The following is a 57,671-nucleotide window of genomic DNA, read 5'->3' as shown; positions in this document are numbered from 1 at the left end:
AGGAGGAAGAACAAGATGAAATTTTTCTTGGATACAGCCAATGTGGAAGAAATCAAACGAATTACCAAGCTCGGCCTGGTAGATGGTGTCACCACAAATCCGACGCTCGTCGCAAAAGAGGGACGAAATTTCAAGGAAGTCGTGCAAGAGATTTGCAGCATTGTTTCTGGTCCTGTCAGTGCAGAGGTAACAGGGACAACGAGCGAGGAAATGCTCAAGGAAGCGTTGGAAATCGCGGAATGGGCTCCTAATGTGGTCATTAAGGTACCCCTTACCGAGGATGGTCTTTACGCGACTCATGCTCTTTCCCAAAAAGGAATCAAGACGAATGTCACGCTTGTTTTTTCCGCCGCTCAGGGACTTATGGCCGCTAAGGCGGGAGCAACATTCATCAGCCCGTTTGTTGGACGGCTGGATGATATCGGCATGAGCGGCATGGATCTGGTACGCGATCTGTCTACGATTATTCGTAATTATGGCTTTTCTACGGAAATCATTGTGGCCAGCGTCCGCAACCTGGAGCATGTGAAGGAAGCTGCACTCGCAGGAGCTCATATTGCGACGATCCCAGGCTCATTACTCCCATCTCTTTGGAAACATCCACTTACTGATATTGGTATTGAGCGCTTCACAAGCGATTGGAACAAAATGCAGGAAGCATTGGCTAAAGGCTGATCAATCGCTTTGGGTGTAATCATTTATCGATAAGTGCGATATTAGGATCTCTATTCCAAAAATGGCATTGACCGATGAATGTTCCCATGATATATTCGATTCAAATTATTGAACTGAACTTGCGGAAGCACCGCAAACCGGCAGATCGTCTGCCCGTTTGCGGTGCTTTTTTGCGTTCTCTAAGGAGGGTTAGGCATGGCTAGGCTTGAGCTGGTAGTAGCAGCTAAGGAAGGAGAATATGTGCGCCGGCTCTCGGAATACGTGCGGGAATCGCCATTTGGGCAGCGTTGGCGAATTACTTCATGTACAAGCGGAGATTCGCTTCGCCAATACTTGAAAGGAGGTTATCCGGTTCATCTATTGCTTGTTCAGCCCGTGCTACTGATGGAAGCGGGGGCGCTGCCGTGCGATATGACGGCAATTGCTCTTGTCAGGCGCAAGGGAGAGGGGGATGGTTTGCCAGAACTGCTTCAATATCAGCCTCTTCCTGAGCTGCTTGCCTGTATCGAGGCATTACATGCTGGCAAGCCTGACAGATTACGACTTCATGACAGTGGAACCGCTATATTAGCGGTCTATGATCCAGTCGGCGGAGCTGGCAAAACGACCTGCTCATTGTGGCTTGCTCGCTTGGCAGGAGAGAGGGGGAAGAGAACACTCTACCTGAATCTTGAGCGCTACAATACCTCAGAGCTGCAGCTGCAGGAACATGGTGCAGCTGCCCATGAGGGAGGGCTTGAAGCGTTACTTTATGCGCTCAAGGCGGGTAAGCCGGATCTCGGCGAGCAGATTGTCCGCCTCAGACGATATAGCCGCATCATGAAAACGGATTATTTTGGCGAGGCGCCTGGGCCCGAAGAACGAACGGCCATGACTGGTGAAGATGCTGATCTGTTGTTGCAAACTTTAGCAGGATGCGGCATGTATGATCTGATCATTGTTGATCTGGACAGCTCCCTTGACGAGACAACGGCAGCGATCTGGTCGCGGAGCGATGCCGTTTGCTGGTTGTCGGAAGCTTCGCCTTCATCGATGAAGAAGTCTCGACTGGCGCTGAAAGAAGCCCAAAGAAGATACCCAGAGGCGGTGGAAGCAGCCAAAGGGCGGATTGTCCATGTAAGGAGCCGCTGCAGGCAGTCAGAAGCTTTTGAAACTGTAGGGGCGTGGCGAGAGCTCACACATGATGAAGAGCCGTTGTCATATGCCTTTCATCTCCCACATGCGGACGCACTTATTCAAGCATCTGACGCGCCAACTGCCTATATCCGTGCAATAGGAGACATGCTCGAGAGGTTAGAGAAGGGCATCTCTTCTGGAGGACAGGGATGAGCGCTGGGACTGATCTGACCACACCGGATGAGGAGGTCGCAGCGCGACTGCGAGAACATATTAGACGGTCAATTAATCTCGGTGGTGAAATTAGTGATGCTGAGCTGCTGACAGCGGTAGAGTCGGGGGTGGACAGTTGGTCGGGCAGTCGGCAACTGACTTCCTCCGGCAGGCTTCGGCTCGTTCGTCAGCTATACCATTCTTTCCGCGGACTTGATGTGTTGCAGCCTTTGCTTGAGGATGACTCCATTACGGAGATTATGATCAACGGGCATGAGCGCCTGTTCGTCGAGCGAGCGGGTCGAATTGAACCGTTGCAGGATCGGTTCGAGAGCAGGGACAGGCTTGAGGATCTGATTCAAGCTATCGTTGCCGGTGTGAATCGGGCCGTCAATGAGTCCTCGCCTATCGTTGATGCCAGGCTTGCAGACGGTTCGCGTGTCCATATCGTGCTGCCTCCGGCATCCTTGTCGGGTCCCATCGTCACCATCCGCAAGTTTCCGAAGCGGCCGCTGTTGATGGAACAGTTGATTGCTATCGGTTGCCTCACGGAAGAAGCTTCTGCCTTTTTGGGAGACTTAGTCAAAGCGGGTTATAACATTTTTATAAGCGGTGGTACGGGCAGTGGCAAAACAACCTTCCTAAACGCTCTTTCACGCTCCATTCCTGCGGATGAAAGGGTCGTCACAATCGAGGATTCCGCCGAGCTCCAACTGAATATTCCTAATCTTGTTCGGCTGGAAACGCGCAACGCCAATACCGAGGGCAAGGGCGAGCTGCCGATGCGTCAACTGATTCGGGCTTCGCTACGGATGAGGCCTAACCGAGTTATCGTCGGTGAGGTAAGGGGAGCTGAGGCGGCAGACATGCTCGCGGCGATGAATACTGGCCATGATGGAAGCATGAGCTCCGGCCATAGCAACAGCGCCAAAGATATGCTTAGCCGCCTGGAGACGATGGTGCTTGGAGCGGCGGATATTCCGATCGCTGCCATTCGCCAACAGATCAGCTCCGCGGTTGATATTATCGTGCATTTGTCGCGAATGCGGGATCATTCCCGCAAGGTGTTGGAAATATCCCAGCTCATTGGCATCAGCGAAGGAGAGATCGGGCTGGAGCCGCTTTTTGTCTTTGGAGAAGAAGGTGGGGGACGTGGGTCGCTAAAGCGGACTGGAGCCCAGCTTCAAAGGCAGGATAAATGGCTCCGTGCCGGCAATGCGCAGTCTTGGGGAGGTGAAAGTCTTTGCGAATGATGGAATCGCGGCTCTCCAGGCTAGGATGGCCGATACGGCGGAAAAACGGAATATCCGCTATCAGGAACGGGAGAGATTACAGCGAGTTTGAACTGACTCGGGTGATGTTCCTGTTAGCTTTTGCAGCAGGCGGACTCATTCTGTTTACTGGTTTTTATCTCTTTTACTTGAATGTGCCGGTAGCTCTGCTTGCGTCCATGTTAGGTGTTTGGACTCCGGCTCTTTATCGGGATTACGCCAGAAGGCGGAGACAGGACAGGCTCAGGCTGCATTTCAAGGAGATGTTATTTTCGCTTTCTTCTTCCCTTGCTGCCGGGCGCTCTGTTGAAAATGCACTCTTCGCATCTCTTGACGATTTGAAGCTGATGTACCCCGGATCGCATACGGATCTGATGGAGGAGCTGGAAAGAATCCGCAGCCGCTACGCTAATGGGGAGACGTTGGAATCAGGGTTAATTGATTTTGCTTCACGCTCAGGAGTAGATGAAATTTGGCAGTTTACTGACGTATTCACCACTTGCAAGCGGACGGGGGGCGATCTGGTCGAAATCATCCGTCGAACCTCGCAAATGATTGGAGAGCGGATCGAGGTCAATCAGGAGATCGAGGTTCTGATCGCACGCAAAAAGCTAGAATCTCGAATCATGTTGGCGGTTCCTTTTGTGTTTTTGGCTTTCTTGCATGTGGCAGCACCTGATTATATGGCGCCGCTTTATAACGGGGTGTTTGGCTATATGCTGCTTACGGTGGCTGTTATCTTGTTCGGGTTATGCGGCTGGCTAATGCTGCGGATTATGGACATTAGACTGTGAAGGGGGAATAAGACTCTATGAGACTGGTATTGGCTTCAGCCGTTATGGGGTTGATTTGGCTTGCTCTTGTTTCCGCCTCCTCAGGCTGGAAAGCTGTGTTGCGAGCGCTTGTTAGCTCAAGCAGCACACGCGGCAGGCGGGAGCTCGGAAGGAGGCTTGGAGCGGAAGCTATCGTTTTGCTGTTGGAAACTCGCGGCATGCCGCAGGTTTTGGACGACAGGCTAGCCATATTACATGCGCTCATGAGACCTCTCAAGGGTGAGCAGTGGACTGTAAGGGAAACGAGGCTATTTGCAGCTAACGCAACTGGATATGGCTATTTGGCAGCGGCGGCAGGTTTGCTTGTGGCAGGAATAGCAGGAGAGCCCAATATTGCTTGGTTAGGTTGTATCTGTGGTCTGCTGCTCACTATTGGACGTCTTCGAGAGGTGCACAATCAGGCTCGCAGACGCAAGCAGGAGCTGCTACTCGCTCTGCCGGATTTGCTGGGCAAGCTGACACTGCTTATTGGCGCTGGTGAGACCGTGCATCGGGCTTTGGCTCATTGCGCGGACAGGCCTCCTGGACATGGGAGGGAAAGTCTCTTGCATAACGAGCTTGTGAAAGCTGTACAGGCCATGTCTAATGGACAGTCTTTTAGCGCAGCTATAGAGGCTTTCAGCAGACGCTGCGCCGTGCAGGAAGTGTCGGTATTCACAACAGTGCTACTTCTTAATTATCGGCGAGGAGGCGACCAGCTGTCTCTTTCATTGCGAGAAATCTCATTGCCGCTTTGGGACAAACGGAGAAGTGCGGCGCGCTCGCGCGGGGAGGAAGCTTCCTCTAAGCTGGTTTTTCCGCTTACCGGAATCTTTTTTATCTTGATGGTGCTGGTGGGAGCTCCCGCCATGCTCTTGATGAACGGCTGATGGATTGATGGAATGATAGCTTGAGGCCTTGTGAGATGTGCATGTTCTGACTCTATGAAGAGCAGGAATTGAATGAGGAGGATGAATGAAGATGAATCAATTGTTTATGTGGGGCTTTAAAGCCCGGAAGGGGCTACGCCGTTTCTCCAAGTCTGAGGAAGGTCTCGGTACACTGGAAATCATTTTGATTATCGCGGTCATTATCATTATTGCCTTGTTGTTCAAGGATTGGATCATCGGTCTGGTCAATAACCTGATGGGTAAAGCAGATGATCAGGCGAACACGATTTTTGAATAGGGCTAAAAGCGGATGGTGGCGTCGATTTGCGGCCGATAATCGGGGCAGCCACACGCTGGAGGCTGTGTCGGTGTTCCCGTTAATGATGACTACAACCTTGTTATGGCTGATAGTGGTTTTAATCATCTTTCAGGGCGGTGTTGCTCAGAGTGGGGCTGCCCGGGCATCTGAAGCAGCTGTTCTACACTGGGACAACAGCAAGCGAGGAGCCTCCGGCCTGCCTGCCGCAGGAGTAGATGACGGATTGTACTGGAGGCTCGCGGAGGATAACTTGCTGCAGGGCTTGCTGCAACTTGCGTCTCCTGAGGACGGGCAACAGGCCTCGGTCACTGTAGCTCTACCTCTACCTGTAGGGGGAAATGGGGCTGCGGCGGGTTCACTTACAGCCATTAAGCTGGGTAAGGCTGGGAGCCGATTATCCCCGCAGCTACACGGCGAAATGATGTATAAGCGCGGAGTGCTGAACCGGCAAGCTGAGACTCGTTTGCGGCTGCCGATGGGGATTCCGTCCAGGAGCGGCAAGTCGGGAGAGGTCAGGGCATCCGCGATTGTAACAGACCCGGTAGAGTTTATACGGAGCGTAGATTTGGTGCGATATTACACGGCCAAATTTCAGGCGTCCCGAGACATGAAGGCTGCTTCGGCTGGGAAGGCGTTGAAGGACTATGCTGCGGGCCGCCCTTAGGCATATTGCTAACTGGAGAGAAGTTCGACTATCGGGAACTTCGGGAGCTGTTACAGTTTGGACATGCATGATTGTATCTGGGGTGCTGCTGCTGATGGCGTTGCTCATTGATTTTTCGCGAATCGCCGCTTTCAACTACAAGCTGGACAGCATGGCTCAGTCTTCTGTTCGATCTGTTCTATCGGCCTATGATGAAGCTCTGTACGAGCAATACGGCTTGTTCGGTCGAGGCGGCAGTAGCGCGGAAGAGCTTCTTGAGACAGCGGTAAGCGGTAGCCTTGGTGGGCAAGGCTCTACAGGTAGCTCTACGGGCGGAGTGGAGCAAAAAAGGAATCTCGACATGATTCAGATGAGCATTGATAACAAGTCGATTCAGCCCGCTCTCAAGCTGGGGGAATGGTCGGTATTCCGCCGTCAGGTCGAACAGGAGATGAAGTATAAAGGACCGATTGATCTCACAATCGAGCTGTTTGATAAATTTCGGCCGCTTGCACAGTCCATGGAGCAGACTGCAGGCGCCGTTGATACTCTTCAGAACGCGGAGAAGATTTTTGACAAGCGGCAATCGGCACTGGAGAAAATGATTAATCATGTGGAAGCCGCGTCTGTGCTGGCCAAAGAAACCGGGGCCGACAATCTCGTTCCGTTATCAGGAGCTGGAACAAGGGCCGGAACGAATGCAGTCGATTTTGCAACTGTAGCAGGGGGTTATAGCAGTTATCTTGGCTGGATTGCATTGGACAAAGCGGCAACCGCGGCCTATGAAGCGGCCGTACAGGCAATTCCGCCGCCTCTGTCCGGAGTTTCGTCGGTACTTCCCCCGCCGCCTGAGCTTAATTCGGTATTGATCCAGCAATATGAAACCGATGCGGGTGATGTTGCGGGGAGGTTGCTTGATCTGGCGGCCGCGGCAGACCAACATCAGCGGCTGGTTGAACAGGGGGTGGTTCAACTGAAGCTTGCGCTGCAAGAGGAGAAAGCCCTTGAGGCTCTCGCAGCTAAGCCATCCGGCTCATCTTCAGGAAATCGTGCTCTTCCAGGCGAAGCGGCTAATGGCAAAACTCCCGACAGCAGGGTAGCAGTGCCAAGTATAGGTGCAGACATCGCAGATGCTTCCAGCCTGCTGTTAGGGCGACCTTGGTTCCAGGAGATAGAACAGGATTTGACTAAACAAGCAGAACGCTTTCGTCTATTTGCTGCTGATGCAAGGTCGGCAGGCAACCGCTTAGAGGATGCGCTCCAGCAACGCAATCCGGCGTTGATCCCATTACTTCAAGGTGATGTTGCAGATTTACAAGAGCGGCTGTCGCTTTACTGGCGGGCTTACGTAGAGCCAGGGCAGGAGTTGGAGCAGCTTAGGAGCAAGGTGATGAATGCAGATAGCGGCAAGGAACTACGTGCAGCTGAGAAGAAAAAGGCTGCTTCGTTATGGAAGCAGGCAAGGGAGCTGCTTGATGGATTTAATAGCCTGAAAGCGGCGGAGGCTGAGCTAAAGGAATTTCAGAAAGTCGACCAACTGGCTAAGGGAAATAGAACCTACAACGAAGGTTTGACCGCATCGCATGAGGAATCTGAAAGCGCATCCGAGGGAGCCGGTGGAATGGATGGAGATGCGAGCGGTCAGAGAGTAGAGCAGAATCAATCGGATGTGGAGAGGGATTTCGCTGCGGCAAGCAAGCCGACCAATGCGGATGAAGCTATATCAGACTCACAGAAGCTAGGTAGCGGAGTACTGGATGGAATGGCCGCGATGTTAGCCCAAGGAGGCGAGCGATTGCTCGCAGCGGAATATGGTGCCCGCAGATTTACTTCGATGGATCCCCGTATGCTGCAAACACTGTTAACTGGCGGAATGGCTCAGGATGCGGCGTCCGAACTGACCTCCATCAGCAATCAGCAGTTGGAATACATTTTGTATGGAATGGTTAATCCTGCGGGAAATTTAGCTGCTGCTTATGGGGAGCTTTTCGCGCTGCGACTAGCGATTCGAACGATGGAAGGTTTGGTAGAAAGCCGCGGTGCCGGTCATCCGCTCCTTGTACTCGCCATGGCCGGAGTTTATGGGTTGCGGCAAGCAATTGCAGATATACAGTCATTGGCTGCTACTGGCGAGGCAGAGCTTTCCAAGTATGTACCTGTAAGATTAACCTATCTTGATTATTTGAGGCTGTTTTCGCTCATGCATGGCTCCGGCAATTCACAGATAAGCCGCATGATCGGGCTTATCGAGCATCGTACGGGGGCCAGGCTTTCCGAGGTTTCTACCGGCGCGTCGGTGGCACTTCAAGGCTCGCTGCCGCTGTGGTTTTTACCGAGATTGACAAAGCTGATCGGGTATGGAGAAGCATTGGACGGTCAAGTAACGGGAGGGCGATATGAAGCGATTTCGCTTGCCGGATGGTCTTACTAAAATAAATCAAAGCAGACTGTTGCGCGGCCAGCAAGGCTCTATGCTGCTGGAGGCAGCTCTTGTTCTACCTGTTTTCCTGCTGCTGCTCGTGCTTTTGACAGCATTTATTCAGCTTTCCGCCGCGGAAACAGCGTTGCAAAGGACGGTTGACGGCACAGCCAAGCAAATTGCTGCGCACATAAGGCCGGCGATGCTGCTGCAGCAGGAGGTTGCGGCGCGAGTGGGTGCCGCCCAGCCGGCTAGCCAACTGCCTTTGCCGGGGTGGACTGAAGTCGCTGCACAGGTTGCGGGTCAGTTGCCTGAACCTGCCGGTCCATTGGCTGAAGCTGTTCTCAAGGGCGACTGGAAATCGGCAGCAGATTGGGCGACAGATGTGGCTGCCCGCCCGGTACTTGAGCCGCTATTGCTTAAAATGGCTGAGGACACATCCTTGCAGAGCAGCAAGCTTAAGCTATCGCGAGTTCAACTGCCGGATCTTGAATCCGGAGAAAACAGCTTTATTCTTCTCGAAGCGGAGTATGAATTCCCGATTCGAGTTCCTTTTACAGGGGAGAGAATTGTACTGCGCCGCACGGCATCGGAGCGGGTATGGATCCCGGATACGGTACCGGCATCTTCAAGTAAACCAGCTGAGGCGGGAGTGGGCAGTGTCCGAATCACAGGTTTAACGCCGGTGCCAGCCCGACCAGGCCGCAAGGCTACGCTAACGGCCATGGCATCCCCAGGAGTGCAGGTTACGCTTGAGGTTCGCTACAAAAGCGGCAACAGCGTTTCACGTCAAGTCGGTACAAAAACCGCTGATTCCACGGGCAGAGTTGAGTGGACCTGGCTCGTATCCGGCAATACAACTTCCGGGATATGGGAGGTTGTTGTGACAAGCTCAGATGGCGGAACCGCAACTATGCCCTTTCACGTTGAGAAAAAAACGAGCTGATTGTGTAAAGGTCGCAATAGAGGACAGTGCAATAGGGGCCAGTGCAAATGAAAGGGGGAAGCAAGTGACAAGCTTGATTTGGGTCGGGACCGCTTTGCTCCTTGGAACGGCATTCTGGAGCGATGTGCGTACGATGCGTATTCCGAATGAGCTTACAGGTGGCTTTTTTGCCGCAGGACTGCTGATACATGTATCTATAGGAGGTATGGGTGGCCTGGGAAAGGCAGCTTTGGGAGCAGCGGCCGGCTTTATTCCACTCTTGCTGCTCTACTTTCTCCGAGGTATCGGAGCCGGTGATGTGAAGCTGTTCGGTGCAATTGGGGCATGGATAGGAGCTGCCTCTGTACTTGAGCTGATGCTCTATTCCATGCTTTTAGGAGGAATCGGAGGCGGTATTTATTTGCTGGCTGTTAAGCTGCGCCGTCGCATCAGCTCTATCATTGACCGGAAAAGGGATAGTGATAGTTACAGTGACAGGGATCGGGATTGTGATAGAAATCAGGAGTTGGAGTCGGATCAGGTTCATGATGCGAATAACGCGATGCCAAGGCCACCGGTTCGTTTTCCTTTCATGATAGCTGTAATGCCTGCGGCAATCGCAATGCAGCTGCTGGGCTAGAGACTAGAGCAGTGGAAATTGATGTTCAAAGAGGATAGGGGGAATGAGAAAAACCATGCGTCAATTTCAGGTTGATTTTGAGTGGAATCGTGAGCATGAGCTTATTCTGTCACGCGAAGGAGGGCTTGCCAGAAGCGAGCTCGAAGAAGTGGAGCTGGCAATGCTGGAGGAGGTTTCAGTAGGCGGTCTTTTACCTATGGAATGGGAGGATACCAACGGTCAAGTTCGCTTGCGTTACCGTCTGACCGGCAAAAGAATGCTGAAGCAGCAGCTCGTGGAAGGATTACAGGAGCCAGAGGATCTTTATCTTCTGCTTTATGGCATTGTTTCGTCGATAGAAGAATGCCGCTCCTGTTTTCTAGTAGCCGACAATTTGCTTTTGGATGAATCGTATATCTTTGTAGGTGAAGCATGGAGCGATTTGGGGTTAGTGTATGTTCCTTTGTGCGCAGGGACGATTCCAGAGTTGCCCTTACGTGCGAGACTGCTTGCTCTCGCTGCGATTTGCGCGGGATCGACACGCCGTATTGATTCGGATCTTCCAACTGTTCTGAAGGAGATGGGGGACGAGAAGATCCCACTTTCCCGTCTCAAAAATAGGCTGTTATCTTTATCGGCAGCCACGTCAGACCGCCAAGAACAAAAAGCCGCAGAAGAGATCCGCGGGATGGCTCAACCATTCGTCGTTAATCACTCTCTAAACGTCAGTAAGAGGGAAGAGCGACGCCCGCTAGAGGAGATCGGAGTAGCAAATACGCTAGTACGTAAATACTTGCCTGAGGAGAATGAGCACGACGGGTACGCAAATACTCGTGGCGGCATGCCTGGAATTCGCTCTTCGGATGACCTGCTTCCTCTTCGGTATTCCGATAAAGTAGATCCAACGCAAGTTGAAGAGAGGAGCGAAAAAAAACCGCTGAACCGGGGGGTACTGGCATTGGTAACTGCAGTTGGAGCAGCTGTTCCCTGGAAACTTCTTTATCTGGACAATCCTACTCGTTCAAATATGACCATATGCTCCGGGATTGTTGTACTGGCCTTTGTTTTGATCCTATATATTTGGCGAAGAAGAGATGAACGTGTACTGGTGGCGGAGGGTCATGAGGGGCAACAAGATGGTGGGTCAGGTTCAATGTTTGAGCCTGATTCAGGACCACTCGCATTCAAGCAGGAGCCCCGTTGGAGGCCGGCAGGTTTTCAGGGTCAGCTTGCAACAGAAGGTGGAGCAAGAGCGGGCTGGAGCATTTTCTCCAACAACGAATCACCATCTGGCCAAGGGGTTCATAAATCCTATACATCCCAAGTATCCCAGCCTGTTCGATCGAGCTCATCCTACTCCGAAAAGGCGGCTCCAGCTTCGGAACGCACGGTGTTGCTGGGAGGAAATCCTTCTGAGCTCGGCAGGATAGAGAAGGACACTCGCCTTATTCGCTCTCGCGATGGCAGCATAGAAAGCTACGATCTTCCCGCAGGTATATGCAACATTGGTCGTTCATCAGAATCGGCGCAATGGGTAGATTCCTCGCATGGCATATCCCGATTGCATCTCGAGCTTGATTGCAGGCCAAATGGATGTCATGCCAAGGATCTCGGATCAAGAAATGGCTCGTTGCTGAACGGCCAAGTCATGATCCCGTACAAAAGCTACAAGCTGGAGAACGGGGATGTTCTCCAGCTTGCGGGTACTAAAGGCTATACGTACGCATTACAGACAGGAGAATAAATGCCAGTGATCTGAGATCATGTTTCAAAGGACAAAGGATCACAAGGTAGTTAGTCTTCAGCTCCTAGGATAACCACTAGTCATCACGTGCTCCTAAGGCGCAGCGCAGCCAAGTTAGCTTCTCGCCAGCAGATCATCAAGCGCTTCCTGGATGGAAGGAAATTGGAAACGGAAGCCGTTCGCCAAAGCTTTGGCAGGTATAACCCGCTGACCTTTAAGCAGCAAATCAGACATTTCACCCAGTGCAAGACGCAGCGGAGGGGATGGGGCAATAAGCCAGTAGGGGCGGTCCAGCGTCTTGGCGGCAGCCCTCCCGAACTCGCTATTGCGAGCTGGTTCAGGAGCTGTTGCATTGACGGCTCCCTCAAGCGTTACGCTGTCGAGCGAATGGATAATCAGTTGAACCAGATCCTGAAGGTGGATCCACGACATCCATTGCTGTCCGCTACCGAGTGGTCCACCGGCCATCATGCGAAAAGGAAGCAGCATACGAGGCAGAGCACCGCCATCTCTACCCAGCACAACTCCAAAGCGGAGCGTGACTTTTCTTTCAGCAGGAATGGCCTTCGCGGCATGCTCCCAATCTCTCACAACCGATGCTAGGAAATCCTCTTCTACAGTCGGACTTTCTTCCGTAAAGGCTGCAGAATCCGAAAAGCCGTAGGCATTGACTCCGGAAGCCTGCACGAGTACCTTGGGCATGATGCCGGCTCGGTTCAATATATCAGCCAGCTTAGCCGCAGTTTCCACTCGGGAGCTGCGAATCCGATTTTTGGCTGTTTCCGTCCAGCGCTGACTGATCGTTTCTCCTGCCAAATTGATGACGGCTTGAACGCCATTCAGCAATTGGGGCGAGCTCTCCAGTTGGCCCCAGCTTACACGAACAAAGCCCCCGGCCGGGGATGACCCGTTTCCAGGAGCTTTGTCAGGAAGACTGCGAGAAATGATCCAGCCGGAATGTCCCAAGCTCATTAAGGCTTTCATTAGAGCCTGTCCGATAAAGCCAGTCCCGCCGGTAATCGCGATTCTCATTGCTACCAGCCTCCATTCCTATACTTCCGTTCACATCTATGCTTTTTTAGACCCGTAAAAAGCCAATTAAGATTTTTTTTTGATTTCAACAATCCAAAGCTGTTTGATTTTACCTTCGGTCTCGCTGTTAATTTCTTTCACTATATAACTAAAGCTAACTGGATCACCGAATTCAAACTTGTTCATCTGTTCAATCTGCTCTGTAGACGCTTGAAATACAACTGTGTCAGTATCGGTCTTGATCTCGGCGGAGTGTCCGTCTGCGAGACCGTTGAATATACCGGTACCTTGCTGCTTCTGGGACTGAGTGGCAGGTTTGCTTGTGCCTGCTGCCGGCTTATCCGGAGTAGGCGTAGCCTCGGCCACTGGTTTGCCTGCCGAATCGGGAGAAACGCCCGAAGAGCTCTCGACTATGCCACCACCGCTTACATTTTGAGCATTGGCGGTGTCATTTGGGTTTGCACCGCAGCCTGCGGCGAGCATCAACATGGCCATTAGAGTCAAGCTAGCAGGAGCAAAGCTATTTCTTTTTTTGCCGCTTGGACGGCGGGTTAGGATCAGATTCATGGTCAGCACCTCCGAGGTAGTCGTAAGTACTTTCCATTACCCTGACAGCGAGTCTGCCAATCCGTGGGTTCAGCCAGTTGAAACGAATAGATTTAAACGGTAGGCAACTAGCGGTTGAGTAAATGCCGATAAGCAGAATAATCGATGCCGCGCTTGTCGAGGAATGTGACAAGACTTCTATAATCCCTCTTGGGCGTAGCGCGAATGTAGCCTTCTATGCAATGGGCACGAGTAACTTCAGTCGAGCCGCTCTCGACGGCAACTTGTCCGATTCGTGCAGCAATTGAATGTTTGGCGATGTCGCGAAAAGGTCCCGGAACGGGAGCGACCAGCTCATCAAGCATCTCCTTGGAGTCTTCCGTCCATAAGCTGCGGCTGCGCTCAACCCAGTAGTTCTGCCAGTCCAACTTGGACTTTCCATCCCTTTTGGGAAGCACTTTCAGGAATTTGCGGAACATGAAGTACCCGCCGACAGACATTGAGCCAACCATGACAAACGCCCAAAAAACGATTAAGTACATGAACCAATCTGGAATATGTTTCATTAACGATGTCACCTCAATCCAAATTATAGCCGATTCCTAGCTTTATTTCGATGCACCCTGTAGAATAAAACTAATTGTTTTCTCACCAATTTTTGAAAGGGGCGGTTGAAGCATGCTTAAAATCGGCTCTCATGTATCCTTCAGCGATAAGGGGCTTGTTACAGCAACGCAGGAGGCCATCTCGTACGGCTCCAACTCATTCATGATATATACCGGTGCGCCGCAGAATACGAGGCGTAAACCGATTGATTCTCTATATATTGAAGAGGGCAAGCAACTTATGGAAAGTGCAGGTATCGGCGAAATTGTCGTGCATGCGCCTTACATTATCAACCTTGGTTCCTATAAGGAAGATACGTTTGAGCTTGCTGTTCGCTTTTTGCAGGAGGAAATCCGGCGTACACATGCGATCGGAGTCCGCAACATCGTGCTCCATCCAGGTGCTTATACCGACAAGGATGCGGAATTCGGCATCAACCGGATCGCTGAGGGCTTGAACGAGGTGCTTTCTGGCGTTGCAGAGACCGATGTTAACATCGCGCTCGAGACGATGGCTGGAAAAGGGACCGAAATCGGTCGTTCGTTCGAGGAGCTTGCAGCAATTATGGACAAGGTTCATAACAACAACCGCCTGACGGTATGTTTGGACACTTGCCATATGCATGATGCAGGTTATGATCTTGCTGGCGACTTGGACGGCGTACTGGAGCAGTTCGACCGCATTGTCGGATTGGACAAGGCTGCAGTTGTTCACGTTAACGATACTAAAAATCCTGTCGGCGCCCATAAGGACCGTCATACTCCAATCGGATCGGGCTGGCTCGGCTATGATGCCATCCACGCTATCGTCCATCACGAAGCGCTTGCTGGGCGCCCGTTCATTCTTGAAACACCATGGATCGGCAAGGACCCTAAAAAGCAGCGCCCAATGTATGAGGCAGAAATTGCCTTATTGCGCGGCGACGGCATGGAGCGTTTCGGGGAGCGTTTTTACGATCAACTGGAGAAACTGCATCACTTCTTTGGTAAACAAGAGATCGACCGCCGCACCTATGTGTTATCCGTGTGGGACACGATCAAAAGCGACGCCAAAGCCCGCAAGGCTGACCCGCGCGAGCCGATGGAGCGTCTTTATGATCTCGTACGTGAAGCCGGGGAGTTCCCGGATACGGCGGAGGAAGAACTCAATCAACTTATTACCTATTGGTTTGCTGGCAAGAAGGTATTGGTCAACACCTGATAACTATTCGGTAGGCATGACGACCTCCCAAGCTTAAGGCACAGGGACAACTGACGGAGTGGAAGGCCTCGCGGACTGCTGATTAGCAGCCTGCCTGGCCCTTCTCATCCCGGCGGTTTTCTGTGCTTTGTCGACATCTTACGACTTTAGTGCTGGACTGCTCAAAAGCCGGCACCTATAACTACCATCACCCTCATGGAAGGAAGTCTCTAATCCTATGCCTCACTCTTACCAATCTCCACAAGGGGATGCCGGAGCCAAACCCGGCCGGGCTCGTATGCTGATCTCCTGCCCGGATCGTCCTGGCATTGTCGCCGCGGTATCCCAGTTTCTCTATGAGCATGGCGCGAACATTGTTCAGTCCGACCAGTACACAATGGATCCAGAAGGGGGTATGTTCTTCATCCGCTTCGAATTCGATCTGGCCGATATGGATAAGCAGCTCCCGATTTTACAGGAGGACTTCACCCGTGTAGCCGACCGTTTTGAGATGAAATGGCATACGTTCCGCGCTAGCCGCAAGAAGCGTCTGGCCGTTTTTGTTTCCAAGGAGGATCACTGTTTGCTGGAACTGCTCTGGCAGTGGCAGGCAGGAGACTTGGATGTCGAGATTGCCATGGTCATCAGCAATCATCCGGACATGCGCGAATTGGTGGAATCGTTCGGTATTCCTTACCATCATATCCCGATTACGGCTGAGACAAGGGCGGAGGCTGAGCGCAAGCAGTTGGAGACGATTGGCCGCAACGCGGATCTGATCGTCCTGGCCCGCTACATGCAGATCGTTTCCCCTAAAGTCATCGAGCAGTTCCCGAACCGGATTATCAATATCCATCACTCCTTCCTACCGGCATTTGTTGGCGGTAAGCCTTATGCGCAAGCCTACAACCGCGGCGTAAAAATTATCGGAGCTACTGCACATTATGTGACGGAAGAGCTTGACGGCGGTCCGATCATCGAGCAGGATGTGCAGCGGGTTAGCCATCGGGACGATGTGCCGAGCCTTAAGCGCATAGGCCGTACGATCGAGCGGGTCGTTCTGGCTCGTGCTGTCAAATGGCATGCTGAGGACCGTATTCTCGTTCACCAGAACAAAACGGTCGTTTTCCACGGCTAATTTGCCCGGAGCAGATGCTGTCGTTGAAAAATAATGATGCTATTGCAGGCATTCATGAAACTTTCATCCTGTGTTAGTGCCTGCCAGATGGCATTGACATATTCAGAGTGGTACAATGTTTCACATCCGAGGCGCTCGCAAGGCGGCGCGAAAGATCAAACTCAACAACTTGAACCGCCTAAAATAGGAGGAGAATTTTTAATGGCCATTACCCAAGCTACAATTGACCAACTATCTGTTACAACGATCCGTACGCTTTCCATCGATGCAATCGAGAAGGCAAAATCCGGACACCCGGGCATGCCGATGGGCGCAGCCCCAATGGGCTACCAACTGTTTGCCAAAACGATGAACCATAATCCATCCAATCCGACCTGGATCAATCGTGACCGCTTCGTGCTGTCCGCTGGCCATGGTTCCATGCTTCTTTATAGCCTGTTGCATCTGTCTGGCTACGATCTGTCCATCGACGATCTCAAAAGCTTCCGCCAATGGGGCTCTAAAACCCCTGGTCATCCGGAACACGGCCATACAGCAGGTGTTGACGCTACGACCGGTCCACTTGGACAAGGTATGGGCATGGGTGTTGGCATGGCTATGGCAGAAGCTCATTTGGGCGCAACTTACAATAAAGACAGCATGGATTTAGTCAACCACTTCACTTATGTCATCTGTGGAGACGGCGATCTGTCCGAGGGTATCTCGAACGAAGCGGCTTCCATGGCGGGACATCTTGGACTCGGTAAGATGATCATGCTGTATGATTCCAACGATATTTCGCTTGATGGTGATCTCAATCTGAGCTTCTCCGAGAGCGTAGCGAAGCGTTTTGACGGTTATGGCTGGCAAGTGCTGCGTGTTGAGGACGGCAATGATCTCGAAGCGCTGGCTGCAGCGATTGCCGAGGCGCAAGCTGAGACTGGCAAGCCGACGCTGATCGAAGTCAAGACGGTCATCGGTTACGGTAGCCCGAACAAAGGTGGCAAAGGCGGACATGCCGGCCCTCACGGTTCCCCACTGGGCGTTGAAGAAACGGTTCTGACCAAGAAATTCTATGAATGGGCTTCCGAAGAGCCGTTCTTTGTACCGGACGAAGTCCGCGCCAACTTTGCTGATGTGAAGCAAAAGGGAGAGCAAGCCAATGCTGCTTGGAACGAGCTGTTCGCCAAGTACGAGCAAGCTTACCCTGAGCTCGCTGCACAGTTCAAGCTCGCTATCAATGGCGATCTGCCGGAAGGCTGGGATGCAGACCTGCCAGCTTACACGACCGATGACAAGCCGGTATCGACTCGCGTCGCTTCTGGTAACGCGCTGAACGGCCTGGCGAAAAATGTGCCGGCGCTTGCTGGCGGCTCCGCTGACCTGGAAAGCTCCACGATGACCCATTTGAAAGGTATCGACGTCTTCACGGCGAACAACTATGCCGGCCGCAACATCTACTACGGAATTCGTGAGTTCGGCATGGCTGCTGCGATGAACGGCATTGCGCTGCATCAAGGCATGAAAGTATTTGGCGGCACGTTCTTCGTGTTCACCGACTACCTGCGCCCAGCGGTTCGCCTGGCTGCTCTGATGAGCCTGCCGGTTACCTATGTGCTTACGCATGACAGCATTGCGGTTGGTGAAGATGGTCCGACGCATGAGCCAATCGAGCAGTTGGCAAGCATCCGCATCATTCCAAACCTGACTGTGCTTCGTCCGGCTGACGGCAATGAAACTTCGGCAGCTTGGGCCTACACGCTGGAAAACAAGAAAAATCCAGTTGCGCTGGTTCTGACTCGTCAAAACCTGCCGATTCTCGAAGGTACTGCTGAAAAAGCTCGTGAAGGCATCAAGCGCGGCGCTTATGTCATTTCCGAAGCTGCCGAAGGCAAGCCTCAAGTACAGCTTCTGGCGACTGGCTCCGAAGTGCAGCTGGCAGTAGCGGCTCAGAAAGCTCTGGCTGAAGAAGGCATTCAAGCTCGTGTCGTCAGTATGCCGAGCTGGGATCTGTTCGATAAGCAAGACAAAGCATACCGTGATTCGGTTATTTTGCCGGAAGTCAAAGCCCGCCTGGCCATCGAAATGGCGCATCCATTCGGCTGGCATCGCTACACAGGCGACGGCGGCGCGGTGCTCGGTATCGACACCTTTGGCGCATCCGCTCCTGGAGACCGCATCATTAAGGAGTACGGCTTCACGGTAGAAAATGTAGTTGCGAAGGTGAAAGAGCTTATCTAGTTCACCTGAACTGTGAAGAGATGAAGTCGGAAGAGGCAGTCGCCTTTTCCGGCTTTTTCTGTATCGAATCTTGTGATATGCTAAAGCGGTAAAGAATGAAGGTGCAGCGTGTGATGCATATGCTGTTTCCGGTCAAACCACCACGAAGGAGATCGAACTTTTATGTCCCAATTCGAGAACGTCACCGCTGTAAAAAAAGCAAATGTATACTTTGACGGTAAAGTTACGAGCCGCACTGTCATTTTCCCAGACGGCACCAAAAAAACGCTTGGCATCATGCTTCCAGGCGAATATGAATTCGGTACGGACAGCAAGGAGATCATGGAGATTCTGGCCGGAGATCTGAAAGTACAGCTTCCTGGTAACGAGGAATGGATCATCATTCAGGGCGAGGGCGAGTTTACTGTTCCTGCGAACGCTAAGTTTAAACTTGTTATCAATACGGTTACGGACTACTGCTGCAGTTATATCCAAAAATAATCAGCCAGCTTGGAACTAGAGCTCCTGCTGATTAAAAAGCTTGCCCGTTTTGAAAACGCGGCAGGCTTTTTTGTTGTACGGTTAGTCTGCTTAGTGGAGAGGGAGTGCAACTAAGGATAGAACTCTCAGTCAGGAAAAGGTAAACTAGGTGCGAACCCCAAGCTAACATGAATTTCCTGGGAGGTTCGCACCTCAGTAATAACAAGGGATTTCGCTATTTGAGGCGAAAATAATTTTGATTTTAAAGCTCATATAAAGAGGTTCGCACTTTAGGGGCTCCAAACCTAGGCGCAGCAAGGGTTTTTGAGGTATGCTGTCGCTCCCCGTGCGGGGGCGTGGATTGAAACGGCTTGACGTAAAAGGCGTGCTTGTAGCACTTCTTGTCGCTCCCCGTGCGGGGGCGTGGATTGAAACCGTCCTCCGGGTTCCGGTAGCGCTCGTTAACCCGGTCGCTCCCCGTGCGGGGGCGTGGATTGAAACCAGCTTGCAAACGCGTTACTTGACGCCTTCTAGCGTCGCTCCCCGTGCGGGGGCGTGGATTGAAACAGTACTTTTTCGCGGTAGGCGCGGGTGCTGGATGCGTCGCTCCCCGTGCGGGGGCGTGGATTGAAACGGCGTTGGAGCCGGAGTGGCACTAGGAGATCCGGTCGCTCCCCGTGCGGGGGCGTGGATTGAAACTTCAAAAGAGTCTTGTTGAGGATGGGTTCAAAGAGTCGCTCCCCGTGCGGGGGCGTGGATTGAAACTTGCAGCAGCCGTCGCGTGATGATCCTTAAACCGTCGCTCCCCGTGCGGGGGCGTGGATTGAAACTTCCGAAAGATCATAGAACGCAGTCCGCCGTGCCGTCGCTCCCCGTGCGGGGGCGTGGATTGAAACGTCCCCGCAGCCAGGGTGACCGTACCGCTCACATGTCGCTCCCCGTGCGGGGGCGTGGATTGAAACGCCACATGACAGGATCTCCGTTGGATCTTTGCCTGGTCGCTCCCCGTGCGGGGGCGTGGATTGAAACCCCTGTTCATCCTCACCCAAAGCAGACAGTTCTTGTCGCTCCCCGTGCGGGGGCGTGGATTGAAACCGGCGCGAGTTGCTTTCCATTCGCAATGGATTGAGTCGCTCCCCGTGCGGGAGCATGGATTAAAACTTGTAGTAGGCTGCCAGTTGGTTGGCAGCCTTTTTGTGTCGCTCCCCATAAGGGAGCGTTGAATGAAACGAAAAATCGCCGACTTTCAGGCGTTCGGCCTCGGGAGTTGCTACCCTTTAATAAAAGGGCTCCTTTTGGGGAAAGCTTCAAAAACAATAAATTATGAGGTTAGCCTCGCTATAGAAAGGAACTTTAAATGAAAACGTTAGTAATTGTGGTGCATCCAAATCTGGAGCAATCGAAGGTCAATAAAACTTGGGCGGAGCGTCTTAAGCAAGAAGAGGGTATGACGCTCCATCATCTATACGCTCAATACCCGGACTTCAAAATTAACGTGGAAAAAGAGCAACAACTGCTCGTTGAGCATGATCGTATCGTGTTTCAATTTCCTTTTTACTGGTACAGCTCTCCTGCTTTGCTCAAGCAATGGCTGGATGATGTTCTGTCTTACGGCTTCGCCTATGGATCCGCCAGCAGCAAGCTGCAAGGCAAGGAACTGCTGCTTGCGATATCCACGGGTGGTCCGGCGGAAGCCTACGAAAGCAGCGGTCGTAACGGCTATACGATGGAGGAACTCCTCCGTCCGTTCCAGGCAACCGCCAATCTGTGCGGCATGAGCTTCCTGTCTCCATTTTTGCTGCAGGGGGTTTTGGGCATGGAAGAGGCCAAGATTCAGGAGAGCGCTGAGGCGTTTGTATCTTATTTGAAAAGTCAGAAGCTGCAAACGGCGAAGTGACCTACCAAGGTCGCGAGTGGTTTTGATTCACCTGAAGTTTGATCTAAGTTTGATCTGAGTCTATCATTAACGTGATAAACATTTCCTTTTCTAAAATATTTTCAGACCCCAAGAAAACCCGCGAAGCCTTGCTGCTTCACGGGTTTTCTCATTTTCTTCCTTCCTCTTTTCATTATTCTTTTATTCGCTCTAGTTAAACTCATAGGGAAAAGCTCTGCACATGACTATGAAAAAAGTCCTGTATATAACCGACATTTAGGATGTGCAGAGAGGCCAAAGAGGAGAGCGGAGAGGGGAATCATACGACGTGAACATACGTCCTACAACAATATGGAATAGGCAGGCGATAAGTATAATACTGATCGTCAGCCTGCTTGCGGGCCTCATTATGCCCGGGCTTGGGCAGCCTGTCCAAGCGGCAGCAGCTGCTGGTTCAAGTGCGGCAGCGGGCAAGCTGCAGGAGACCGCAGGTGATATATCCGGCCATTGGGCCGAAAAGCAGCTCAAGGAATGGATCGGACTAGGATACATAAAAGGATTTCAAGATGGGAGCTTCCGCCCGGACGGGGCTATTTCGCGAGTCGAGTTCATCGCGCTTGTGAACCGGCTATTCGCCTTTGAAGATAGGGCAGCTCCCAGCTTCAGCGACGTTCCTGCCGAGGCGTGGTTCGCCTCCCAGGTTGGAGCGGCACTGCAGGCTGGTTATGTCAAAGGCTTCCCGGACGGAACGTTCCGTCCGAACAAGCCACTTAACCGGACGGAAGCCGCAGTGATGATCGCGGGGCTCGTCCCATCTCTGTTAAAGGACGGGAACAATCCCTTCCAGATGTTCCGGGATGCGAGCCTTGTGCCGGGTTATGGCCGGGATGCGCTTGGCGCTCTTTTGTCCGACGAGTATATGACAGGCTTTCCGAACGGGACGGTCGGGCCAAATAAACAGCTTACGCGAGCAGAGGCAGTTGTGCTTCTAGACCGTATTCGGAAGCGGTCGGTCGCCGAAACGAACGGAGGAATTTCGCTTCCAGCGAAAACGGTTAACGCAGCAGCTATTTACGGGCCGGCAACGGGTGTTTTTACCGTCGGGGGCGACCTGAAGATTCAGGCACCGGGCACAACGCTGCGGAATTTAGTTGTCAAAGGGAATTTGGTTATCGGCCGAGAGGTCGGCGACGGGGACGTCACTCTCGACCATGTGACGGTGCTGGGAAGCACGTCGATTAACGGAGGCGGCCCCAACAGCGTTCATCTCAACAACTCGCAGCTCGGAACGGTCATTGTGGACCGGGCAGATGGAATTGTACGTGTTGTCATTGGTAATCGGACAATCGTGAGGCAGCTTGACGTCCGGTCGAACGCGGCGATACTGTCGAATCCAGGCGAGGATGTCCAGAGCGGCATTCAAGGAGTGACTATCTCCTCCACCGGCGAGGTCACCTTGTCCGGGGAATTCAGCATTGTGGAGATTACGAGCAATGTGCAAGTAAAAGTGCTTGCGGGCGCAGTCGCCAATATCATCGTTAAGGAGGGCGTCGCTGCAGCGACGATTACACTCGGCGAGGGTGTGTTGGTGAACCAATTGGAGCTGCACGGGACGACTCGTGTAGAAGGCTCGGGACACATTATGAAAGCGCTCGTTGACGCCCCAGGTGTCGTATTTGAAACGAAGCCGGATCAAGTGGAGCAGACGGATCGCGGCGCTTACACCATTGAAACGCCTTCCGGCGGAGGAGTGGGCGTTCCAGGCGGCGGATTCGGAGGAGGAGGCGGCGGTGGCGGCATTGCCACACCTACACCAACCGTATCACCGACACCGACCGTATCGCCTACACCATCGCCTACACCATCGCCGACATCCCTGCCAACTGACCCACCAGCTCAGCAGGTGGCGGTAGCGGTATCCCAGCCGTCAACAGCAGGTTTCATGTTGGGCTTCAGCGTTCCGGTGCCGAATTTGACGGCCACAAGCCTATCGCTTACGGATACAGCAGGCCAAGCCGTGCCGATCACGGTCGTTGGTACGCTGAACGAAGGCAATTCATATCGCATTGCAGCCGTGCTGCGGGAAGGGGAATCTTATACGGTTACCCTCGCCCAAACGGGCTATTCCTTTGGCGAACCGGTTACGTTCCGTGTTTCAGCGGCTCCGCCGGTTGACGACATCGCCGTAACCTATTCCGTGCAGGATATCGGCGTCTCAGGCTTCCGAATCCTATTCAGCAAGCTGGTGCCGGGATTGCAGACTTCTCATTTCGTGCTATTGAATAGCGGCACGGGCGAAGCGGTGCAAATTAGCGGAGCGGCTTCCGATACCGATGGGACCTCCTATCGCGTATCCGCAGCCTTGCAGGAGGGCGCGACTTATTCTCTCTCCATCATCAAACCGGGCTACAGTTTCAGCGGTGCGGGAACTGTGTTCGTTCCCGTTACGGACCCTGAAGCGGTGCCGGTTACCGCTACCGTGTACGGCATCGGTACTGCAGGCTTTCGGGTTAAGCTGGCTCCGGCGGTAGCGGGGCTGACGGCATCCGATTTTACGCTAATTGAGAGAGGCGTCGGAACGCTTCCAATTGGAGGAGCGGCGACTGACGATGAGGGCGGCACGTATGCCGTGGACGCAGCACTGCGTCCAGGGGGCGTGTATACGCTCGTCATCGAGCGGAGCGGCTACAGCTTTGGAGCAGCGCTGGAGGTGGCAGTGCCGGGAGACAAGACCGTGTCGCCGAGCGTCAGCAACGTATCGACCAGCGGGTTCACTGTTGTGCTTGACCAGCCGGTCCCGGGCCTTACGGCGGATCATTTTACTCTGCAGGATAGGGATGAAATAGCGGTTGATGTTGACCAGGCCGTTACCGCAGATGGGGGAAGCACCTATACCATTACGGCAAAGCTGCTTGTGGGAGAAACGTATACGCTCCGCATTCAACAGGCGGGATATACATTCGGTGCACCGCTTACTGTGACCGTGCCTGCGGCAGAGAAAGTTGAGATCAATCCTACGGTACGAAAAATCCGCACTTATGGATTTATTGTTACGCTGGATCAGGCTGTTCCCGGTCTGGACTCCTTGAACTTCCGCTTGCAGAACAGCTCGGGCGGAATTGTCAGCATCGACATGCTGAACACAGTTGTTGCCGGTAAGGAATTTGAGGTATGGGCGGCGCTGGATAAAAACGAAACGTACGAATTGATCTTGGATGTGGAAGGTTACACATTCGCGGAGCCGCTTGCTATCGCGGTACAGCCGGAGCAGGTGGCCTCCTCGATTGGCTGGCTGACGCGGAATGGCTTCCAGCTTAAGTTTCAACAGCCGTTCCCTAGTGTAGAGCCAAGCGAGATCAAGCTGCAAAGTCCAAGCGGTGGGGACGTTCTAGTGAATGCGACCAAGCTTGGCCAAGACGGCTTGACGCTCGATGTGGCGGCGAATTTGACCGAGCCAGGTCAATATTCATATCGAATCGAGCTGTACGACGGCCGGATTGTGCAAGGAACGATCACGGTTCCGGAACTGATTGAGCTGAGCAAATATACAACGTTCAACGGTTACCCGGGAACTTATACCGGGCTGACGGTTCATTTTGAGCAGAAGATTCCGGGGCTCCAGGCATCGGCTTTTGAGCTGTTTAATGGGAGCGGATCAGCGGTTGCAATCGATTCCGCCATGTCCTCCGACGGAGGAGGCAGTTATGTGCTGCTCACGACGGGACTTAACTCTGGTGGACCGTTTACGCTCGGCATTACGGCGCCGGGTTATAACTTAGGAGCTCCGACAAAGCTGGTGAGCGCAACACTTAACCTGTGGAATGCGAGCCGGAGGCCAACACAGTTCATGGCGGGTCTGAATCCCGGCGTGCAGAATCTGACCAAAGAAAATTTCGCGGTCAAGGACGCGGCGGGCAACGACGTTGCGGTGATGGACGCCGTTTGGGATGCCGGACAGCGTATCTACATCGTGACGTTTGATGGAACGGGAGGCCAAAGTTATTCCGTGTCGGTTCGAGCTGATGGATACGATTTTGGAGCTCCGAAGACGATTTATGTATATCCCAAAAATGCAGTAATCGATGCTTCCTATACCGGGTTTACGCTGGTCATGTCGCCGCCGCTGAAAATCAATACGCAGTTCGGCTTTAAGCTGACCACTGCGTTGGAAGGAACGGCGGTACCGATCGGGCAGGTTGTAATGAACGATGAATCAGGAGCGAGTTATTCCGTATCCGCATCGCTCAAGCCGGGTTACTATAGCCTGACGCTGGATGCGGACACCGATATGAACGTGCTTTCCTTCAAAGTCCCTGTCGTGGCAACAGTGTCGGTGGACGAGATAACGAATGACGGTCTGACCGCCAAGCTGAGTTATGCGGTAGACGGTCTCAATGCGGCAAGTTTTGCCCTCATCAACGCAGGGACAGGAGAAGGGACCAGCATTTCATCCGCGGTCACAACCGATGGAGGGAAAACGTACCGCCTGTCAGCGCAGTTGCCGGGAGGAGACTACAGGCTGAAGCTGACTGGCCATTTGCCAGCGGAAGGAGTCGAATTCCAGGTCGCTCCTACAACAGATGCTGGGGCAACAACGATAACGGGCGTTACGAATGCGGGCTTTGAGCTTCGCTTCGAAAATCCCGTGCCGGGTTTGCTGCCAGCGCATCTCACTGTTAAGGACGCGCAAGGCAACAGGCTCAGCGGAGTGGCCTTATCCACCCAAGATGGTGGACGAACGTACCTGGTTCGCGTCATGCTGGCGAGCAACGCGGACTATACGGTGGAGCTCAAAAAGGAATTCATCGTGTTCCAGTCGCCAGTGGCTTTCCATGTGAACCGCGCCATTTCTGCGAGTGTGGCGGACGTGACAAAGGACGGATATTTTACGCTTAAGTTCAGCCCGGCTTTTCCCGAGATCGAGAATTATTTGGGCTTATCCATTACCGATGCAGCGGGAACGGTCTATTATCCGAACTTGTTCGAATCGGCGGATGGCGGGGCCAGCTACCGGGTCGGAGTGCCTGGCAATAAGCTTCTTCCGGGTCATTCATACACGATCCAGCTGAATAAGGACGAGTTCGCGATGAGCCCGCTTTCCTTCTCGCTGCCGCCGGTGTTGAGTGTAATTGAAGCGAACGCCTCCGTGTTGAGGTTAACGCTGGATGCGCCGATTCCCGGCCTCGGCAAGCGGAATTTTATCGTCAAAAACGCCTCTGGCGAGTTGGTTACTTTGGCTTCGACAGCTACAGCTGACGGAGGGGCGAGTTACGAATTGACGGGTACATTTGCAGGTGGGCAAACCTACACGGTTCAGTACAAGCCGGATGTTTCGTATCAGATCAATGAGCCGCTTTCTTTCTCAGTATCGAAAATCATTACGGCCTCAATCAGCAATGCCACTGTGGAGGGCTTCAAGGTTCAGTTCAGCGCCAAGGTGGCGAACTTAACGAAGCAGCAGGTTATTCTGCTCGACCCTAGCGGCAATCGTCTGCCGGAATCCAACTATTCGCTCCTCACTGCGGATCAGGGGCTGAGTTACCGGGTGACGCTGAATTCCATCGTGCCTGGAAAGGGATATACGTTTGATTTGGCGAGGGAGGAGTTCAAGCTGGCCGCGCCGGTGGCGTTTGGTATAACGCCTATGGCCTCGCTGCATTTGGTAGGGGCCGTGCTCAATAAAATTGTTGTGTCGGTGTCTCCGCTGCTGGAGGATCTGACCGGTGACAACTTCTCCTTGTTCGACAGCAAGGGCCGCAAGATGGCGTTCACGCTCCAATACCAAGGAAACGGCAGCTCTATGTACAATCTGTTAGGGCAGTTCGATCCAGCGGAGACGTTTAAGCTGCAGGCCAATTATCCAGGGTATTTGTTCGGAGCGCCGCTGACGATCGGCTTCAAAGTGTCCGTGGACACGGTCGTTTACGCCGAGTCACAAAAGGGATTCAAGCTGGCGATGATGCCAGCCGTGCCGGATTTGACTGCGTCGGATATTACGATTACAGATGGCGACGGCGCCAATGTTCCGGTGCAGTCTCTTGTTGCAGCGAACGCGGGAGGCAGCTATACGGTGCTGGCATCGCTTGCAGGCGGGAAGACATACACGGTTGCGATCGCCGACAAAGGACCGTACAAGTTTGGCAAGTTGGACTCCTTTAAGCTAAATGCGTTGTCGGCGTCCGTTGATGGAGGTTCCTTGAAAGGCTTCCGGCTGAACCTGTCGTCGCCGATTTATTTTACCGAAGGCAGCCTACTGCTGAGTGACGATGTCGGCAAGTCTGTTCGCATCACAACTCTGGTCAGCTCTGACGGAGGGCGCACGTATGAGGTGGGAGCGTCGCTGAGCGCCGGGGTTGCCTACTCGCTTAGCTTCAATGTCCATGGCTACGACGCGGGAGCGGCAATTCCGGTGTTCGTTCAGCCAGTGAACGCGGTTTTTGAAGGGATGGAGAGCGGCAGCAGCAGCGCATTCACGATCCGCTTGGATCATGCTGTGCCGAATATGCGACCAAGCGATTTCAGCATCCAACAGGAAGGTTTCCTGACCACTTTCCCGGCGACGAATGCTGTGACAGAGGACGGGGGCTACAGCTATAAGGTTGAAGCGAACTTTTACGGAGCGGAGCAATACACGGTAATACTTGCAAAAGAAGGGTATGACTTTGGTGCACCGCTCGTCATCGATGTGCCGGTTGTCGTTCGGACAGCCGTTTTGCACAGGGGCGCAGCCTTTGTCGAGATTGGCTTGAGCCCGTCCCTTCTGGGACTGGCAGCGGGCGATTTCATCGTGAAGGACAGCGGCGGACTCGTTGTGCCTGTATCGTCCGCCATAACAACGGATGACGGGGCGACCTACCGAGTTAAAGCTCCATTCACCGGGGGCGAAAGGTATACGATTTCCTTGGCGCGCTCCGGTTATAATTTCGGAGAAGAGCTGACGGCAGAACTGCCAAGCGCCGTCTCCGTTTCATTAGGAGCCGTGAATGAACAGGGAATGACCCTTGTGCTGGCCCCTGCCGTAGGTGGTCTGCAAGCGGGAAGTTTCATCGTCCGTAATTCGGCTGGCCAAACGGTAACGCTTGGCTCCGTCACGGAATTAAGCGGCGGAGCGGGTTATCGGCTTGAGGCGGATCTGGAGGCAGGGGAGTCCTATACAGTAACGTTATCTGCAGCGGGATATGACTTCGGTACTCCGCTCGCGGTTGAGGTGCCGATTCCAGTCGGCTTGTCCTACGGAGCAATTGACGGAGACGGGTTGACCGTCAAGCTGAGTCAAGCTGTTCCTGGCTTAAGTGTCGCAAGCTTCAAGCTGCGGGACGCCGAAGGCAATCCGATCACCATAACGTCGGCCACGGCGATTGGCGGGGGAGCGGAATACGCTCTCAAAGCTGCTCTGCAATACGGTGCAGCTTACAGCCTGAGCATCGCGAAGGAAGGTTATGATTTTGGCACGAGTCTGCCATTCACTGTACTGCGGCCCGTGACCGCAACCGTCGAGGCGCTGTCCAAACACGGTTTCACCTTGCGGCTGAACACAGCTGTGGCTGATATGAACCCAACTCACATCCTGTTGACGGACTCCAACGGGGAAGCCGTAAGGATTGATTCGCTGACGACAGCCGATGGCGGCGTTACGTATCGCGCTGCGGTGAAGCTGACGGAAGGCGCGGCCTACCGCCTGGCAATATCCGCTCAGGCTTATGATTTTGGCCCTTCGGTGCATCTGGATGTGTTGCCGATGTTGGAGCTGACGGCAACTGGAATTAGCGCGAATGGTTTTACGCTAAATCTGAACAAGGCGTTGCCGGGTCTGACTCCGGCGTCGGTTCAATTGAGCGGCCCCGCTGGTGTTATCGTGCTGAATGGAGGCACATTCTACGACATCAATCCCGGAACGGTTGAAACTGGCAAAGCTTATTATGTCAGGGTTCCGATTGAAGCGGGCAAAACCTATACGCTTGCTTTGCTGGACAAGGCGCGCCCGACCGAAGGACCGCTCGAAGTGATGCTTCCCATTGCGGCGGGCAGCCGGATAATCGATGCGGATGTTAGCGGCATCAAGCTGGCGCTGGGACAAACGGGCATCGCGTTGGAAGCTGGGGACGTTAAGCTCGTCACAGCGGCGGGAGAGTCGATTGCTGTAACAGCAGTCGTTCCCGGTTCGGCCGCAGGAGAGTTCACGATTCAAGCTTCGCTGGTTGAAGGGAGCCGTTACACGCTTCTCTTGAGCAAAAAAGGCTATGACTTCGGAGCTGCTGCGGAGGTGTACGTGGCGTACCGCGTGAAGGCCAGTATTTCGAACATTAGCGAGAACGGTTTTATACTCAGCCTGAGCGCGCCGGTTGCCGAACTTGACCTGTCACTGCTCGACGCTGGAGCTGCTGTAGGGCTCGATTCCGTTACAACTTTGGATTACGGGGCGACCTATAAGATCGCAGCGAACCTGTCTTACAATAAGGAATTCAAACTGCGTCTGGGCAAGGCAGGGTATGATTTTGGAGGAGAACTCACCGTCAATCATGTCAGCGCTCCGCCGCAGTTAATCGATGCTTCGACCAATGAAAGCGGAACGGAAGTTATTCTGACGTTTGATAAACCTCTGGAAAGCGTCATCGCCTATTCAAGCTTCTCGGTCAAAGTCGACGGCGGGTGGCAAAGCTCGGTCGCGGCTGCGCTGATTGGTGATAAAACGCAAATCAGACTGACCTGGGCAAGCGGTGGACGGCCAATCGGCACGTCCTCTACTGTAGGTGTAGCCTACACCGGTGTGAACCGGGTCAAGGCACGGAACGGAACGTATTTGGCAACCTTTAACGAAGCGCCGGTTGCCAACACGACAACGCTGACCGGCTTCGCAAGCAGTTATGTGTATTTGAACGACGCTTCCACCCCGGCTCGCGTGTTTCATAATCAGTACGGCAAAACAGCGCTGGAGACGGCTCAATTGCTGAGAGACAGCGGATTTAAAGCGGCCAACTATTATCGTTCTGTATTTTTCGAGTATAGGATGGAGTTCAGCGACTTGGCTCCGCTGCTGTATGCGATGGAAGCAGATGGCTTAGCCGTTTACGAGGCTTATAAATCGCTAGGCAGCTCTTATTCGTCCTACTACCTATCCGCAACAGGCCAGTTGCTTTCAGCTGGATACAAGGTGGCCGATCTTGGACCGGCGCTGCAGAAGCTCGGCATTTCGGGCAAGGAGCTGTCGGTTTATTTGAAAAATCGCGGTGTCCCCGCAGCGGAGACGGTCCAGATTCTGAAGCTGAATTACAGTGAGCCCGCAGACAATGCCGCAGGGCTGCTGGTCATCGCTGGATACGAGCGTGGCGGAATTGCGCAGGCTATTCAGAGCCAGTATGCGCTGAGCCAAACCGCAACGTTCACCGCGCTAGCTGTTGGCAAGCTGCCGGCTGGCGATGCAGCGGCGGTCGCTAAAGAGCTTTATGGAGCCGACGCTGTGACAAACGCCGGCTGGCTGAGCCAAGCCGGGTATCCGGCAAGCGAGGTTGGCGGGGCCATTGCGCAGCAATACAGCTTCGCGAGCGTGAAGGAAGCGATAGACGCTTTCTTCGGCGCAGGTTTTACGGTGCCGTACACGTATGCGCTGCTGCGTAGAGAATACGCGCAGACCGATGCGGCTGCGGCTCTGCTCGGTGCCGGTGTGTCTGCAAGAGAAACGGCGGAGGCGGTGGAATCCGCCGGTGACGGAGCATCAGTCATTATTAGCGCCATGAAGCGAGCCAATTATGAAGCGGCAGGCATTTCGCTGCTGGTTCAAGACTTATGGGTGACTGCGGGCGTACCGCTCAGCGAAGTGTTGAGCCAGTTTGCCGCCAGCGGATATACAACGGCAGAGCAAATCCTGCTGCTGCGAGAGCAGTTCGACGCAGATATCGGGACGGCAATCGCAGCGTTGTATCCTGGATTTACGATTAATCAGCGCAACGGTATGTTGAAGCATTTGCTGGACGGCGGGTATGATCCCGTTGAATTGGCGAAGTATTATTTGAAACAGGGCATCAATCGATACGAGCTGTTCCGGCAATTCCGTACGGCCGGGCGTTCAGCCGTTCAATCGCTGCAAAGCATGGAAGGAGCGATTGTCCAGCTTGGAGAAGCATTCGCTCCAAGCGATGCCGTTCAACTGTTTCTCAAGGACTACAATCATCGCTATGAAGCGGCGGATGTGCTGAACGCGCTGCGCACCACTTTTGCTGATGACCCGCAAATTGATGCGACCACGCTTGCGACAGCGATGAGCAATTCGCAGATGTGGGAGAAGTTAGCGATCGGCAAAGCGCTAGTCAAAGAAATGGGCGTTACTCTGCAAGACTGGGTGGAACTGGAGCGAACGAGTGTATTTTCCCGATTCGGCTGCCCATGCGATGTGTCGACGACTGTGAAAGACGCCCGGTATTTGTTCCCCGGTTCCGATCTTCCGGACATTACGGTTGCGATGAGCTTATCCAGTCTGTATACGCTCGATATGATTATCGAAGGCACAATAAACCTGTATCCATCGGGTGGAGTTAGAGCAAACGCTATGCCGTATCTGATGTCTTCGCTGAAAAATGCCGGTTATTCCTTCGAGGAAGTAGCGGCTGCCTTCGACGGCAAAGGCTGGAGCGAATGGATCGCTGTCTTCAGCAAGTACGGCATCGCAGCAAGCGACGTGGTCGCTTACTTAGGCGTCAAAGGTCTGAATATGGAGCAGGCGCTGGATAAGCTGGCTCCGTATCCGCTGCAGGATCGGGCGCTCGTGCTTCGTGAGTCCTATCGTCTTGAGGCGAGCGATGCAGCGGCGCTGCTGCTCCAGCGCACGAATGAAAACCAGGAGAATGTCAGCCGCGCGGTGGCGTGGGCTTACGGAGGCGATCCTGTCGCGCTGTGGATTGCGACTCTGCGAGCGCAGGGCGCTTCGGCGTCTTCCGTCATCAATACGCTGGCCGCAAGGTATCGCTCCTATTGGGATTCACAGAAGGTTGGACCGGCGTTGATCCAGGGCGGATTCAGTCAAGAAGAAGTGATGAAAGGGCTGCTCGTTCATGCTGATGTGCGCAACAATTTACCGGAAACGATCCGGCTGCTGCAGTCGCTTTATGGTCAGCAGCAGGTGACAATTGCCCAGTTGCTCAGCGCAGGTTCGGTTCCGTCGCCGGAGGCGGGATTGGAGTTCCTCCAGCGCGCCGGTTACAAGCTGCCGGACATTGCTCGCGCTTTGAAAGATTATTACGGCCTTACGGCAGGACAATCGGCGAAGCTGCTGACGGCGGCGTATCCGAACAGCCAGAACGTCATTTTATCGGGGCTAGCCTCGGTGTATGGGCAAACGGTAAGTTCTACCGTTACGGAAGCTCTTCAAGAGAAAGGAATCACCGAGATCAACGCCGCCATGGATTATTTGTGGAACGCGGGCTTTGCACCGAAGGAGATCGCGGCAGCGGCCAAAGATTCCTTCCACCAAACGCTCGGTCAGACGGCGCTGCTGTTCCAGCAGAAAAATTTCATAACGGACCGCAATGTGCTCATTACGACGCTGGCATCCGTGTACGGCGAGTCCATAGAGAAGGCGATCCACGCGCTGCTCGTTGAGCAGGGCAACAACTCCTTCTCCGGCGCCATCTCGTTTGTGTTCCAAGCTAGATTCAGTCTGGCGAGCAGCATCAAGCTGGCAAAAACAGAATATGGCCTCTCGTCGGGGGATGCGCTGCATGCGCTCACGAGCTCCATGCTGTACCGCGAAGCGGACATCATCGCCGGCATTGCCGATGTGTATCAAACCTCGACGCGCGACAGCATCGTGGATTCCCTGACGGCAAGAGGGCTTGTAACGCTGAGCTCCGCAGTGCCGTTCCTGCTTAACATGAAGTTTGACCTGAACGGAATGGTGCGGGTCGGCAAAGAGTATTACGAGCTGGAAGCCGGGGAAGCGGCGGCGGAGCTGCTAACAGAGGGTTCTTTTGGACAACAAGATATTCAAAACGCCGTCTCCTATGTGTACGGGCAAACGCTGGCCCAAACGACGCTGGATACGCTGACCGCGCTTGGCATAACTGAATTCGCCGCTGCGGTAGCGCAGCTGAAAGCCGCCGGGTTGACGCTTTCCGAGCTGGTGCTTGCGGGCAAACAATACTACCGGCTGTCCGCCGGCAAAACAACGTACGATCTGCTGCAATCGAGTCTTTACGATACGCCGGATATCTTGGCGGCTGTGGCGGAGATGTACGGCAAACCGACGGAGGAGAGTCTGGAGGAGCTGCTGAGAAGCAGCGGTATTACAACTATTACGGATGCGGCGCCTTATCTACGTTCCATGGGCTACAGTTTGCAGGATGTAGTGGGAATTTCCAAGAGCTATTACGCCAATACGGCTCAGGCAACGGCTGATGCGCTGAACGCTCTGCAATTTGCGGAAAGCAGCATTTTGGAATGGACCATCGGGCAGGTATACGATGAGGGTGACGGGGACGGATCCGCTGACAGAACACCTCAGGCGATGCTGCAGGAAGCAGGCATTACGGACATTGGAGAGGCGATCCGACATCTTTGGGCAGCGGGCTTCCCGCTCTACGACATTGTCAAAATGCTGAAAGAATACAACGGCAAATCGGCGGCGGAAGCGGCGGAATTGCTGCTTGCGAACAACTCCTTCGACGCTTCCGCATTGCTGAGCGGTATCAGTGCCGTATACGGCACGGTTTACGATCAGGCGCTTATCGGAGCGTTCAAGCGCAGCGGCGCCTTCGCCAGCGCGGAGAGCGCGGCGCTTGGCCTGAGCCGCAGCGGCTACCGGTTGTCGCTGATCGCCGAAATGCTCAAAAACAGCTACGGCAAAACGGAAGCAGAGGCTAAGTCGCTGCTGGGCAGTCTCGGCGTCTATACGACTGAGGCGATTCAAGTGGCGGTTGCCGGCGTGTACTTCTCGGTGGGAACCTCGTCTGGCATGCTGCAGCAGGTGCTCGACCTGTACGGGATCAAGTCTGCTGAGGGCGCAATCGCGCTTTTGCACAAGCAGAACGCACCTGTACAGGATATCCTGCAGTACGTGAAGGACGCTTACCGCATGGGCGCAGATGAAGCCACGGCACTGTTAGCCCCTTATTACAAGGGCTCGGAGCTCGGTCTTGCCATTACGCTCGTTTATTACAGCGGCACGAACATCGCCTATTTGGCGAAGACGATTCCGGCTGGATACGCCGGCTCGCCAGGAACGGTCGCGAATTATATGAAAACGAAATTTACGGATACCGACATCGTGCTCGCGCTCAAAGTGATTTTCAATCTGGACGCACTCGGCATCCAGGATGCGATCACCTCAGCCATCATGCCGGCGGAGCGCGTACGCAAAGCGGTGGCGGCAGTATTCGGAGAGGATCCGCTGTTTGCCTATCTGCAGCGCATGAAGGATCGGGGCGCGAGCGCCAGCGACATAAGCGTCGAGCTGGAGCAAAGAGGATTGCTGGAGCTCGCTTCGGCCCAGTATCTGATTGATACGCTGCGGGGCCTCGGCTACGATAACGCCAGCATTTTGAAGATGCGCTACCAGTACTTCAACGTTTCGCGTCGCAATGCCGGCACGGAGCAGGAGCAGGGAGAACAGCTGGCGTCGCTTGGCATGAATACGCCGTCCGGCATCGTGCAATTGCTGAGAAAATGGAATCTAGTTCCGTATCATATCATTCTGATCATACAGGCTGGCCTGCCGAATGCTCGCATGGATGACATTGCACTCGCTCTGCGCGAGCACGGGTACAGCGGCACTGCAATATCAGGAGCATTGAACTTGGCGGGCGCACAAGACGATTCTATCGCGGCCATTTTGAAGAAACTGGGCTTTACCGCAAGCGAGGCAGTCACCTTCCTGCTCAACCGTTCTTCGGATGAGGTGATGCTGTGGCTGGTCCGCAACGGTTATGAGCCTAGCGAATACATTCAATACCGGAACATTATCGGAGACAATACGATAGCGGTGTTGAGGCAAAATGGTAAGTCGGCCAGCGATATTGCCAAGCTGCTGGTCGAATATAAGAGAAATCTAAGTTACTACTATATCGCTGAAGCGCTCTATAATGGAGGCTTTACTGCTGTCAGCGACGTTGCCGGAGCTCTAATCAACGCGCGGTACCGTCCAGTATGGATTCCGGGCATTCTCGTCGGCATCGGCGGATGGACGTTGAAGGACGTCGCCCAAGGCATGCTGGATTCCGGTCTGATCTCGCTTGTTGACCTGGTCACTGCGATTCAGATGGCTAACGGCGGCGTGCTGAAGCAGACATACCAGATTATTAAGGATATTTCGACTAAGGAAAGGCAGAAATTCTACGACGGTCTCGACTCCGTGGAGCGCAAGCTGCTGGATAACGGTGACATTGCGATGATCATCGCCGTTTCCGCGCTGCGCAACGCGAATATCAATTTGGATGCGATTACGAATCAGTTGAAGGTGACGGAAACGATCGAGCCGGAGGATGCGCTGAAGGTGCTGATCGTATCGGGCGTTAACGCTTACGACGCTGCGGGCTCCGTATGGGATGTGTACCGAGATTACATCGGTGCGATGATTGTCATTAAAATGCTGGAGAAGGCAGCGGGGCAATACATCACCGACTTCAAAAACTATTACAAGATCATCAAGCTAGTCGCCAGAATTGTTTACAAGCTGACTAGTTAGGTCCTAGCGAGACAAGAGGGTCGGCCCGCAATCGGGCTGGCCTTTCTCGTTTTCAGAGGGGAGGAACGGCGTGGACACCTCATAGGTAAGATGCTATCCTAGCGTAGAACAATTTGTCGAATCGCGAGGACAGCGGGCACAGGCCGGGTAGGGCGCTTATTTTAAAATCAGGGGAGACGCGGACGTGGACATTAAATATGGAATGTCAATTTTACTTTTTATCGCCACTACTCTGATGTTATTTGTCTCTTTCCTGTCCTATCGGAAGCGTCGGTTGCCCGTAGCCAGAACGATGATGCTCATTATGTTGGCAGCTGCTTTTTATGCGTTTGGATACGGGCTAGAAGTACTGAGCGGGACTCTTGGCGGAGTCAAGCTAGCGCTGCAAATTCAATATATCGGAATTCCTTTTGTAAGCACGCTGTGGCTGTACCAGGTCATTCAATTCACTGGCACGGCCGCACGATACCGAAAAAGGCTGGCTCTGCTGCTTTTTGTCATCCCTGCAATCGTTTTTCTTCTTCATCTGACCAATGATTGGCATCATCTTGTATATAAGCGGTATTTCCTGAATGAGGAATCCTCCTTGTCCTTGTACAACACGGTAAAGGGGCCGTGGTACAACATTCATGCTGCGTACAATTACTTCGTGTTAATAACCGGTATCACGCTGTTTATCCCGATGTACATCCGGGCGCTGCCGATTGTACGTAAGCAAATTTGGGTGCTGCTGCTCGGCGCGATTGCACCGATGCTGCTCAACCTGATCCTGTGGACGGGGACGAGCATTGATTTTACGCCGTTTGGATTTGCCATATCCGGAGTTGCGTATGCCTGGGGCATTCTGCGTTTCAATTTGTTGCGCTTGACGCCGCTTGCTATGGCTCGTGTATTCGAGACGGTTCGGGACGGGGTTATTTTGCTGGATTATGACAATGGGATCGTCAGTTATAACGGAGCGGCGGAGGGGGTCATGCCGGAGCTTGCACGGAATAAAAGATACCCGGCTCCCGCGGCGGAAGTGCTGCCGGACAGTCCGGAGCTGCTCCAGCGGATCGGCGCGGAGGGCGCCTCTGAGGAACGGTTTCCGTTCAGCCGCAAGATGGGGCAGAGGCAGATGTATTATACATGCAGTTTGTCTCTCATTTATGACAATGGAAAATTACCTATCGGTAAAATTCTTATGTTCAGCGATATTACGGAGCTGAAGGAGAGCGAGGCCCGACTGCGCGAGAACGCCCGGCAGCTGTCCGAGCTGAACGCATTCAAGGACAAGCTGTTCACGATTGTTGCTCACGACATCCGCGATCCCATTGCGCTGCTGGTCAGTCTGACGGAGTTGCTGGAGGATGAACTGTCAGCCGTCGCAGATGCCGAGCATACGGAAATTGTCCGGGAGCTGAAAGGCCAAGTGCAGAGCACGTTCCAGTTGGTAGAGAATTTACTAGACTGGTACCGCAGCCAGAATGGAAAGGTGTCCTTCCATCCGCAGAGCTGGAATATACGTCAGGTCGTGCGTCAAGCGTTGACGCTGGCGGGAACGAAAGCCGCTATGAAGGATATTGTTTTAGCGGAACAGATAGATGAACAGGCAGCGGTGGCGGTGCTTGCCGACAAAGAGATGCTTGATCTTATTTTGCGCAATCTGCTGTCCAACGCGATTAAATATACCGGTATCGGAGGCCGCATCAATATCGACGCTGAGCGTAAGGGCGGTATGATTGTTGTCTCTGTGCGTGACAATGGCGTCGGAATCGACGATCTTACGGCGGAGCTGCTTCGTTTGGAGGAGCCGATTCTAAAAGCTCCCGTTGCTGGAGACGATGCCGCTGATACGAGGTTTGGTCTAGCTTTGACCCGCGAATTTGTCCGCATACAAGGCGGTACGCTGTGGTTCGTGAGCGAGCCTGGCGAAGGTACTGTCTTTTACTTCTCTTTGCCGGAGGCGGCAGGGCATAACGAATAACTACAAATCGGAAAGGAAGGGGGAGAGAGATGAAGGTCATTCTAATTGACGATGAGCGGGCGATGCATCTCATTATGAGCAAGATGCTGCAGAAGCTTCCGGGAATTGAGATAATCGGCGCCTTTACGGATACGCAGTCTGCTGCCGCGTTTTTGAATGAGAATCCTGATGTGGAGCTGGCGTTTGTGGATCTATCGATGCCGGGCGAAACGGGAATGGAGTTCGCAGCACGCATGGAGGCAGTCGGTTGTCCGACACAACTCGTATTCGTCACCTCGCACAAGGAATACGCATTGGAAGCCTATGATTTATCCGTGCTGGACTATATCGTGAAGCCGGTTACTCAGGAAAGACTGCAGCGTGCAGTCAGCCGCGCGACCAAGCATCGACGGGAACCATCCCAAGCAGAGAAACCGGCGAAGGAATCCAGTGGGGGGACTGGCCCAGCTGGCTCATCAACCGTTGTATTGACCATGCTCGGAGACGTCGCCGTGAGCACCGGTGCTGGTCGCGTCAAATGGATTTCCCGTAAATGCACGGAGTTATTTGCCTACTTGCTGCTGCATCGTGGGAAGAGAATTCCCCGTTCCAGACTCGTAGCGGATATTTTTGCAGGAACAGGAGCGGACAGTTATCTCAATACAACCGTTTACCAGCTGCGAAAATCGCTTGAGCCGCTGGGGCTGCGGGATGCGCTGCGCTCGGAAAACGATGGTTACGCGCTAGAGCTTGGGAACGAGCCGATAACGGATTATGTGGAATTCGAGAGACAGACAAGGGAGCTGCGCAGCATTCACGAGGGCAATGTCGAGGCTGCGCTGCTGGTTGAACGGCTGTATACCGGGGAGCTATTTGGAGATAGAGCCTATGTATGGGCCGTCCACGAAACCGAGCGTTACTCGGCTATGCACGCCTCCTTTGTGCTCAGGCTTGCGGAAGCGCTCATTGCGATGAACGATATGACAACTGCTTCCCGATTGCTGCTCAAGCTGAACGAACGTAATCCGCTGGACGAAAGCGCTGTTCGTCTGCTCATGGCCATTCATGCCCGTAGCGGCGACAAAAAGGGGCTGAATGCCATTTACACCGGTTACGTCCGGCTGCTTGGCCGGGAGCTAGGTATTCGTCCTTCGAATGAACTGATTTTATTTTTCGAATCACTCGTTAAGTATGTATCGGAGAAGCAGCGGAGTAGTGGCAAAAGCATCGGTTATTGATCGGACATCGCCTAGGAGCAACTTTAACGCGCCTAGCAGAAGGAAAAGCAATACAGGTAGGGAACAAAACCTCAAATCCGGAACCGGCTTCGGTACTCTGATGGACTAGACCCAACCTGTTTCTTGAACAGGCGACTTAAATAAAACCCGCTTTCATATCCGCATTCCTCGGCTATTTTCTCTAGTGTTAATGAGGTTTCGGTTAAAAGAGAGCGGGCTTTTTGCAGTCGAATGGACTGCTGAAGCGCAGAAGGAGATAAACCATACCGCGCTTTAAAGCGCCGGGTAAGCTGGACTGGAGACAGGCCCAGCTCACGGGCCAGCTCGCCCAGGCTGAGCTCGCGGCAAGCCGTCTCCTCGATGCGGAGCCGGGCCTTCCGCAGCAGCGGTTCTCCGCTGCTGTCATGTCCGGGCTGCTGCTGTATCGGCTGCGAGCTTTCCCAGGCATACTGCTGCAGTAAATCCGCAAGCAAATGCGCGGCCCAAGCTCGCCCGGCTTCCGACGCTGCCGTTGCAGCTGCACAACCATGCAGCTGATGGAGCGTGTTAAACAGCCGTTGTTTATCCCGAAACGTCAGCTTCAAAGGCGACTGCAATGCAGGCGCACCAGGTAATTCCGGGGGCTGTATATTCTTGAAAGTCAAAAAATGAAAGCTGACCGGATCTAATACCTCCCTATTGAAAATCATGCCAGGGGGACAGAGCACGGCCTCGGCAAATTGGGCGGTCCCGCTGAGACTGCCGATTTTGAAGCGAAAGCTGCCTTTCTCTACGGCAAATAACACCCAGTTTGTATACTGGTCCGAAGCAAGCTGAAACTGTTTTTTTTGATCCCAGTACGTATGGTCGACAAAATCTGGAAGCGGTTGCGGAAGAAACACTAAATCACCTCGTTTTAGTGAAATAAAAGATATGGTATTAATTAATAACGTGTATGGATGGCTGTTTATAGCCTTATTATAATGAAATCAAAGACATAATATCTACTTAAACCTGGAGGTTGTAAGTTGTGAGAACAGAAACCTTTCAATGTGATGTAACGGTCGTCGGCGGTGGTCTGGCAGGTGTCTGCGCAGCGGTTGCGGCGGCAAGGCTTGGCCAGAAAGTGGCGTTAGTCCAAAATCGCCCGGTACTCGGCGGCAATTCCAGCAGTGAGGTACGCGTGTGGGTATGCGGAGCTACGGCGCATGGCAATAACCGTTATGCTCGTGAAACAGGCATTATGGGCGAAATGTTCGTTGAGAATCAGTACCGCAATCCTGACGGCAACCCTTATTTGTGGGATCTAGTCGTGCTGGAAACGGTGCTTGCTGAAAGCAATATTACGCTCTTTTTAAATACAGATGTGCATGAGGCAGAGGCGGAAGGTCCTGCCGAGGATCGCAAAATCCTGTCCGTAACCGGCTGGATGGCAGGCTCCGAGCGCAAAATCACATACAAGAGCCCGGTTTACATTGATTGTACAGGCGACGGCCTTGTCGGCTTCCTGGCTGGAGCAGGCTTCAAAATCGGCCGCGAGGCAAAATCCGAATTTAACGAAGACTGGGCACCGGAAGTTCCGGACGGAATTACGCTTGGCAGCACCATTCTGTTCTATACAAAAGATGTCGGCCATCCCGTAAAATTCGTAGCGCCTTCCTTCGCCCGTGATATCGAAAACACAACGATTCCAATGCGCCGCGTCATCCGCAGCGGATCTAACGGCTGTGACTATTGGTGGATCGAATTCGGCGGCGAGCTGGACGCCGTTCACGACAATGAGCGTATTCGCGATGAGCTGTGGGCTGTCGTATACGGTATCTGGGATTATATTAAAAACTCCGGTAAATTCGACGATGCGGCGAACATGACATTGGAGTGGGTTGGCGCCGTTCCGGGCAAACGCGAATACCGCCGTTTTATCGGCGACTATACGCTCAATCAGAACGATATTATGGCGCAGGAGCCGTTTGAAGACCGAGTTGCATTTGGCGGTTGGTCGATCGACCTGCATCCGCCGCAAGGCGTTTACGCAACCGAAAGCGGTTCTAAACATCTGCATGCGGACGGCAACTATCATATCCCGTTCCGCTCCCTTTATTCTTCCAACGTTAACAATCTGTTGTTCGCCGGCCGCAACATCAGTGCCTCCCACGTTGCTTTTGGTACAACCCGCGTTATGGCGACTTGTGCCGTTATCGGCGAGGCGGCCGGATCGGGCGCAGCGCTCTGTGTGCAGCACTCTGTTACACCGCGCGAGCTGCATGCCAATCATCTGACGGAGCTGCAGCAGACGATGCTGCGCCAGGATGCTTCCATTATCGGTCTTCGCAGCAGGGACGCGGGAGATTTGGCGCTCGGCGCCAAAGTAACAGCTTCCAGCACGTACCGCTCCATCGCCGTGGAGCAATCCGCCGGCAGTCACGTGCTCGACAAATCCGCAGGTATCCTGTTCCCGGTTGAACCGGCCTTGGAAGGCTTCGAACTGCTGGTGGACGCAGATGCAGCGACGACTTTGACTGTAGAGCTTTGGGATACGGGCCGTGGAGAGAACTATGTGCCGGCCAATCTTGTGCAATCTATAGACGTAAGCCTGCAGCCTGGCCAAAAACAGTGGGTGAACATTCCCCTGCAATGGCAGCCACAGGAAGCGCAAAACGCTTTTGTCATCATGCGTAAGAATGTGTCTGTCAGTCTGCATGCGACAGACCGCAACCTGAGCGGCGTTCTAGCGTTTAATCAATCGTTTGAACCCGTGGTTGCCGTGGAGCTGGAGGAGCGTAGTCCGGAGAAGCTGGTGCAGCAATGGACGATGAGCGGAGTAAGACGTAGCCCATGGTGCTTCCGCGCGAAAGGCGCTTCACAGGCTTACACGCCTGAAAAAGCAGTCGGCGGCTACATCAGGCCATACGGCGGCCCGAACCAATGGATGTCAGAGGAGCTGAGCGGTGGTCCGCAATGGCTGGAGCTGGCTTGGGATGTGCCGCAGTCTGTATCCGAAGTTCATGTCACTTTCAACGATGATGTAAACGAAGACCTGATCAATCTGCATCATCACCGCACCGATTTTGAAATCATTCCGGAGCTGGCGAAAAAATACGTCATCGAAGGAAGCAACGGCCCGGAATGGAAGCTGATCGCTGAGGAATCCGATAACCGTAAGCGGAAGCATGTGTACCGCTTGGCTGAAAAAACCGATCTTCAGCGTCTGCGGCTGACGGTTCTGGAGACAAACGGAAGCTCGTTTGCGGAGCTAATTGATATTCGAGCCTATTAATCTCTCAAGAGAGCCTGGATTCCAGGCTCTTTTTTTTTCCGTCTGTGCAGATTTTATTCCAGCAGATAAACTGAAACCATAGAACGGAGGGGATTCCATGAGACGATTGATGCCACAAACGCTTCGCTGGAGGCTGTTTTTTTCCTTTCTCCTCCTCGTGATATTGCCGATAATAGGGACGAGCTTTTTTGTGTTCCAGCGGTTTGAGTCTGTGTTAAGAGACCAAGTAAATGCTCAGAATTTGCGCCAAATGACTTCTGTCACCGAATCAATGGAGAGCCTGCTCAGTGTTGCGGTGAAAACATTTACGCTGCTTGAGCAGGATTCAGTCGTTAGTAACATTCTCAAGCGGCCGGAGGAGAAATCCTCTTACGCTTCGCTTATGCAAACTCGAATAATGGAGGAGAAATTCAGCTCTATTAATAACAGCGTTTTCATTGCTAGTTCCTATGTTTACTTTACGGTCCTGGATCAGAGGGGCCAAATCTATAGTTCCTATGGGCCGTCGCGCGCGCTAAACTACACGGATATAAAACATGACAAAACGATGGATGAGGCTTTCAAAGGAAGCGACAAATTAACGTGGAGACTGGAAAAAGGCGGAGTGAATTCGCTTTACGGAATTTCGGTGCCCCATTTGGCCATGTACAAAAGCCTCAGGGACGGGAACAACCAGATTTACGCGGTCGTGCGGATTGCGGCAGATTATTCAAGCTTGTTTCGCCTTGCGTCCATTAACACGGAGCCAGGATCGCGGTATGAGCTGGTCACGGGCGAAGGCTCGATCCTAATTAGTACGGCAAAGGGAGGAGCTGCGGAAGCTGCATCATGGGATACAACACAGTGGGAGCCATCGGGATCGAGACAGCAGGATGAGATGATGGTGAGTTACTCTGTAGTGCCGAGCCTGGGTTGGTATTTGGTGAAAAGCGTGCCGACAAACAAGCTGTTTGCAGAAATTAATGGGATCAAGCAGAGTCTCCTCCTGGCAATGCTCACCATTATGGTACTTTTTGTGCTAATGACCTTTTTTATATCCGATACGATTACAAAACCGCTGCGCCTGCTGCGCAAAAAAATGAGCCATATGGCGAATCTGAACTTGAAAGTTAAACTCCCACCGGAAAACTTTCATGGTGAGATGGAGGTTTTTGTAAAAGGTTTTAACCTGATGGTAACGGATATGGAAGGACTTATATCACGATTGAAACAGGAAGAGCGGCAGAAGGAATCGATGCGCTTCCAGGCGCTCCTTTCGCAGATGAACCCGCATTTCCTGTTGAATACGCTCAACACAGTGAAGTGGCTTGCGCTAGGACTTGGCGACAAACAGATTCCGGCAGCTTGTGAATCGCTAGGCAAGCTCGTCGAGGCTGGAATTCGCTTGGACGTGGATCTCATCCATCTGGAGCATGAACTTCAATTGGTGGAGCATTATTTGTTTATTCAACAACTCAAATACGATCAGGCCATTCGTTATGAAGTCGAGCTGCCAGAATCGCTTAAGTATGCGCTAGTGCCAAAGCTGAGCCTGCAACCATTGGTGGAGAACAGCATTTACCATGGCTTTGCCGGACTGAATGTTCAAGGAGTCATTACGATACGAGTGTCGCAGCTGAGAGAGCAGATTGTAATTCAAGTGGAGGATGATGGACGGGGGATAGACGCGCAGCCCCCATCTGACAGCCACAAGGGGCAGGGCATTGCTTTGCAGAACTTGCGGGAGCGGCTGTCGCTGTTGTTCCCTGGAAAAAGCCTGCTGAAGCTGGAGCCTCTCGCTCAAGGAACTCGGGTTACGATCATGGTTCCGCTGCTTATATCCAATCCCTATGCCAATGGAGGAGAACTGTATGTGGACGGTATTGTTGGTTGAAGATGAAACGTTTGTACGCAGGTCGATCCGCAGTGGCATACCGTGGGAGGACAATGGTTTTACGGTCATCGGAGAATGTTCTAATGGTGAAGAAGCTCTTGAGTTCATGAGTAAGGAAACGCCGGATCTCGTTGTGTCGGATATTCGAATGCCTATAGTTGACGGGATTGAGCTGCTTCGTGTGTCACGCCAAAAATACCCGAGGACCCGCTTTGTCATGCTGACGGTCATGAACGATTTTGAGCATGCCCAGCAAGCTTTGGAGCTCGGAGCATCGGGTTATGTACTGAAGCTGTATTTGACACCCGATAAGATGGCGGAGGCGCTGCTCAAAGTGTCTCAAGAGCTGGAGCGCGAGCTATTGCACTCCGCCACATTGGCCGAGCGGCTGGGGGCTTTGCTGTTTGAGAGCATGGAGCCGGATGCTGAAAATAGGGCAAAACCAAGCCCGTTACCGGCCGAGCTGAGGGAGTATTTCTATATGCGCGTCATTTTACATGAGTGGGATGCTGTATCTTCGACGATTCAAGCTGGAGAGCTTGCTTCTGGTAACCGAAATTTATTGGCCTGCAGCCGCAAGGGGATGACGCTTCTGCTGTCGCGGAAGCCTTTTTCCGATACACCGCACTATCCACATGTGAGCGCAAAGCTTAGTCCATCCCAAGACATCCGCTCCCTCAGCCGTCAGTTATGCCGTCGATTGGATGAGCTATGGCATAACGGCAAAAACGGCGGTTATCTGTTGAACGGACAGCAAACGGGAGAAAGGGCCACATCGCTCCCTTGGGCGCTGGAAAAAGCGGTGCTGCATGCCTTTGAACAGAAACAGACGCTGGAGATGACCGAGAGCTTGAAGCTGCTTTGGGCATGGATGGCCCAGGAGTGTTTCCCCGCTGCGTTGGCAAGGCAGAATGCCTTGAATTTGCTGCAAAGATTATCCTCTTTAAGCGGACAGGCCCCCACAGAAGGGGAATTTGAAGCTGCCCTTTCGCATGAAGCAGCAGGGCATACGCTAGTCCGCCTTTGTGTGGATCTGCTGGAGAGGTGGCGGCTGGCCGCCTACGAGCTGAGCGATCATCCTGATCTTAACCGGGTCATTTTTCATATTAACGAGCATTTCCAAGAAGATATTAATCTCGTCATGCTGAGCAGCATCGCCATGATGGACGATAAATATTTGAGTGTGTTGTTCAAAAAGAAAATGGGCCGCACGCTGACGCAATATGTGATTGATCTGCGCATTAAACACGCATGCCGCTTGTTACGAGAAACCGATGCTACGGTCAGTGAAGTGGCCGTCTCCTCCGGAATGCCGAACGAGAACTATTTTTCGCGGCTGTTCAAGCGTGAGACCGGTTTTACGCCAAGCGCATATAGACAGCGTTGAGTCCATTTTCTTCGGCGAGAGAATATCAAACTTTTGTGCTACTGGAACAAGATTTTGTAGCTTCGACAGCTTCCGGACCCCTGCTATAGTAAAAACTGTAAGAAGGAAGCGCATTCAACATTTTGCGGGAGGTCACGAATATGACGAGAAAAAGAAAATGGGGAACCGCAATTCTAAGCGTCACTTTGGCAGCGAGTCTTGCTGCTTGCGGCAGTAATTCTAATTCACCAGCTAACGAGCCTGCTAGTAATAATGCTGGTTCCGGCGGAGATTCCAAACCGGTTACACTCACGATGTGGGGCGGCGTACCTGGTGAAGCTGGACCTCAAGCTGTTGTGGACGCTTGGAATACAGAAAACCCGGGCGTGCAAGTGAAATATGAGCGTTTCGTCAACGATGACGCCGGTAACCTGAAGCTTGATACCGCACTCACGACGAACCAAAACATTGATCTGTACGTCACGTACAACCTTCCGGTGCTGGTGAAACGTGTCGAGGCGGGCAATGCACTTGATCTGAACTCGTACGGCGACTACAACATCGACGAGAAGATGGGCGAGGACGCCAAAGCCTGGAAGGTTAAAGACAGCTACTACGGCATGCCGACCAAAAAGAACGTATCGTTCGTATGGCTGAATAAAAACGCGCTGGACGAAGCGGGACTTCCGGTTCCTCCGCTGGACTGGAACATGGCCGATCTGCAAAAGTACGCCAAAGCGCTTACTAAAGAAAAACGTTACGGATACGTAATGGACATGTCCGCTTACAACAGTATTTTCGACGGCACGAATGCCGGCTCCGGTTACACCAAAGCGGACGGAAGCTCCAATCTGGACGATCCAAACGTGAAAAAAGCGTACGAAACGCTGTACAATATGCAGCATACCGATAAATCGATGCTGGCGCTCGGCGAGCAGCTGACCAGCAAACTGCCGACCGACGCCGCGTTCCTGAAAGGCGAAGCCGCTATGCTCGGCGCAGGCGAATTCGTATTCCGCAGCGCCAACAACCTGAAGGATTTCCCGCATGATTTCCAAATTGCCTTTGCCATGATTCCGAAAGTAAGCGCCGATCAGTCGAACTTTAAATACCCGGGCGGCCTCGGCGACATCATCTCCATTAATCCGAAGTCCGAGAACAAGGACAAAGCTTGGGAATTCCTGAAATGGTACGCTGACGGCGGAATGAAGCCGCTTGCTGCAGGCGGACGGATTCCAGCTTCCAAAGACGCCGACGTCGGCGCGGCTCTGGACACGCTGCTTGGCGGCAACAAAGCAGGCTATGACGTAAAATCCCTCGAAGAAGTTGTACTCGGCAAATTCCCTACCTTTACGGTAACGCTGCCTCAGCAAGTCGTTGACGCGCGCCGCGAAGAATACGAGAAGTTCTTCACGAAGTCTCAATCCATCGACGACACAATGAAAAATACGGCTCAGCGTCATAACGATTTTGTTAAAAACAGCAAGTAGGCGATAACGGTGGGGTGTCCGTGCAAGCGGCGCTCCTCCTGTTTCCCGGAAAGGAGCTCAGCATGAACTGGAACCGAAAGCAGGGGCTGACCGGGTATTTGTTCATTTTGCCAAACATGATCGGTGTCATTTTGTTCTTTATTATTCCTGCCTTGTTCTCCCTCGGCATGATGTTTACGAATTACAAATACACCTCTCCCGACATCAAGTTTACAGGATTGGATAACCTTACTCGGTTGTTCAAGGACCCTATCTTTTATCAGTCGCTTGAAAATACGGCGATATTCCTCGCCGCAGTACCCATATCCATTGCACTCGCATTTTTTGTCGCACTGGCGCTCAATCAAAACGTTTATCTGAAAAGCATGCTGCGGACCATGTATTTCCTGCCCTACATTACAAGCGGAGTCGCTGTATCCTTCGTTTGGATGTTATTATTCCAGCCTTCGCAAGGCATCATTAACAACGTTCTGCGAAGCATCGGCATCGCAAATCCTCCTGGATGGCTGTCTACAACCGACACATCCATGTTCGCCATCGATATTATCTGGATCTGGTTCCTGCTGGGCTACAACATGATTATTTATTTGGCTGCTCTGCAAGAGGTTCCTCAAGAGATGCTGGAGGCGGCGCGCATCGACGGAGCCAGCCGCTGGAGAACAGTGGTCAGCGTTATTTTCCCGCTGGTCAGTCCATCCACCTTCCTGCTGCTCATTACCGGCCTTATCTCCTCCATGAAAACATTCGGTATGATCCAGGCCGTAACGCAGGGCGGGCCGGGCAACAGTACAACGATTCTTTCTATGTATGTGTATCAAAATGCGTTCCGCTATTACGAAATGGGATATGCGTCGGCCATTTCGTGGGTGCTGTTCGCCATTATTTTCATCATTACTATGATTCAGTGGGTCGGCCAGAAAAAATGGGTACATTACTGAACTTCGAAAGGAAGCAGCCCGCATGAAGCCTTCATCTACCGCTTTAGCACCAGCCGCAGCGGCCGGCTCTTCCCGCTCGAAGAGCCGGGTATCCGTCGGCAAACTGGCCATGACCTTATTAATGATCGCGGCCGGCCTGTTGATGATTCTGCCGTTCGCCTGGATGATCAGCACTTCGTTCAAATCGCCAAGCGAAGTATTCCAATATCCGGTGAGCTGGATTCCCAAGGCGCCCTCGCTCCAGCATCATCTCAAGGTATGGACGGGCGAGGACAGCTTTGTTCGTTATTATTACAACTCGCTCAAAATCGCTGTCATCTGCACAATCGGAGCGACCTTTTTAGCCGCATTCGCCGCTTACGGCTTTGCACGCACCCAGTTCAAGGGCAGAAACCAGCTGTTTATGCTCTATCTGTCGATGATGATGGTTCCGCCGCAAGTGCTGTTCGTTCCGAAGTTTATCCTGTTTGACAAAATCGGCATTTATAACACGCATTTGGCCTTGATCTTGCCTGGTTTGTTCTCGATTTTCGGCGTGTTTCTGCTCCGCCAGTTTTTCATGTCCATTCCGAATGATATTACGGAATCGGCGTTTATCGATGGAGCCGGTCATTTCCGCATCTTCTTCAGGCTGCTGGTACCGCTGGCGAAGCCGGCAATTGCAACTTTGGCCATTCTCGACTTCTCCTGGATGTGGAACGACTACGAGAACGCGCTTGTTTTCCTGCTTGACCGGGAGCTCTACACGGTTCCGCTAGGGATGCAGAACTTCATCCTTGAGTTCAACGTCGATTACAACGGGATGATGGCAGCCACCTCGGCCAGCATCGTTCCGATGATTGTCGTGTTCCTGCTCGGCCAGCGCTACATTATTCAAGGCATTACAGGCTCAGCGGTTAAAGGGTAAGTTCTTGTCAATCAAACACCCCCTGCTCAACGCATGCTGATGTATGCGGTGAGCAGGGGGTGTATTGTTGTTATTCGGCTAAACGGCTATCATAAATCACATTCTCTTTTCGCAGCAGCTTGTGAACGTGAAACTTCCATGAAGCGGACTCCGTTTGCTTGTTTTCCCTAGATCAATCCAGTATTCTTAGGACATGCTGCAAGGCGCTGGGACTGGCCCGAATGGCCGGACACGAGCTTATACGGGTGGTTTCGCCCGATATTGAAGGAGGCATTTTTGTCATGAGCAAAACTATTCAATTCGACTACAGCAAAGCGCTTGGTTTCCTGGGACAAAATGAAATCGATAACCTTGAGGGCCCGATTCGTCTTGCCCACGAGCAACTTCATAACGGAACCGGAGCAGGTTCCGACTACCTGGGCTGGATCGATCTTCCGACCGCTTATGACAAGGAAGAGTTCGCTCGTATTAAATCATCTGCGGACAAAATCCGTTCCGATTCTGATGCGCTTGTTGTTATCGGTATCGGCGGTTCTTACCTGGGCGCGCGCGCAGCTATCGAGATGCTGTCGCATTCCTTCTATAATGTGCTGCCGAATGGCGAGCGCAAAGGGCCGCAAATCTTTTTTGCAGGCAATAACATCAGCTCCACATATGTAACACATTTGCTTCAAGCGCTTGAAGGCAAAAACTGGTCCATCAACGTTATCTCCAAATCCGGCACAACGACGGAGCCAGCACTGGCTTTCCGCGTGTTCCGTGAGCAGCTGGAGAAAAAATACGGTAAAGAAGAAGCACGAGGCCGCATCTACGCAACGACGGATAAAGCTCGCGGAGCTCTCAAAACGCTTGCGACCGAAGAAGGTTATGAGTCCTTCATCATTCCAGATGATGTTGGCGGACGTTACTCCGTCCTGACGGCTGTAGGCCTGCTGCCAATTGCAGCTGCAGGCATCGACATCGATTCCATGATGCAAGGCGCGGCTGATGCTTCCAAGGAATACAGCAACCCGAGCGTAGCTGAGAATGAAGCTTATCAATATGCAGCGGCGCGCAACGCCCTGTACCGCAAAGGCAAAGCAACGGAAATCCTCGTTAACTACGAGCCAGCGCTGCACTTCGTATCGGAATGGTGGAAGCAGCTGTACGGCGAGAGCGAAGGCAAAGATCACAAAGGTATTTTCCCAGCGGCAGTCGACTTCTCGACCGACCTGCATTCCATGGGTCAATTTATTCAAGAGGGCAACCGCAACCTGTTCGAGACCGTTATCCAAGTAGGTGAGCCTACGGAGCAGATTACAATCGGCAGCGATCCCGATGATTTGGACGGCCTGAACTTCCTTGCTGGTAAAACGATGGACTTCGTCAACAAGAAGGCATTCGAAGGAACGCTGCTGGCCCATACGGACGGCCAAGTACCGAACCTTGTTGTGAACATCGCCGACATGACGCCGTACACCTTCGGTTACCTCGTATACTTCTTCGAGAAAGCTTGTGGCATCAGCGGTTACCTGCTCGGCGTGAATCCGTTCGACCAACCAGGTGTAGAAGCCTACAAGAAAAACATGTTCGCTTTGCTCGGAAAGCCCGGTTACGAGAAGGAGAAAGCGGAGCTGGAAGCCCGCCTGTAAGGCGAGAAGCCAACGCCTATGTTAGATAGCTACCGAACGCTGGGGGAGCCCGGCTCCAAAGAAATCGTCATCAAAAAGTCCCGCTTCATCGGCCACGGGCGGCCGGTGAGCAGCGAGGCGGAAGCGGTCGCTTTCATCGAGGAGATCAAAAAGCTCCACTGGCACGCCACGCATAACTGCTCGGCCTATGTCGTCGGGGAGCGGGACGAATTCCAGAAGCAATCCGATGACGGCGAGCCGAGCGGCACGGCGGGCAAACCGATCCTGGAGGTCATCAAACATCAGGGTCTCAAAAATGTCGCGATCGTTGTGACCCGCTACTACGGCGGTATCATGCTCGGCGCAGGCGGCCTCATCCGTGCCTACACGGATGGGGCAGTCGCGGCAATCGAGGCGGCAGGTCCCATCACCAACATGCTGCATCAGGAGATCATCGTTGAGGTGGACTATACCTGGTACGGTAAGCTGGAAAATGAGCTGCATGCCCGTGGCGTGCTTGTCGGTGGAGTTGAATTCACTGATCGCGTCACCCTAACCTGCCTGCCGCTGGCGGCAGAAGGGGAGCGCTTTATGGCGTGGATGACAGATTTTACGCAAGGCCAGGCGGTCATAGTGGCCGGCGAATCGCGTTATGTCACCTCGACTTCGAACGCTTCAGCCTGAGCTGAACGACTGGTGCTTGAGCGACGGATAAGGGCTGTCCCAATTGTCATGAAAATGGCGATGGGACAGCTTTTTTGCGTTTTTCCCAAGGAGGGGGCCCCTTTTTTTGCGTGGATTTCGAACGCAGGAGGGAACGTGGATGGGCTAACGGAACTCAGGAGCGCTATGTGGCCAGAATGAATACAATTGAAATTGTAACGGAAACTGAGACGCGTTATTCCCTGCTGAAATCGACTTTTTTAGGCAAAAGGATCAAATAAGCTCTCTCAGTGTCGTTAGCTCAGAAAACGAGCTCATTTACCGTGATTAACGCTTCTCAGTTCTAAGCTTTACCCACAGCACAGGAAATAAATTACAATAAATAGCGATAGCTTTCGAAGACAGTTTGGAAGGCTCGAATGCCGCGCCAGAGCACTTTGGCTCCGGGATCGCCGTCACCTTTTCGTCCCAAAAAGCCACCGAGTTTGGCCAGTGCCATTACACTTTCATGCAACGTAGGTGGATTTGGGGGGAGCGTGTTGGTCTTATAAGCAATGCGGTGAAGCACCTTCCATTCCTCGTCGTTCATGACTTCAGTACACGGCGCGTCTGGCTGTTGACGAGCCAGATAGGTCAGATGCAGAAGTTGAGCGGCAATAATGGAATAGAACAAGATGAGTTTCTTCAGCCGATCCCCATCACGTGCTTGCATCTTTTCAATTTCGCAACCGCTCTTCAAAATGTAATGGAATCGCTCGATCTTCCAGCGTTGGACGTACCACGCCACTTTTTCGCTCGCCTCGTCTACCGTCGTGATCGGGAGGTTGGTGAATAAAAACCATTCGATGGGCGCTTGTCCCTCAAGCGGTGTCGTTTCCACGGCATGAATGATGGTACAGGTGAGCGGTGAATACCCGGCGCGCTTTTGTTTCAAGTGGGCCGGTACCTGTACGGTATCGGTCAAGAAGCGGATTGCCAGAGTCGTTTCCCGAGTGGGCACCCCGCGGCGCGTATCTCGCGGAATGGATACGACAATCTCACCCGCTACCGGCTGCTTGCACACATCGTCCCACATGCGTCCTTCGGCTTCTGTGATGCGGTTTTGCATGGAACGAATCACATACGATTGGTTGTCCGCCTGCAACGTAGACAAGAACTCAAAGAAATCCGCTTCCCGGTCTCCCACATGAATGAGGTGCATGTCCGAAGGGAGACCCTGGACGCTGGCTTGCGCTGTCTCGGTCCACTTGTAATTTTCTTTTTCTTCGTAGGGACGACTGACTTTCCGCTGAGCTTTGAGCCCCAGTTCGCGCGCCCAAATCTTTTGATGGAGGAGGCCCATCGGGAGTCCGGATGGCGTAAGTACTAGTGCGGAATGCACCAGCAACCCTTTGGTTTGCTCGCGGTTATACGCACCAAGTCCAGGCGTCTTTCCCCGATTTCCAAACTTGATTTCGGTCGTATCTTGCACGCACAGGAACATATATTCGCCTGTTTGCTTCATCTGCCGAAGCGTTTCGGTCCGATAGGCATTCATCACATTTTCTTCGTTTATCTCTGAATTCTGCAACAAACGAGAGATGGCTTTGGCTTCCGCTGCATCCTGACTGACCTCTGCAATGGAGGCGCCCGGATTATGGGATAGCGTCTTCATGGTCTGAATGAATCGGTTCAGCGTCCGTCCGCAATGGATGTACATGCGACGAAAAAATTCAAAGTCCGGTGTGAGTAAAGAGGAAGTTGCTCGGGTATTCGACATTTCATCCGCCTGCCCTTATCTTCTTTTTCACTTATCATACCGACTTTGTCTGCGAGGGGACACCCTTTTATGATTTTCAATTTCCTGGAAATGTTGTGGGTAAAGCTTAGTTCTCAGTTCCGTTAACATTAGGCCCGCTGGTTCGCTCATTTTTATTAGCGGGTGCCACCATCGCCGGCTCAGACAGAATGCTATGTAGTTGACTGCCAACAGCTATCACCCCACCGTGCGCTGTCCCGCCGACCAAAGCCATCCAATGCAGACCCGGGTCGACCTAACAAGTAGCACCTAACACTTTTACATTGACTAGACAAGGCATATTCTGCTACATTATTGTAAAATACCAAGTAACCTAATAGGAATATTACGAGCACTCGGATTTATGGGGATTAAACAGCAATGAATCGTACCTTCGGGGGCACGAGCTTAGGAGGATGGACGAGAACGTGAACATCAGGCTACGCAACAGCTGGTGGAGCTTCGGCTTCCGATCGGCAATATTGCTCTATTTCTTTCTTCTTGTCATTCTGCCGATCTTCGGCATCTATGTTCAGTCGTTCTCGCTTGGCTGGAGCGCTTTCGGGGACAGCATTACTGACCCTCTCGCTTGGAAAGCGGTGTTGCTAACCGTCCGGATAGCGGTCATAACCGCGCTAATCAACGTTGTACTAGGCACGATCATTGGCTGGGTGTTGGTCCGCTACAAGTTTCCGGGACGGCGGTTGCTGAACAGCTTAGTGGATCTGCCGTTTGCGCTTCCGACGGCTGTCGGCGGCTTGATGATTCTATTGCTGCTCGGACCGAACAGCTGGGCGGGTCAGACTGCAGCAAAGTTCGGTTTGGAAATTGTTTTTCATGAACCTGCAATCGTCATCGCTATGCTGTTTGTCACCTTCCCCTTTGTCATCCGCGGCGTGCAGCCGCTGTTAGAGGAGATGGAAGCCTCCGAAGAGGAAGCGGCTTATACGATGGGTGCTTCGCGATCGAGGACGTTTTTCCAGGTCATTCTTCCGACGATGCTGCCGGGAATTATCAGTGGTGGCATGTTGGCTTTTTCCCGGGCGCTTGCCGAGTTCGGAGCGGTCGTCCTGGTAGCAGGTAATATTCCCGGACGCACGCTTGTTGCGTCGGTTTATATTTTCGGCCAGATTGAGAGCGATGAAACTCAGGCTGCGGCAGCGGTATCTGTATTGCTGCTGACACTCAGCTTCCTAATCCTATGGGGCATCAATATCGTCCAGGGCAGGAGGAAGCGGACATGAGAAGGCTCTGGATTGGTCTCACTTATGCAGTGTTTTTGCTGTTAATCGTTATTCCACTGTTCAAAATAGCCTCAGGCGCACTCCAGGATGGAGTCGGAGGTTTAGTAGAGGCGCTGACAAGGCCGGAAGCGATACACGCGTTGATGATGACAGGTATTATCGTTGTGATTGTTACCGTTATTAATACGGTGTTTGGCGTCATGTTATCGATTTATCTGGTTCGCGCGCCTTGGCTGCATCCTCGTATCAAAGGGCTGCTGAACAGCATCGTCGACTTGCCCTATGCCGTATCGCCGGTCATCGGCGGCCTTATGATCGTCCTGCTCGTTGGACCGGACACGGTCATCGGCGCGATGCTGGAGGGGGCAGGCGTCAAAATTGTGTACGCGCTGCCGGGCATGGTTATTGCCACCCTTTTTGTCACCTTCCCGCTCATGGTGCGAGAGGTGATGCCAGTGCTGCAGGAGATCGGCAGCCAGCAGGAGGAAGCGGCCACTATGCTTGGTTCGTACTCCTGGTACACGTTTTGGAAAGTAACCTGGCCTTCGATCCGCTGGGGCGTCATTTATGGAGTCGTACTGACAGTCGCCCGTACGCTGGGCGAGTTCGGCGCCGTGCTCGTTGTATCCGGCAATATTATGAACCTGACCCAGACGGCAACAACGCTGGTGTATCAGGATGTAGAAAATTTCAATGTACTGGCGGCAAGCGGTGTTGCGCTTGTGCTGGCTGCATTTTCAGTAGGGCTGCTACTCTTGATGGAATGGGCCAAAAAGCGAAGGGAAGTGCACTGACATGCATATCGAGGTCAAGGGCTTGAGCAAATCTTTTGGCGATTTTCAGGCGGTCCAAGATGTAAGCTTTGGCATTCAAAAAGGGCATCTGATAGGCCTGCTCGGCCCGAGCGGCGGGGGCAAAACGTCCATTCTGCGCATGCTGGCTGGGCTTGAGACGCCAAGCTCTGGCGATATTATTTTCCATGGGCAGAGAGTGAATGACTTGCCTCCGCAGGAGCGTGGAATCGGCTTTGTGTTCCAGAACTACGCGCTGTTCAAGCATATGACAGTGTTTGAGAATGTGGCGTTTGGCCTTAAGGTCAAAAAGCTCCCGAAAGACGGGATCAAGGAGCGCGTGCAAAGCTTGATCGAGCTGACCGGATTAAAAGGCTTCGAGCATCGTTATCCAGCCCAGCTGTCCGGCGGCCAGCGCCAGCGTGTTGCATTCGCTCGCGCCTTGGCGCCGGAGCCGCAGTTGCTGTTGCTCGATGAGCCGTTCGCAGCGATCGATGCGAAGATCCGCTCGGAGCTGCGCACTTGGCTCAAGGAGATGATCGAGCGCGTTGGTATCACCTCCATTTTTGTCACACATGATCAGGAAGAGGCAATTGAGGTAGCGGACGAAATCATGATCATTAGCAAGGGCCGGCTGGAGCAGAAGGGTACACCTTGGGATATTTACAAAAATCCGCAAACTCAGTTCGTGGCGGAGTTTATCGGTGAATCAACGACGGTTGCCAACATCTCTTCACTCACAGGTTTTGAGGAAGCGGCAGCCTGGAGTGGCACAAAAGGGCTGATTCGTCCGGAATATATCGAGATCGGCAAACCTGGCGAGATTACGCTGGCTTCCGCTGCTATGAGAGGGCTGGTCCGCCATATCCATTTTCGCGGCAGTGAATGGATGGTCGAGTTGGAAATCGGTGATATCCGCCTGATTACCTATCGCTCGCTGGAGAAGGAAGTGCTAAAGCCGGGTGACCCTGTGGATATTCTTATCCATCGTGCCTATCTGTTTAATGACTCCAACAGCTGGATCATGGAGAACAAGCTTAAAGTTGATCCCATGCCAGTCATCATCTGAGGGTGAATGCGATGAAAAGAAAGAACAACCGCAAGCCTGCCCTGCGAAGGATGGCCGGGTTGAGCTGGAGCATGCTGCTCGTGCTGGCGCTGTTGAGCGGCTGCACGAGCGGCAGCGGCTCGGAGCCGCTTGATGTGAATGCACCAGCGGCGGGGGATGTAACGCTTGTTATCGGAGCTTACTCCGTCGTAAAGGATGTATTTGCGGAGCTGCTACCGAAGTTTCAGCAGGAATGGAAGGACAAAACCGGCCAAACAGTCGTATTTCAGGAATCCTATGAGGCGTCCGGCACGCAAGCTCGTTCCATTATCGGCGGCTTCGAGGCAGATGTGGCGGTGCTGGCGATGGAAGGTGATCTAACCCGTATCCGTGATGCAGGATTGATTACGCATGATTGGACCGAAGGTCCTTACAAGGGTAATATTACGACATCAATCGCCGTCATTGGGACGCGCAAAGGTAATCCGCTCGGCATCTCAGGCTGGGAGGATTTAATGAAACCTGGCGTAAAGGTGCTTTATCCGAATCCGCAGACGAGCGGCGGCGCGCAGTGGGACATTAATGCGATTTATGGCGCTGGACTCAAGGAATCGGAGCGGCAATCCGGCAGTAAAGACCCTGCCTATGCCAAAGCCTATCTCGAGCGCGTCCATGCCAATATCGAGTCGCTCGACAAGAGCGGGCGCGCTTCGATGGCGGCGTTTGAGTACGGTGTTGGCGACGCAATCGTCACGTATGAGAATGAGCTGATCGCGCGCATCAACAGCGGTGTTCCTTATGATATCGTCATCCCGCAGGACACGATTCTGATCGAGAATCCCGCTGCAGTCGTGGACCGCAACGTCGATAAACACGGTACTCGCGAGGTGGCCGAGGCTTTTCTGGAGTTCCTGCGCAGCGAGGAGACCCAGCTTTATTTGGCCGACAACGGCTTCCGTCCAGTTCAGCCGGAAGCAGCTGAGAAGGTCAAAGGCAACTACACAACGCCGCCAGGGCTGTTCGACATCAACTACCTCGGAGGTTGGAAAGAGGTCAAAAAGACGCTCTACTCGAAGCGAGGCGTCTGGTATCAGGTGCTTGCGGGTTTGTAATGGATGGACTTTTTTGATCAGAGGTGCATTTCACATTTCACTTGCTCATGAAAACACTGGAGCCCTGTGCTTTAGTGTTTTTTTACTAGTCAATAAAACAAGGCCGTGACGCAGCGATGCTTTGACTTCGCCGCATGCTTGGGAATGGGCCAAATCTGGCATTTTCGCCGTATCACAGAGGCTCGTTTTCGATTGGCGTACTAGTTGCATTTGATCTCCACTCCATATAAAATAAATCGAAAAGAATTTTCTGGAAGGAGTGGGAATATGAGATGGAAACAGACGGTCTACTATCCATCGACTGTTTCATTTTCATATTCTTGCTTCATTAAACACTAAAGCCTCCGTGCTTTAGTGTTTTTTTTATTATGCGTGGAGGTGCAAATGTTGACTAGGTACAAAAGAGTACTGATTAAACTAAGCGGTGGAGCGGTTGCCGGGAATGCGGAGTTTGGGTTTGAGCCCGAAAAATTGAACTATATTGCCAATGAAATTATGTCCGTCGTTAACTTAGGTATTGAAGTATCACTGGTCATTGGCGGTGGGAATATTTTCCGAGGTAATATGGCTGAAAGCTGGGGAATAGAAAGAGCAGAAGCGGACAACATCGGGACGCTCGCAACCGTCATTAACAGCTTGATGCTTCGCGGAGTCCTTAAAGCCAAGACAAACAAAGAAGTCCGTGTCATGACCGCAATACCAATTACATCGGTTGCTGAGCCATACATCCGCTTAAGGGCCATTCACCATCTGGAGCAGGGGTACATTGTGATATTTGCAGGCGGAAATGGGCAGCCCTACGTTACAACCGATTACCCATCTGTTCAGAGGGCCATTGAGGTTAATTGTGAAGCTCTGCTCGTTGCAAAACAAGGTGTTCTGAATGCGGACCCGAAGGTTGTGCAAGATGCAAGGAAATTTAAATCTCTCCACTATAACGATGTTTTAAACTATAACTTAAAAGTAATGGATCAGTCGGCCTTCATCCTGGCCAGAGACTACAACCTGCCGATACATGTGTTCAACTTTGACAAAACTGG

At 52.9% G+C, this 57,671-nt stretch carries 37 protein-coding genes and 1 CRISPR repeat array (1 of these 38 running past the window's edge); of the genes, 32 read left to right on the top strand and 5 right to left on the bottom strand.

Annotated features, from left to right (window positions below):
• Nucleotides 1-15 precede the first annotated feature (15 nt).
• From fsa to CGZ75_RS11990, 11 genes are all read left to right on the top strand, one after another.
• The gene (gene fsa, locus CGZ75_RS12040) at nucleotides 16-675 is read left to right on the top strand and encodes a fructose-6-phosphate aldolase (protein WP_089524376.1); all 660 of its coding nucleotides are present in this window, start codon (nucleotides 16-18) and stop codon (nucleotides 673-675) included.
• Nucleotides 676-870: 195 nt separating this feature from the next.
• Entirely contained in the window at nucleotides 871-2,004 is a 1,134-nt protein-coding gene (locus CGZ75_RS12035; RefSeq protein ID WP_089524375.1) for a P-loop NTPase family protein, read from the top strand.
• Nucleotides 2,001-3,257, top strand: coding sequence for a TadA family conjugal transfer-associated ATPase (locus CGZ75_RS12030; protein ID WP_089524374.1), 1,257 nt, complete (start codon nucleotides 2,001-2,003; stop codon nucleotides 3,255-3,257). The genes CGZ75_RS12035 and CGZ75_RS12030 overlap by 4 nt, the downstream gene beginning before the upstream one ends.
• Nucleotides 3,254-4,069 carry a type II secretion system F family protein gene (locus CGZ75_RS12025; protein ID WP_245850835.1) on the top strand — a complete coding sequence of 272 codons (816 nt, stop codon included), beginning with the start codon at nucleotides 3,254-3,256 and terminating at the stop codon, nucleotides 4,067-4,069. Before CGZ75_RS12030 ends, CGZ75_RS12025 begins: the two co-directional genes overlap by 4 nt.
• Before the next feature lie 17 nt (nucleotides 4,070-4,086).
• The gene (locus CGZ75_RS12020; RefSeq protein WP_089524373.1) at nucleotides 4,087-4,977 is read left to right on the top strand and encodes a type II secretion system F family protein; all 891 of its coding nucleotides are present in this window, start codon (nucleotides 4,087-4,089) and stop codon (nucleotides 4,975-4,977) included.
• Between the two features lie 91 nt (nucleotides 4,978-5,068).
• Nucleotides 5,069-5,275, top strand: coding sequence for a Flp1 family type IVb pilin (locus CGZ75_RS12015; protein WP_245850789.1), 207 nt, complete (start codon nucleotides 5,069-5,071; stop codon nucleotides 5,273-5,275).
• Entirely contained in the window at nucleotides 5,268-5,960 is a 693-nt protein-coding gene (locus tag CGZ75_RS12010) for a hypothetical protein (RefSeq protein ID WP_141136729.1), read from the top strand. Before CGZ75_RS12015 ends, CGZ75_RS12010 begins: the two co-directional genes overlap by 8 nt.
• Nucleotides 5,941-8,370, top strand: coding sequence for a hypothetical protein (locus CGZ75_RS12005; protein WP_176444783.1), 2,430 nt, complete (start codon nucleotides 5,941-5,943; stop codon nucleotides 8,368-8,370). The genes CGZ75_RS12010 and CGZ75_RS12005 overlap by 20 nt, the downstream gene beginning before the upstream one ends.
• The gene (locus CGZ75_RS12000; RefSeq protein ID WP_089524370.1) at nucleotides 8,336-9,304 is read left to right on the top strand and encodes a hypothetical protein; all 969 of its coding nucleotides are present in this window, start codon (nucleotides 8,336-8,338) and stop codon (nucleotides 9,302-9,304) included. Before CGZ75_RS12005 ends, CGZ75_RS12000 begins: the two co-directional genes overlap by 35 nt.
• Before the next feature lie 64 nt (nucleotides 9,305-9,368).
• Nucleotides 9,369-9,923, top strand: coding sequence for an A24 family peptidase (locus CGZ75_RS11995; protein ID WP_176444782.1), 555 nt, complete (start codon nucleotides 9,369-9,371; stop codon nucleotides 9,921-9,923).
• 43 nt (nucleotides 9,924-9,966) lie between these two features.
• Complete coding sequence (locus CGZ75_RS11990) at nucleotides 9,967-11,646, top strand: DUF6382 and FHA domain-containing protein (RefSeq protein WP_089524368.1); 1,680 nt, start codon at nucleotides 9,967-9,969, stop codon at nucleotides 11,644-11,646.
• 114 nt (nucleotides 11,647-11,760) lie between these two features.
• Here the strand turns inward: CGZ75_RS11990 and CGZ75_RS11985 are convergent, their stop codons facing one another.
• The 3 genes from CGZ75_RS11985 to CGZ75_RS11975 form a co-directional block, all read right to left on the bottom strand.
• Nucleotides 11,761-12,678 (bottom strand): TIGR01777 family oxidoreductase, encoded by a 918-nt coding sequence (locus CGZ75_RS11985; RefSeq protein WP_089524367.1) that lies wholly within the window; start codon nucleotides 12,676-12,678, stop codon nucleotides 11,761-11,763.
• A gap of 66 nt (nucleotides 12,679-12,744) precedes the next feature.
• Nucleotides 12,745-13,245, bottom strand: a complete 501-nt coding sequence (locus tag CGZ75_RS11980; RefSeq protein ID WP_089524366.1) for a hypothetical protein — start codon at nucleotides 13,243-13,245, stop codon at nucleotides 12,745-12,747.
• A gap of 107 nt (nucleotides 13,246-13,352) precedes the next feature.
• Nucleotides 13,353-13,790, bottom strand: a complete 438-nt coding sequence (locus tag CGZ75_RS11975; RefSeq protein ID WP_089524365.1) for a DUF2621 domain-containing protein — start codon at nucleotides 13,788-13,790, stop codon at nucleotides 13,353-13,355.
• Nucleotides 13,791-13,902: 112 nt separating this feature from the next.
• On the opposite strand from CGZ75_RS11975, the gene CGZ75_RS11970 reads away from it, so the two are divergent.
• The 8 genes from CGZ75_RS11970 to CGZ75_RS11935 all read left to right on the top strand — a co-directional run bounded on the left by CGZ75_RS11970 (nucleotide 13,903) and on the right by CGZ75_RS11935 (nucleotide 38,556).
• A complete protein-coding gene (locus CGZ75_RS11970; protein WP_089524364.1) occupies nucleotides 13,903-15,030 on the top strand; it encodes a deoxyribonuclease IV in 1,128 nt (375 codons plus the stop codon).
• Between the two features lie 217 nt (nucleotides 15,031-15,247).
• A complete protein-coding gene (gene purU, locus CGZ75_RS11965) occupies nucleotides 15,248-16,147 on the top strand; it encodes a formyltetrahydrofolate deformylase (RefSeq protein ID WP_089524363.1) in 900 nt (299 codons plus the stop codon).
• Nucleotides 16,148-16,348: 201 nt separating this feature from the next.
• Entirely contained in the window at nucleotides 16,349-18,367 is a 2,019-nt protein-coding gene (tkt, locus tag CGZ75_RS11960; RefSeq protein ID WP_089524362.1) for a transketolase, read from the top strand.
• Between the two features lie 162 nt (nucleotides 18,368-18,529).
• A complete protein-coding gene (gene ppnP, locus CGZ75_RS11955) occupies nucleotides 18,530-18,847 on the top strand; it encodes a pyrimidine/purine nucleoside phosphorylase (RefSeq protein WP_089524361.1) in 318 nt (105 codons plus the stop codon).
• A 315-nt stretch (nucleotides 18,848-19,162) separates the two neighbouring features.
• Nucleotides 19,163-20,056: a CRISPR direct-repeat array (repeat unit 32 nt; unit sequence GTCGCTCCCCGTGCGGGGGCGTGGATTGAAAC).
• Nucleotides 20,057-20,183: 127 nt separating this feature from the next.
• On the top strand, nucleotides 20,184-20,723 hold the full coding sequence (locus CGZ75_RS11950; RefSeq protein WP_089524360.1) for an NAD(P)H-dependent oxidoreductase: 540 nt from the start codon (nucleotides 20,184-20,186) through the stop codon (nucleotides 20,721-20,723).
• A gap of 307 nt (nucleotides 20,724-21,030) precedes the next feature.
• Nucleotides 21,031-35,373 (top strand): S-layer homology domain-containing protein, encoded by a 14,343-nt coding sequence (locus CGZ75_RS11945; protein ID WP_141136728.1) that lies wholly within the window; start codon nucleotides 21,031-21,033, stop codon nucleotides 35,371-35,373.
• A gap of 184 nt (nucleotides 35,374-35,557) precedes the next feature.
• Nucleotides 35,558-37,339, top strand: coding sequence for a sensor histidine kinase (locus tag CGZ75_RS11940; RefSeq protein ID WP_089524358.1), 1,782 nt, complete (start codon nucleotides 35,558-35,560; stop codon nucleotides 37,337-37,339).
• Between the two features lie 29 nt (nucleotides 37,340-37,368).
• The gene (locus CGZ75_RS11935; RefSeq protein WP_089524357.1) at nucleotides 37,369-38,556 is read left to right on the top strand and encodes a response regulator; all 1,188 of its coding nucleotides are present in this window, start codon (nucleotides 37,369-37,371) and stop codon (nucleotides 38,554-38,556) included.
• 71 nt (nucleotides 38,557-38,627) lie between these two features.
• On the opposite strand, the gene CGZ75_RS11930 is transcribed toward CGZ75_RS11935, so the two are convergent.
• Nucleotides 38,628-39,437 carry a helix-turn-helix domain-containing protein gene (locus tag CGZ75_RS11930; RefSeq protein WP_089524356.1) on the bottom strand — a complete coding sequence of 270 codons (810 nt, stop codon included), beginning with the start codon at nucleotides 39,435-39,437 and terminating at the stop codon, nucleotides 38,628-38,630.
• Nucleotides 39,438-39,565: 128 nt separating this feature from the next.
• On the opposite strand from CGZ75_RS11930, the gene CGZ75_RS11925 reads away from it, so the two are divergent.
• The 8 genes from CGZ75_RS11925 to CGZ75_RS11890 all read left to right on the top strand — a co-directional run bounded on the left by CGZ75_RS11925 (nucleotide 39,566) and on the right by CGZ75_RS11890 (nucleotide 50,680).
• Nucleotides 39,566-41,812, top strand: a complete 2,247-nt coding sequence (locus tag CGZ75_RS11925; protein ID WP_089524355.1) for an FAD-dependent oxidoreductase — start codon at nucleotides 39,566-39,568, stop codon at nucleotides 41,810-41,812.
• Nucleotides 41,813-41,909: 97 nt separating this feature from the next.
• Nucleotides 41,910-43,685 (top strand): cache domain-containing sensor histidine kinase, encoded by a 1,776-nt coding sequence (locus CGZ75_RS11920; RefSeq protein ID WP_089524354.1) that lies wholly within the window; start codon nucleotides 41,910-41,912, stop codon nucleotides 43,683-43,685.
• A complete protein-coding gene (locus tag CGZ75_RS11915) occupies nucleotides 43,663-45,072 on the top strand; it encodes a response regulator transcription factor (RefSeq protein WP_176444781.1) in 1,410 nt (469 codons plus the stop codon). Before CGZ75_RS11920 ends, CGZ75_RS11915 begins: the two co-directional genes overlap by 23 nt.
• Nucleotides 45,073-45,212: 140 nt before the next feature.
• Entirely contained in the window at nucleotides 45,213-46,541 is a 1,329-nt protein-coding gene (locus CGZ75_RS11910) for an ABC transporter substrate-binding protein (protein WP_089524352.1), read from the top strand.
• A 62-nt stretch (nucleotides 46,542-46,603) separates the two neighbouring features.
• Nucleotides 46,604-47,479 carry a carbohydrate ABC transporter permease gene (locus CGZ75_RS11905; RefSeq protein ID WP_089524683.1) on the top strand — a complete coding sequence of 292 codons (876 nt, stop codon included), beginning with the start codon at nucleotides 46,604-46,606 and terminating at the stop codon, nucleotides 47,477-47,479.
• A 22-nt stretch (nucleotides 47,480-47,501) separates the two neighbouring features.
• On the top strand, nucleotides 47,502-48,386 hold the full coding sequence (locus CGZ75_RS11900) for a carbohydrate ABC transporter permease (protein ID WP_089524351.1): 885 nt from the start codon (nucleotides 47,502-47,504) through the stop codon (nucleotides 48,384-48,386).
• A gap of 281 nt (nucleotides 48,387-48,667) precedes the next feature.
• Complete coding sequence (locus tag CGZ75_RS11895) at nucleotides 48,668-50,017, top strand: glucose-6-phosphate isomerase (RefSeq protein WP_089524350.1); 1,350 nt, start codon at nucleotides 48,668-48,670, stop codon at nucleotides 50,015-50,017.
• 18 nt (nucleotides 50,018-50,035) lie between these two features.
• Nucleotides 50,036-50,680 (top strand): YigZ family protein, encoded by a 645-nt coding sequence (locus CGZ75_RS11890; protein ID WP_089524349.1) that lies wholly within the window; start codon nucleotides 50,036-50,038, stop codon nucleotides 50,678-50,680.
• 352 nt (nucleotides 50,681-51,032) lie between these two features.
• Here CGZ75_RS11890 and CGZ75_RS11885 read toward each other — a convergent pair whose 3' ends face one another.
• Nucleotides 51,033-52,418, bottom strand: coding sequence for an IS4 family transposase (locus CGZ75_RS11885; RefSeq protein ID WP_245850652.1), 1,386 nt, complete (start codon nucleotides 52,416-52,418; stop codon nucleotides 51,033-51,035).
• A 446-nt stretch (nucleotides 52,419-52,864) separates the two neighbouring features.
• On the opposite strand from CGZ75_RS11885, the gene cysT reads away from it, so the two are divergent.
• The 5 genes from cysT to pyrH form a co-directional block, all read left to right on the top strand.
• The gene (gene cysT / locus CGZ75_RS11880) at nucleotides 52,865-53,680 is read left to right on the top strand and encodes a sulfate ABC transporter permease subunit CysT (protein ID WP_089524682.1); all 816 of its coding nucleotides are present in this window, start codon (nucleotides 52,865-52,867) and stop codon (nucleotides 53,678-53,680) included.
• Nucleotides 53,677-54,474 (top strand): sulfate ABC transporter permease subunit, encoded by a 798-nt coding sequence (locus CGZ75_RS11875; RefSeq protein ID WP_089524348.1) that lies wholly within the window; start codon nucleotides 53,677-53,679, stop codon nucleotides 54,472-54,474. The genes cysT and CGZ75_RS11875 overlap by 4 nt, the downstream gene beginning before the upstream one ends.
• A 1-nt stretch (nucleotide 54,475) precedes the next feature.
• A complete protein-coding gene (locus tag CGZ75_RS11870) occupies nucleotides 54,476-55,540 on the top strand; it encodes a sulfate/molybdate ABC transporter ATP-binding protein (protein WP_089524347.1) in 1,065 nt (354 codons plus the stop codon).
• An 11-nt stretch (nucleotides 55,541-55,551) separates the two neighbouring features.
• Nucleotides 55,552-56,631 (top strand): sulfate ABC transporter substrate-binding protein, encoded by a 1,080-nt coding sequence (locus CGZ75_RS11865; RefSeq protein ID WP_089524346.1) that lies wholly within the window; start codon nucleotides 55,552-55,554, stop codon nucleotides 56,629-56,631.
• A gap of 387 nt (nucleotides 56,632-57,018) precedes the next feature.
• Nucleotides 57,019-57,671 carry the 5' portion of a UMP kinase gene (gene pyrH / locus CGZ75_RS11860; protein ID WP_176444817.1) on the top strand. The gene runs 82 nt beyond the window's last position, so 653 of the gene's 735 nt are visible here — the first part of the coding sequence; it begins with the start codon at nucleotides 57,019-57,021; its stop codon lies off the right edge, out of view.

The sequence above is a fragment of the Paenibacillus herberti genome (assembly GCF_002233675.1).
Lineage (GTDB): Bacteria > Bacillota > Bacilli > Paenibacillales > Paenibacillaceae > Paenibacillus_O > Paenibacillus_O herberti.
This window is presented reverse-complemented; position numbering and strand designations above follow the sequence as displayed.

What these genes read in the sequence shown, in the direction of transcription:
- CGZ75_RS11975 (WP_089524365.1), bottom strand. Translation starts at nt 13,790, where the DNA reads ATGAAACATATTCCAGATTGGTTCATGTACTTAATCGTTTTTTGGGCG.
- CGZ75_RS12015 (WP_245850789.1), top strand. Translation starts at nt 5,069, where the DNA reads ATGAATCAATTGTTTATGTGGGGCTTTAAAGCCCGGAAGGGGCTACGC.
- CGZ75_RS12020 (WP_089524373.1), top strand. Translation starts at nt 4,087, where the DNA reads ATGAGACTGGTATTGGCTTCAGCCGTTATGGGGTTGATTTGGCTTGCT.
- CGZ75_RS11865 (WP_089524346.1), top strand. Translation starts at nt 55,552, where the DNA reads ATGAAAAGAAAGAACAACCGCAAGCCTGCCCTGCGAAGGATGGCCGGG.
- CGZ75_RS11900 (WP_089524351.1), top strand. Translation starts at nt 47,502, where the DNA reads ATGAAGCCTTCATCTACCGCTTTAGCACCAGCCGCAGCGGCCGGCTCT.
- CGZ75_RS11910 (WP_089524352.1), top strand. Translation starts at nt 45,213, where the DNA reads ATGACGAGAAAAAGAAAATGGGGAACCGCAATTCTAAGCGTCACTTTG.
- tkt (WP_089524362.1), top strand. Translation starts at nt 16,349, where the DNA reads ATGGCCATTACCCAAGCTACAATTGACCAACTATCTGTTACAACGATC.
- CGZ75_RS11985 (WP_089524367.1), bottom strand. Translation starts at nt 12,678, where the DNA reads ATGAGAATCGCGATTACCGGCGGGACTGGCTTTATCGGACAGGCTCTA.
- CGZ75_RS12000 (WP_089524370.1), top strand. Translation starts at nt 8,336, where the DNA reads ATGAAGCGATTTCGCTTGCCGGATGGTCTTACTAAAATAAATCAAAGC.
- CGZ75_RS12005 (WP_176444783.1), top strand. Translation starts at nt 5,941, where the DNA reads ATGCTGCGGGCCGCCCTTAGGCATATTGCTAACTGGAGAGAAGTTCGA.
- CGZ75_RS12030 (WP_089524374.1), top strand. Translation starts at nt 2,001, where the DNA reads ATGAGCGCTGGGACTGATCTGACCACACCGGATGAGGAGGTCGCAGCG.
- fsa (WP_089524376.1), top strand. Translation starts at nt 16, where the DNA reads ATGAAATTTTTCTTGGATACAGCCAATGTGGAAGAAATCAAACGAATT.
- CGZ75_RS11980 (WP_089524366.1), bottom strand. Translation starts at nt 13,245, where the DNA reads ATGAATCTGATCCTAACCCGCCGTCCAAGCGGCAAAAAAAGAAATAGC.
- CGZ75_RS11885 (WP_245850652.1), bottom strand. Translation starts at nt 52,418, where the DNA reads ATGTCGAATACCCGAGCAACTTCCTCTTTACTCACACCGGACTTTGAA.
- purU (WP_089524363.1), top strand. Translation starts at nt 15,248, where the DNA reads ATGCCTCACTCTTACCAATCTCCACAAGGGGATGCCGGAGCCAAACCC.
- CGZ75_RS11875 (WP_089524348.1), top strand. Translation starts at nt 53,677, where the DNA reads ATGAGAAGGCTCTGGATTGGTCTCACTTATGCAGTGTTTTTGCTGTTA.
- CGZ75_RS11990 (WP_089524368.1), top strand. Translation starts at nt 9,967, where the DNA reads ATGAGAAAAACCATGCGTCAATTTCAGGTTGATTTTGAGTGGAATCGT.
- CGZ75_RS11970 (WP_089524364.1), top strand. Translation starts at nt 13,903, where the DNA reads ATGCTTAAAATCGGCTCTCATGTATCCTTCAGCGATAAGGGGCTTGTT.
- CGZ75_RS11935 (WP_089524357.1), top strand. Translation starts at nt 37,369, where the DNA reads ATGAAGGTCATTCTAATTGACGATGAGCGGGCGATGCATCTCATTATG.
- CGZ75_RS12035 (WP_089524375.1), top strand. Translation starts at nt 871, where the DNA reads ATGGCTAGGCTTGAGCTGGTAGTAGCAGCTAAGGAAGGAGAATATGTG.
- CGZ75_RS11950 (WP_089524360.1), top strand. Translation starts at nt 20,184, where the DNA reads ATGAAAACGTTAGTAATTGTGGTGCATCCAAATCTGGAGCAATCGAAG.
- CGZ75_RS11915 (WP_176444781.1), top strand. Translation starts at nt 43,663, where the DNA reads ATGTGGACGGTATTGTTGGTTGAAGATGAAACGTTTGTACGCAGGTCG.
- CGZ75_RS11870 (WP_089524347.1), top strand. Translation starts at nt 54,476, where the DNA reads ATGCATATCGAGGTCAAGGGCTTGAGCAAATCTTTTGGCGATTTTCAG.
- CGZ75_RS11895 (WP_089524350.1), top strand. Translation starts at nt 48,668, where the DNA reads ATGAGCAAAACTATTCAATTCGACTACAGCAAAGCGCTTGGTTTCCTG.
- CGZ75_RS11905 (WP_089524683.1), top strand. Translation starts at nt 46,604, where the DNA reads ATGAACTGGAACCGAAAGCAGGGGCTGACCGGGTATTTGTTCATTTTG.
- CGZ75_RS12025 (WP_245850835.1), top strand. Translation starts at nt 3,254, where the DNA reads ATGATGGAATCGCGGCTCTCCAGGCTAGGATGGCCGATACGGCGGAAA.
- CGZ75_RS11890 (WP_089524349.1), top strand. Translation starts at nt 50,036, where the DNA reads ATGTTAGATAGCTACCGAACGCTGGGGGAGCCCGGCTCCAAAGAAATC.
- CGZ75_RS11920 (WP_089524354.1), top strand. Translation starts at nt 41,910, where the DNA reads ATGAGACGATTGATGCCACAAACGCTTCGCTGGAGGCTGTTTTTTTCC.
- ppnP (WP_089524361.1), top strand. Translation starts at nt 18,530, where the DNA reads ATGTCCCAATTCGAGAACGTCACCGCTGTAAAAAAAGCAAATGTATAC.